This is a genomic window from Streptosporangium sp. NPDC020072 (assembly GCF_040631445.1).
Classification (GTDB): domain Bacteria; phylum Actinomycetota; class Actinomycetes; order Streptosporangiales; family Streptosporangiaceae; genus Streptosporangium.
Genome location: NZ_JBEYAB010000004.1, coordinates 336,449 through 392,770, shown reverse-complemented (window position 1 = coordinate 392,770; position 56,322 = coordinate 336,449). Strand labels below are relative to the sequence as shown.

Below are 56,322 nucleotides of genomic sequence, written 5' to 3'. Positions count from 1 at the left end.
GCAGTACGGGGAGTACGAGAACTCCGTGGGCACCGGCCAGGTCCTGTTGTGGTTCGACCCGCCCGCGGGCGGTTTCCCGGCTCCGCACCGCACCGACCCCTCCAACGACCCCTATCCCTACCCTTACCCCGGCTGACCTGCGCGTTCCGGTACCGTCGTGGGACGGCGCCCCAGTTCTCGCTTTTTCCGACTCTCAACGTGGAAAGGGCCGTTGATGCCCGAATATCGCAGAATCCTGCTCGACGGCGCCGCCACCCAGGTGCGGCGTGAAGGCGACGAACTGGTCAGCGCCGACGGGCGGGTGGTCGGTGTCGAGGAGGCCGTGCACCTGCCGCCGGTCGTCCCCTCCAAGGTCGTCGCGGTGCACCTCAACCACCGCAGCCGGGTCGAGGAGTTCATGACCACCCTGCCCGACGCCCCGACCTACTTCCACAAGCCCACCTCCGCCCTCAACGCGCACAAGGGCGCCGTGGTCCGTCCCGAGCGCTGCAAGTACCTCAACTACGAGGGTGAGGTGGCCATCGTCATCGGCCGCACCGCCCGTAACGTCTCCCCCGAGGAGGCGGGCGACTACATCGCCGGGTACACCATCGGCAACGACTACGGGCTGCACGACTTCCGCGACACCGACGCCGGGTCCATGCTGCGCGTCAAGGGCTCCGACACGCTGTGCCCGCTCGGCCCCGGCCTGGTCACCGACTGGGACTTCCACCACAAGCGGCTGCGCACCCTCGTCAACGGAAAGGTGGTGCAGGACGGCTCCACCGACGAGATGGAGTGGGACATGCACTACCTGGTGGCCGACATCGCCCGCACCATCACCCTCTACCCCGGCGACGTGCTGCTGTCGGGCACCCCGGCCAACTCCCGCCCGGTCCAGCCCGGTGACGTGGTCGAGGTCGAGGTCGAGGGGCTGGGCAAGCTGACCAACCACATCGTGACCGGCCCCGCGCCGATCCGCGACGACTGCGGCGCCCAGCCGACCGAGTCGGAGGAGGTCATCTCCACCACCTTCGGCGGCGACTGGGAGTTCCGCGGCATCCGCGCGCCCCAGCGTTAGGGCCTGTTTTGCGGATCCCCAGAGCCCGCCCCGGCGGAGCACGTCGGGAGGTCAGGGGCCTGCGGCCTTGTCCGGCAGGCCCCTGACCGTGTCTGCGCCGGGGCCGAGGGAGTACGGGGGCAGGTGAACCCCGGCCGGAGTGATCCGGCCGGGGTTCACCCGTTCAGGCGCGCGTCACAGCGGGTGTCATAACGGGTGTCACGGCTGGGGCTGCGCGAGGGTCGGTCCGGTGCTCGCGGCCGCCCGCCAGATGGCGTAGAGGGTGGCGTCGGCGGCCCGGTCCAGGATCGTGTCGCTGATGTTGCTCGTGGTGTCGCAGGCGGAGTGGTAGCAGGAGTCGTAGGGCTGGTTGGCCGTACCTCCCCACTTGGAGGCCTGGGCGTAGGTCTTACGGGCGCTGGCCCCGGCCGCGACCCCGGAGGTGGGGATGCCCCCGTTGCGGAAGGAGGCGTCGTCGGAGCGGTTGGCGCCCTCGACGTTCTCCTCGGTCTGGACACCGATCTGGTTGTAGAAGGCCTTGAGATCGGCCGCCGCCGCGGTGGAGATGTTGTTGATGAAGTAGCCGCCGTTGCGCGAGCCGACCATGTCGAAGTTCAGATACCGCTTGATCTTGGAGCGCCCGGCCGAGCCGAGCGAGTTGACGTAGAACTTCGAGCCGAGCAGACCCTGCTCCTCGTCGGTCCACCAGCCGAACCGCACGTGCTTGGCCACGGTCGGCCTGTACTGGGCCAGGGTCAGCGCGACCTCAAGCAGGCTGGCGGAGCCGGAGCCGTTGTCGTTGATGCCGGGACCTGCGGAGACGCTGTCGAGATGGGCACCGGCCATGATGACCTGGTTGACGTCACCGCCCGGCCAGTCGGCGATCAGGTTGGGACCCGCGCCCCGGCTGCAGCCGCTGGTGCAGCTCTGCCGGGTCACGGTGTAGCCCGCGGCGCGCAGCTTGTTCTCGATGTAGGTGACCGAGGCGGTGTAACCCGCGCCGGTCGAACGGCGGGTGCCGCCGTTGCTCGACGCGATGGACTGGAACTGCTGCAGGTGGGCCTTGACGTTGGCCAGGCTGACCCCAGGGGGGTCACCGGGTCCCGTGGGGGCCACCACCGGCGTCACCGTGGGGACCGGGACCGGGGGCGGGGTCGGCGTGGCGGAGGGGACGTTGACCGCTCTCCAGGCCGCCCAGACGGCGGCGTACTCGACGCTGCGGGAGCCGTACAGCTCGGCCGCGGCGGCGAGGGTCGCACGGTGGACGTCGCTGTGACGCCAGGTCGAGGTCCTGCGCAGCAGGGCGTTCAGGAAGATCTTGCCCGCCTTCTTGATGCCGATGCCGGCCAGGTAGGGCGGACCGGAGCAGACCGGGCTGTTCGGCTTGCCGCCGCCGGGGTGGGTGCCCTCGGCCAGCAGGTAGAACCAGTGGTTCTGCGGCCCGGCCGCGGCGTGCACCTCGGTGATGGGGATCGTGGAGGAGTAGCAGTTGGGCGCGCTGTCGATCAGCGACGGGTTGGCCATGTTCCTGATCGGGCCGGTGCCGAGCAGGTCGACCTCCTCGCCGATGGTGTAGTCCGGCGGGTCGCCGGGGACGTTCGCGTAGTGTTCGAGCAGCGTGCCGAAGATGTCACCCGCCGACTCGTTCAGCCCGCCGAACTCGTTCCCGGTGCCCATGCTGCCGCTGCCCGCGAACTGGAAGATGGCGTGGCCGTACTCGTGGCCGATGACGTCCAACGCGGTGGCCTGCTGGGTGTTCGCCCGGTTGCGGCCGAAGACGGCGTAGGAGCCGCTCCAGTACGCGTTGGCGTCGTTCATGCCGACCCGCGTCGGGAAGCCGCCGCCACGGCCGTTGAAGCCGTTGTAGCCGAACCAGTCGCGGAGCATGTCCCACATCTTCTGGGCGGCCCAGAAGGCGTCGACACAGCCGGTCTCCAGGCTGGTGCCGGTTCCGTCACCCCAGGAGTCGACGTCCTTGGTGTACGGCGCGCCGTTCTGCCCACCGCAGGCCAGGCCGTTGCGGGTGGGGTCCTTCATCGTGTACGAGCCGGCGGAGCCGGAGGTGGAGATCGTCACCTGGCCGTTGTAGAAGCCGTTGCCTGTGCCGTACTTGACCAGGTCGTAGGCGTCGATGACCGAGCCGTCGAGGGCGTCGACGAAGACGTGCTGGACGCTCGGTTTCCCGTCGGCGACGCCGGAGACCGCGACCTCCCAGGCGAGTCTTTCGCCCTTCTCCCCGGCCCGCACCACGAGCCTCGGCTGCTCGGCCTTGTCCACCTGGGACAGCCTGGCCTTGGCGGCCTTCAGGGCGCTCCTCGTGCTGACCTTCGGCGTCAGCGCGACGTCCCCGGTGGGGCCGGTGGCCGCGACGGTGTCGATGATCTTTCCGGCGGCGTCGGTGACGACCACCGCGTCGCCGCCGACCACCGGCAGCCCCTTGTAGGCGCGCTCGTAGCCGACGTACTGCGTGCCGTCGGCGCCGGAGGTCACGCCGGTGCGCTCGAAGCTCTCCTCCGGGCCCCTGCGTAACGCGCCCAGCCCCTCGGCGACCGCCTTGTCGGCGGCCTGCGCGGCCAGCGCCCTGGGGTCGCTTCCGGGGTCGGCCGTCGTCGCGTTCGACGTTCCCGGGGTGGTCTGTCCGGCCGCGTTCACGGGTGCCGTGTAGAGCGTGGTCGCCGCGACCGTGGCGACACCCACCGTCACCGCGATCAGTCCCTTACGTTTCATGCGTGTCGTTCCTTCCTGGCTTCCCCGCCTGCCTGGCGTTCGCTGGAAACACCGGGCGCCGACGCCACCGGAAACATCCGGAAGGTACGGAACATCACGGGGATTGGGGGGCAGAAAAGGGATACGGTTCTAACTTTGCCGGCCAAACGGTAAGCACTAAGTGGCCACCGAAAAACCGCCGCCACATGCGTGGCCCAGTAGAAGAAGCTACGTATCCTCCCCCGAAAAAACCACCCCTGTGGCCAGGGAGATCTCGCCCCCCAATTACCGAAATTTCACGAAAAGGAAGGCACTATATCGGGGGTACGACGCCTCGGACAATGAACAGCCAGGGGGTATTACCCGAGACTATGGACGCCCGTTGGGTGCAAATGATCTCAATTCCATGCGACCTTAAACAAACCGGCTCCTGCCGTTCTCCGAGGAACCGGACACCCCCCGCACGCCGAGGAGACCACCGTGGGCGCCGATCGCGTAACCGACGAGACCGAGAACGGCATCAGCAGGAAGACGCTGCTGAAGGCGGCCCTGATGGGTGTGCCGATCCCGCTGCTGCTCGGCCAGGCCGCACCCGCGCTGGCCGGGGAGACCGGGCGCCTCCTCGACCCCACGCCGTTCTGCGACGACGACCCGACCGTCCAGCAGCCCGTGGGCGTCCACTTCAGGCCGAGCTCTCCCGCGCGCAACGTCTTTCCCGGCTCCGGCACCCCGCTGAAGGTCAGCGGTTTCGTCGTGAACCGCTCCTGCGACCCGCTGCCCAACGTCCTGATGGACTTCTGGCACGCGGACAGCCAGGGAAAATACGACAGCGTCGGGTTCGCGTTCCGCGGCCACCAGCTCACCGACCCCCGGGGCGCCTTCAAGCTGACCACGGTCGTGCCCGGCGCCTATCCCAGCCGCACCCGGCACATCCACGTCAAGATCCAGGCCCCCGGCCTGCGGCTGCTGACCACCCAGCTCTACTTCCCCGGGGAACCGCGCAACAGCGTCGACGTCCTCTTCGACCCCCGGCTGCTCCTGAACATGTACGCCGGCAACGGAACCTACGTCTTCGTCCTCGACTCCACCGGGTGAGCCACCGGGTCACACCGTTCTCTCGCCCTCCAGCACCCGAAGCACCCACGCGTCCAGATGCGGGCAGTCACGCCGCAGGGCGGCGAGGCCGTGATCCGCGATGGCGAGAGGCCCGTCATGGGTCTTCCGTTATCCCGGGTACGCCGCCAGGATGCGCTTCGAAGGGGCGGTCTCCCCTCCGTCGGTGACCAGTTCGGGCCCTCCGGCGCGTTCGGCCTGCTTGCGCAGGGCGTCGGCGACATCCGGCCTGCCGAGAAGCTCCCCCAGCTCTTTCGCCGCGGCGAACACCCACGTCTCCGTCTCGTGCAGAACAAGGTTCGGAACGAGACGCGGGTCATCGTCCAGCGCACGATGGACGGCCCTCTCCACATGCTCGACGCGCGCGTGAGGCGTCCCACTCGGAAGGTCGTCCATACCAGGGGTGTCCCGGGGAAGGCCGTAGTAGGAGTAGTCGTCGAGCCATTCCCGGAGGGCCTCGGGCTCCGGCCTGCGCAGGACCGTTTCCCCCTCGTCCCTCTCGGCCACCACGAGGTCGTCGAGGGAGAACTGGTTGAGCAGGGTCACCGACTGGGTGGCGATGACGATCTGGCTGCGGGTGGCGGCGGATCTCAGCATGTCCGCCAGCTGGACGATCGCGAACGGGTGCAGTCCCAGCTCGGGTTCGTCCAGGGTCAGCAGGGCGGGGGGCCTCGGCTGCAGAAGAAGTGTGGTCAGGCAGATGTAACGCAGGGTGCCGTCCGAGAGGGCCTCCGCGGGGAAGACCGCGTCGACGCCCTGCTGGTTCCAGCGGAGGCTGGTCCGCCCCTTGGCGTCCTCCACCAGGACGAGGTCGCGGAAGAACGGCGCCATCACCCGCACCGTGCTTCGGATCCGTTCGTAACTCTCCGGGTGTTCCCTGCGCGGGTACAGGAGGAAGGCTGCGAGGTTTCCCGCATCCGGCCGCAGGAAGTCCTGGCCGTCCACGTAGCCGAGCTGTTTGACCGGGGCGTTCCTGCTGGTGTCCTGGAAGTGGAAGACCCGGCACCCCCGCAGGATGTCCACCACGTCCTCCGTATCCTCCGGCGCGGTGTGCAGGAGCGTCTCCCGATGACCGCTTCCGAAGGAGACACCCCACCGTTTGGCGAGGCCCGAGCGCCGACGGGTGATCCTCTCCTGTTCGAAGATCAGTGTGTCGTTCGCCGCGGCAACCAGCACCGCCTCGTAGCCGCTCGTCACCTCACCGTCTCCGGCCTGGATTCCCAGGACGATGGATCCGCCCGCCTTGGCCCCCGCGTGCAGAAGGGCCTGTGCGCCTCCCCTGAGGCCTACCTCAAGGCCGAGCTCGCCGTCGGCGATCCTGCCGAGGAGTTCCACGGCGGCGATGAAGTTGCTCTTGCCCGCGCCGTTCGCCCCCACCAGGAGCGTGATGTCCCCCAGCCGGACATCGGCCTGGCGGATCGAGGTGTATCCCTCGACGTGGATGTTCTGGATCTTGCGCGGCATATCCCAGGCGTACGGTCCAACTTCCTGGACAGGACGACTTCCTGGACGGTTCCGTGGTGGTCAGCCCTCCCGGCCGGTGATCAGGGTGGCCACGCCGTCGAGGATGCGGTCGAGGCCGAAGGTCAGGGCGACCTCCGGGTCGGCGGGGGCGTCGTACTCCTGGCCCGCTGCCTGGCCGACCCGGGAGGCGACGGGGAACCTGCTCTCGTCGGCGACCTTGTCCAGCAGGGGCGCGTTGGCCACCCACCACTCGTCGTCGGTCAGGCCGCTGTCGCGCCGGGCCTCCTCCAGGCTCGCCCTGGTCCGCGCGGTGCCCTCGACGTGGGTCAGGACCAGGGTGAGGACGGCGTCCATCTCCAGGTCGGTCAGGCCGATGCCGTCGAGGGGCCGCAGCTCGGCCTCGTACTTGAGCACGGCGTTGGGTCCCAGGGCGGGGCGGCCCCCCGTGACCTGCAGCATCCAGGGGTGGCGTAGGTAGAGGTCCCAGTTGCGCGCGGCGACGAACCGCAGCGCCCCCCGCCAGCCGCCGGGTTGTGCGGAGGGCGCGTCCACGTCGTCGTAGAGCCTGCCGTACGCGGTGTCGACCATCAGGTCCACCAGCTCTGTCTTGCCGGGCACGTGGGTGTAGAGCGACATGGTGCCGACCCGCAGCCGCTCGGCGACCTGGCGCATGGAGACGGCCTCGATGCCCTCGGTGTCGGCCAGCTCGACGGCGGCCTCGACGATCGCGCGGATGGTCAGCCCGGACCTTCCCGGCCTGCCGTGCGCCCCCCACAGCAGGGCCAGGCTGCGGGCGGGGTCGGCGCCCTTTCTTCCGCTCACGGGAACAGTCTCCAAACCTTCGGCGTTGACCCCACTATAGTCATTCAGTACGGCGTACGGTACGCCGTACGAAAGAAAGGGGTGCACGTGGGGCGACCCGAGTTCACGATCGACGCCGAGGGTGTGCGCAAGCGCTACCCGAAGGCGCCGGAGGGGACGGGTTTGAATGGGTTCGACCTGCGGGTGCGGGCGGGCTCGGTGCGCGGGCTGCTCGGCCCGAACGGGGCGGGCAAGACGACCGCGGTCCGGATCCTGGCCACGCTGCTCGAAGCCGACGCCGGGCGGGTGAGCGTCGCCGGGTTCGACGTCGCGACGCAGGCCCGGCAGGTCCGCCGGAACATCGGGCTCGTCGGGCAGTACGCCGCGGTCGACGAGGTGCTGACCGGACGGCAGAACCTCGTGATGTTCGGCAGGCTGAACCACCTGCCCTCCCCGGTGGCCAGAAGCAGGGCCGAGGAACTGCTCGAACGCTTCTCCCTGACCGAGAGCGCCGGCAGATCGGTCGCGACCTACTCGGGGGGCATGCGGCGCAGGCTCGACCTGGCCGCGAGCCTGATCGTGGCGCCGCCGGTGCTGCTGGTCGACGAGCCGACGACCGGTCTCGACCCGGCGGCCCGCGCCGAGGTGTGGGAGGCGGTCCGCGAGCTGGCCGAGTCGGGCACGACCGTGCTGCTGACCACCCAGTATTTGGAGGAGGCCGACCGGCTGGCCGACCGGATCTCGATGCTCAGAGCCGGTCGGGTCGTCGCCGAGGGCACGCCGGACGAGCTCAAGGCCACCGTCGGCGGTGACCGGATCGACGTCGTGCTGTCCGGTGGCGACGACGTGACGACGGTGCTCGGCCTGGCGGGCCGGGTCGCCTCCGGCGAGCCGTACGCCGAGGGTGACCGGGTCAGCGTGCCGGTGGCCGGGCGCACCCGCGCGCTGGCCGAGCTGGTTTCGGCGCTGAACGAGGCGGGCGTCGAGCCCCAGGACATCACCCTGCGCCGTCCGACGCTCGACGAGGTCTTCCTCAAACTCACCAAGGAGGTCGTTCGATGACGGCACTGTCCACGGTCGGCTGGGCCTTCGCGGACACCTGGACGATCACCAGGCGCGACCTGAACCACTGGGCCCTGCGGCCCGGCACGGTCGCCATCGGCTGGGTCTTCCCCGTCATGATCGCGCTGATGTTCGGCGGCCTGTTCGGCGGCGCGATCGAGGTGCCCGGCGGGGGAGGTTACTTCGACTTCCTGATGCCCGGGATGTTCGCCATGACCGTGTTCTTCGGGCTGGAGAACACCATGATGGCCGTGACGACCGACGCCGCGAAGGGCGTGACCGACAGGTTCCGCTCGATGCCGATGAGCTCACTGGCCGTCGTGGCGGGCCGCTGCGTCGCCGACATGCTCAACTCGGTGGTCGGCCTGGCCGTCATGGTCGGCGCGGGGCTCGCGCTCGGCTGGCGCTGGCACGAGGGACCCGGCCCGGCCCTGGCCGCGTTCGGGCTGCTGCTCCTGCTGCGCTTCGCCCTGCTGTGGGTGGGAATCCTGGCGGGCCTGGCCGCCGGTGGCCCGGAGTCGGTGACGGCCGTGCAGATCCTGGTCTGGCCGGTGGGCTTCCTGTCCAACGTCTTCGTCGACCCGGCGACCATGCCCTCCTGGCTGGGCGCGATCGCCGAGTGGAACCCGCTCTCGGTCACGGCGGCGGCCGTACGGGACCTGTTCGGAACCCCGGGCTTCGAGGCCGGGTCCTGGATCACCCTGAACGCGATCCCCATGGCCGTGGCGTGGCCGCTGCTGCTCGTCGCGGTCTTCCTGCCGCTGTCGGTACGGAAATATCGCCATCTGAGCAGGACATGAAAAAGGGACCGTCCCGGGCGCACCCCCGGGACGGCCCCTCGCCTGGTGGCTCAGCTCCCGGCGCGCTCGTAGACGACCTTCCCGCCGAGGACGGTCAGGTCGACCGGGATGTCGGCGTAGTCGTGCGGGTCGCCGGCGCGCAGGTCACCGCCGAGGACGCACAGGTCGGCGATCTTGCCGACCTCGACGCTGCCCTTCCAGGACTCGGCGAAGTCCTGGCGGGCGGGGTTGATCGTGTAGGCGCGCAGCGCGGTGGCCAGGTCCACGCACTGGTCGGGGCCGCTGACCTTGCCGGTCGCCTTGGACTCGCGCAGCATCATCGAGGCGACGGCCTGGCGCCAGTTGGGCTCGGTGATCGGCGCGTCCGAGCTTGAGCAGACCGCGACGCCCGCCTCGACCGCGGAGCGGACCGGCCACTGGTACTCGGAGCGCGCCTTGCCGAGGATGTCGTCCATCATGTCGGCGGTCATCCACTTGATGCCGGGGTTCATGTTGACCGAGTAGCCGTGCGCGGAGAGTTTGGCCAGGCTCTCGGCGGAGACGAAGTCGCCGTGGATGAGGTAGTGCCTGGCGTCCGGCCTGGGGTGGACCTCGTTGGCCGCGACGAAGGCGTCGACCACGGCGTCGATGCCCCGGTCACCGGTGACGTGCACCCCGAGCTGGTAACCCGCGGCGTGCGCGTGCCTGATCATCTCCCGCAGCTCCGCCTCCTGCAGGGCGGCGGTCGCGCCGTGCACGCACAGCGAGCCGTAGCCTCCCGCGCTGCCGTACGGCTCGTGCATCCAGGCGGTCTCGTTGGGCGGGACACCGTCGGCGAAGATCTTCACGCCGATGACCGACAGCAGGTCGGGGTCGATGTCGTCGGGCACGCCGAGGCCTTCGAGCCCGGCGACCAGGTCGGCCGCGGAGCCGCCGATGGCGGCGGGCAGCAGCAGGACCCTGACCCTGGCGGCCAGTTCCCCGGCGCGGGCCAGCTCGATGTAGGCGTCCAGGGACTCGGTGCTGAGGCCGCCGCCGAGGATCTGGGTGCCGCCGGGGCCGAGGCCGGGCTCGGTGTAGCTGGTGATGCCCTCGGCGTGCAGGGCGGCGACGGCCTGGCGGATGGCCTCCTTGCGCTGCTCGACGCTCGCGACCGGGATGAGACCCTGCACGAGGGCCTGGGCGGCCTCCTTCAGGATGCCGGTCGGCTCACCGTCGGCGTCCACCTCGATCACCCCGCCGGCAGGGGCGACGGTGTCGCGGGTGATCCCGGCGATCTCCAGTGCCCGGGAGTTGACCCACAGCATGTGCGCGGAGAAGTCGGTCAGCGCGACCGGGTGGTCGGGGGAGACGGCGTCCAGGTCGCGGTGGTGCGGGCGGCGGGACGGGTCGGCGAGGGCTTCGGCGAGGTAGCCGAGGTCCCAGCCGAGGCCGGTGATCCACTCTCCCTCGGGGGTGGTCTCGGTGGCCCGCCGTACGGTCTCGGCGATGTCGGCGATGGACCTGACGGCGGGGTAGCCGACGCTGAGCGCGAAGGGCGGCCTGGTCAGACCCCAGGCGGCGCCGTGCAGGTGCGAGTCGTTGATGCCGGGCAGGAGCGTACGGCCCGCCAGGTCGATCACCCGGGTCTCCGGTCCGGCCAGCGCCTCGATCTCCGCGGTCTCACCGACGGCGAGGATGCGTCCGTCCCGCACCGCGACCGCCTGGGCCACGGAGAAGTCGGCGTCGACGGTCAGGACGTCGCCGTTGACCAGGATCAGGTCCGCTGGTTGGGACATCGGAGGCCTCCAAGGGGTTGTTTGAATGAATGTATGGACCCAAATGACTCTCCGTCAATGGGGGGCCGCGCAGCTCACGGCGTACAAACCTTGCCAACACCCACCCCCGGGACATACCGTTTGGACCCAAATCTTTAGACGACAGGCGGAGGCGTGCCCGTGGCGACCCCGAAGATGCTGCTCATCCTCAGCGAGAACTGGACGATGACGCCGGGCGACGACCTGGCCTCCGTCGTCCGGTGGGCCCGTGAGGCGGAGGACGCCGGATTCGACTCGGTGATGCTCAGCGAACACGTGGTGCTCGGCCCCGACTCCGGCGCCCTGGGGGTCATGCCCAACCCCAGGGAGTACGCCCTGCCCGGCAACCAGGACCCGAAGACCTCCTGGCCCAACTCGATCGTCCTGCTCAGCGCCATCGCCGCGGTGACCAGCCAGATCCGGCTCGTCGCCGGGGCGATCCTGGCCCCGCTGCGCCACCCGCTGCTGCTGGCCAAGGAGATGGCCACCCTGGACCGGCTCAGCGAGGGCCGTCTCGTCGTGCTTCCCACGGTGAGCTGGAGCCGCGACGAGTACGCCGCCCTCGGCGTGCCGTACGACAAGCGCGGCAAGCTCCTCGACGAGCACCTGGCCGCCTGGGACCTGCTCTGGAAGGAGTCCCCGGCGAGCTTCGACGGCGAGTACTACCCGTTCGAGGACGTCTACCTGGAGCCCAAGCCCTTCCGCCCCGGCGGTCCCACCCTCTGGTTCGGCGGCCAGACCCTGCACGGCCCGCTGCTGCGGCGCCTGGTCCGCTACGGCCACGGCTTCAACCCGCTCGGCAGGCCCAAGCCCGAGGAGCTCGACCTGCTCGCGAACGCGATGCGCGAGGCCGGACGGGACATCTCCGAGCTTGAGATGATCGGCGGCACCCGGGCGATCTTCCCCGACAACGACTCGGTCGCCGACCTCGACCAGGCGCTGTCCACCATCCCCGACCAGATGGCCCAGGGCTTCGACACCTTCTGCATCAAGCCCTCCCAGTTCACCGACGACCCGCACGACGTCGCGGCCTTCTGCCGCCGGGTGATGGCCCGCGTCGAGACCCTCACCAGCTAAGGAGACGCATGGACACGCTGCGCAACGTGATCGGCGGGCAGAGCGGGGAGCCCGCGGGCGGCGAGTGGATGGACCTCGTCGACCCGGCCACGGAGAAGGTGTACGGCCGCGCGCCCCGCTCGACCGCCGACGACGTCGCCGCCGCGGTCACCGCCGCCACCGAGGCCGCCCGTTCCTGGCGGCGCAGCACCCCGGCCAGGCGGCAGGAGCTCCTGCTCGACCTCGCCCGGTTGATGGAGGAGAACCGCGACGCGCTGACCGAGGCCGAGGTGCGGTCCACCGGCAAGCCCCGCGGCATCACCCGCCGCGTGGACGTCGGCGGGTCCATCGACGCCATCCGCTACTTCGCCGGCGCCGCCCGGGTCCTGGAGGGCCTGGGCGCCACCGAGTACGCCGAGGGCCACACCTCGTTCGTACGGCGTGAGCCGATCGGCGTCGTCGCCCAGGTGACGCCGTGGAACTACCCGCTCATGATGGCCGCCTGGAAGATCGGCCCCGCCCTGGCCGCGGGCAACACCCTGGTCATCAAGCCCGCCGACAGCACACCCGGCTCGACCGTGCTGCTCGGCGAGCTGTGCGCGCAGGTCTTCCCCCCCGGCGTCGTCAACGTCGTCTGCGGCGACCGTGACACGGGCCGGGCGCTCGTCGAGCACCCCGGCGTCGAGATGGTCGCCATCACCGGTTCGACCCGCGCCGGGATCGAGGTCATGCGCTCGGCCGCCGACGACCTCAAGGACGTCCACCTCGAACTGGGCGGCAAGGCCCCGGCCGTGGTCTTCGCCGACGTGGACGTGGTCGAGACGGCCCGCTCCGTCGCCGAGGCCGCCTTCTTCAACACCGGCCAGGACTGCACCGCCGTCACCCGCGTCCTGGTCGAGGAGAGCGTCGCCGAGGCCTTCACCCAGGCTCTCGCCGAGGCCGCGGACGCCCTGACCGTCGGCGCCCCCGACGAGGAGGGCGTCTTCCTCGGCCCCTCGAACAACGCCGCACAGGCCGAACGGGTCGCCTCCTTCGTCGAGGGGCTGCCCGGCCACGCCCGCGTCGTCACCGGCGGCCACCGCCTGGACAGGCCCGGCTACTTCTTCGCCCCCACCGTGGTCGCCGGGGTCCGCCAGGACGACGACATCGTGCAGCAGGAGGTCTTCGGCCCGGTCGTGACCGTGCAGTCCTTCGCCGACGAGCGGGAGGCGATCGAGCTGGCCAACGGCGTCCCCTACGCCCTGGCCGCCAGCGTCTGGACCCGCGACACGGGCCGGGCGATGCGGCTGACCGCGGAACTGGACTTCGGCGCGGTCTGGGTCAACTGCCACCAGGTGATCATCCCCGAGCTGCCCCACGGCGGCTTCAAGCACTCGGGAACCGGCAAGGACCTGTCGCGGTACGGCTTCGACGCCTACACCCGGATCAAGCACGTGATGATCAGCCACTCCTGACTTCCGGTCGTGAGCCTTCTGTCCGGAGGAGGCTCGCCGACCGGGGTTTCCGACGAGGAGGGGGCGCGCCCAACGGGCACGCCCCTTCCGCTGTTTCCTTCCCATCCGGCCTTTCCACCTGGGCTCTTCCAGCCGGGATTTCCGCTTGGCGCCTTCCGTCCGGACCTTCCACCTGAGGCCTGCCCGCTGAAGCTTTCCGTCCAGGGCTCTTCCAGCTGAAGCGTCTGTTTGGGGTGTCAGCCGTCCTGTGTCCAGAGGCGTAGTCTCTCCGGGTTGCGGACCACCCAGATCCGGGCGGCGTGACCGTCGGCGACGTCGAACGCGGCCACGGTCGTGACGACACCGGCACGCCGTTGACCGGCCGCTCCAGGAGTTCGAGCTCCGGGGCCATGTCGCGACCATGTACCGGGCGATGCGTGGGCCGCGGTGGACCCGGTTCTCACCGGACGAGCCGACCGAAGCAACCGGTACCGACGCCTCCGTCACCCTTGCGAAGGGCGGCGAGGTGGTCGCGCACAGGGCGGGTGCCCATGTTCCCGCCCTGTGTCGTGCCGTGTGGCGTTTCGGCCTGGGACGACGGCGCCGCTCCAGCCGGGCCGAAGGAGCGGATCCGCCCCCTGTAACCCTTTGGGAGATTCTGACCAAAGGGGGTGTTAGCCAACGAAGGGGGGCATTGCCAGTGCTTCGCAAACAGGCGGAGATCGCCACAGATCACGCGGCGTTCGAAGCCTTCTACCGGCGGCACGTCGATGCGGTCACCCGCTTCCTCGCACGACGCGTCGACGACCCGCACACCGTGGCCGACATGGTGGCCGAGGTGTTCATGGCGGTGCTCAACTCCGCCCACACCTACCGGGCCGAGCAGGGGACCGAGCTGGCGTGGCTGTACGGCGTGGCACGCAACAGGGTCTCGACCGAGCGGCGGCGTTCGTTCAAGGAGTGGCGGCTGGCGAGCCGGATGAGCGGGAGGCGACCACTGGACAGTGACGACATCGCCAAGCTTGAGGAGCGCATCGACGCGGAGCAGCCCGCCAGGCGGCTCTTCACGGCCATGGCCGGCCTGCCGAAGGGGGAACGCGCCGTACTCGAACTGGTCGTCATCGACCAGCTCACGGTCACCGAGGCGGCGGTGGCCCTCGGCATCCAGCCGGGGGCCGCCAAGGTGCGGTTGCACCGCGCTCGCCGCAGGCTGCGGGGATTGCCCTTCGTTCTGGAAGGAACACTGGGATGAGTTTCGAGGAACAGATACTGATGCAGATGAAAGCCGAGATCACCGCGCGCGCCAACCGTCGACGCATCGGTCGCCGCCTGCTCACGGGGGCGGCGGTGGCCGGGCTGGCCGCGGCGGCGACGATCGCGATGCCGCTGCTGACCGGGTCGGAACAGGCCGCGTACGCGGTGACCAGGAACACCGACGGCACGATCAACGTCAAGCTGAACGAGTTCAGGGACGCCGACAAGCTGGAACAGGATCTGAAAAAGATGGGGGTGTCCGCGGACATCACCTACCTCAAGTCCGGTAAGGCGTGCCAGGGGAACAGGGGAGACATCGTTGGGGGCGCATCCCCGGAGGAATGGGAGGGCTCCGCGTCCGCCAAGGCCGTTCGCCTGCTGCCTCACGGAGGAGGGTTGGAAATCGACCCTCGGTATGTCGGAAACGGACAGACCCTGGTGATGATGCTCACCGAGAACAAGGACCGAGTGTTCGGGCCGGAGAGATCGGGGACGCAGTGGCAGCTCCCCACCTACGTGGTCAATGGCCAGGTCAAACCATGCGTTGTGGTCGACGACCCGCTCTGGAACGACGTCGACGGCTCCGGCGGGCCCCCGGCGGGAAGCTGAACCCGCCAGGAGTGCCCCGGGCCGTCCAGGCGCCTTCCACTCCTTCCGCCCCGACCGTGGCCGCCGGGGTCCGCGATCAAGCCGTGGTGATCGGCCACTCCTGACGGCCTCCCCTTCAGGTCGCGAGCCTCCTGGTCCGGAGAAGCGAGCCTCCTAATCCGGAGGAGCGGCCTTCTGGTCCGGAGGAGCGAGTTTTCTGATCCGGAGGAGGCTTTCCGATCGGGGAGGTCTTCCATGAGGAAGGGACGTGCCCACCAGGCACGTCCCTTCTTGTGTTCTCCGCCGGAGTGTCAGCCGTCCTGTGCCCAGAGGCGTAGTTTCTCCGGGTTACGGACCACCCAGATCCGGGTGACGTGACCGTCGGCGACGTCGAACGCGGCCACGGTCGTGACCACACCGGCACGCCGGGCCACCAGACCCGGCATGCCGTTGACCGACCTCTCCAGGAGTTCGAGCCCCGGGGCCATGTCGGCGATGGCGACCATGTACCGGGCGATGCGCGCGCCGCCCTCGACCGGGTGCGGTACGGTGCCGACCGCTCCCCCGCCGTCGGCGACCATCACGGCGGCCGGGTCGAGGAGGCCAACAAGGGCCGTGATGTCCTTCGTCTCCCACGCCTCCTTGACCTGCCGTACCGCGTCGGCCCGCGCTGTCGTCGCCACCGTCGGGGCCCGCGTGCCGTCCACCCGCCGCCGGGCGGAGGCCGCAAGCTGCTTACAGGCTGCGGGGGTCCGGTCGAGAACGTCGGCGATCTCGGCGAAGGAGTAGCGGAAGACGTCGTGCAGGACGAACGCCACCCGTTCGGCCGGGGTCATCGACTCCAGGACGACGAGGAAGGCCATGGCCACCGACTCGTCCAGGACCAGCTGGTCGGCGGGGTCGGCGCCCTGGCCGTGGCCCCACTCGGCGCGGTCGGGCAGCGGCTCGGGCAGCCACGCGCCGACGTAGCGCTCACGCCGGGCCCGCGCGGAACCGAGCACGTCCAGGCAGACGCGGCCGGTCACGGTCGTCAGCCAGGCGCCGGGGGACGCGATCTCCTCCCGTTTGCCGCGCGGCAGCGCGTACCAGCGCGTGTAGGCCTCCTGTACGGCGTCCTCGGCCTCGGCCAGTGAACCGAGCAACCGGTAGGCGACATTGATCAGTTGGCGCCGCTCAGCGGCCGTCCCAGCCGTGTCCATGCTCCCGGCCGCCTCCTCGCCTTACCTTTCGCGGGCCTGCGTCGTCGGACTGATGAGACCTTATCGATCCACTACCTATGGGTACTTTTCAGCACTATCCAACGATCCCTGGCGCATCCAGATATTTCCGGACACTTCAAGATCTTTTCTGGCGCTTCAAGGCACTTCCGGGTGTCTCAGGGCACTCTCAGGCATTTTTTGGCCCTTCAGGGCACCGGCAGGCACTCTAAGACACTTCCAGGGCGGAACAGGGGAACCGTGACATGGCCACTCAGGCGACAGCACAGCGCAACTTCTCGTTTCTGCGGATCGCGATCGCTCTGCAGACCCTGACCATCTTCGTCCAGGCGACCTCCGCCGGGCTGCTGCTGTCCACCTCCTACGGGGAGACCCTGCACAGCGCCGGAGCCCGCGTCATGTACGGAGCGTCGGTCCTCTACGTCCTCGCGGCGATCCTGGCCTGGAAGCCAGGCGGCGGCTCCCCCCGCCCCATCCTCCACGCCGCCGGCTTCCTCGTCCTGGCCTCCGTCCAGGTACTGCTCGGCATCGCCCACATCCCCTCGGTCCACCTTCCCCTGGGCGTCCTGATGTTCGGCCTGAGCCTGCTCGCCCTGGCCCGGACCTGGCGCAGGCCCTGAACCCGTGTTCCACCCCCTCGGCCGCCAACCGCCTTTCGTGGCACACGAAGGCGCGATGGCCCGAGTCACGAACTCTTCAGGGTGATGAGTGGCCGGTGTCGCACTGTGCGTCCTGGCGGGAGAGAGAGTTGCGAACCTTTGAGGGTGATGCAGTGAGGCGAGGATAAAGTCCCAGGCCAGACCGGGCGCCGCAGGAGCGGAAGTTGCTGTTTCTCAGCAGTCCGGCGGTAGTGCAGAGGCGCAGGCCAGAGCGTTGATCATCCTGATGCCTGGCCGGGCCCTATAACGCTTCCCTTCCTGCGGTCAGTTCCAGGAGTCGAGGGAGATGTCCGGGCCGCCTGCCAAATAGCGGTGTAGGGCGCTGGCCGTGGTGGAGACGAAGTTCTGTGGTAGTTCCGTGGTGGGGATCCACCGTACCTGGGCGTGTTTGTGGGGTTCGCCGTTGGTCAGGGTGCCCAACCATTCGTGTACGGCGAAGACGACCGTCAGGAAACCGTTGGGCGCCTCCACTCCCCGCGCGCCGTGGATGACGTGGGCCAACCGCAGTGACTCGGGGCGGACGACCAGGCCGGTCTCCTCCTGGAGTTCCCGGATCGCGGTCTGGGTGATGGGCTCCCCCGGCTCGCTCTTACCGACGGGCAGGTCCCACATGCCCTGGGCGAACTTCGCGTGAGGGCCGCGCTGGAGCAGGACGACCCGTTCGGTTTCGCGGTCGTGCACGATCACCGCCGCGACCAACAGCGTCATGGCCTCCGTCGCGGGCGCCAGAGGCCGAGATGGAACGTCGGTACGCGGTTCGGTCATGCCGGTCCCTTCTCGAAGGATGTCAGGCCAGCGCGTCTCGGACTCGCTGGTCCAGTTCGGTGGCCCCGGGGACCCCGCGTCTACGGTAGATCGTCAGACTTGATCTGATCGAGGCGAGAGCTTGTCTGGTTCGGTCCGAGGAGACACCCTCCATGAGGTCCACGGCCTTTCGCCAGGTGGCTACTGCTCCGTCTGTCCGGTTCTGAGCGGCGAGGCTGTCACCGAGATCAGCGTAGGTAAGTATGTGAACGCGCTTGTACTTTTCAGCGTCCCAGCGGATCAGTGCCGTTCGATGCTGTCGTTGTGCTCCGCCGTGATCGGCCAGGTCGCTTAGCGTTCTGGCGGTGTGGCTGACGACGGTGCCGGAGGCGGGGCCGCTGACCAGAGAGAAACCGGCCTGGGGTTCTCCTTGTCTGGTGAGCGCGTTTTCCGCAGCAAGAAGAGCTTGTGCCGCAGCTGTCTTTTCGGCCGATGCCGCGTGTGCTCGGGCGTGGGTGATGTGCAGCAAGGCTTCGGTTTGGCCGTCGAGGGCCCCTCTACTGCGGATGAGCGCCTCCTCGATAAGGGCGACGCAGTGATGTGGCTGTTTCATGCTTAGGGCTTGTTGGGCGAGAGCACGCATCATCCAACTCGCATGACCCCTGGGATCGGCTTCGTAAGCGAGCTGGTAGCCCACCTGGTAATAGCGTTGAGCAGCGCCTTCTTGACCGAGGTCGTGATGCTTCCCCCCTGCGAGGTAGGCGAGTTCCGCGACGGCTCCGAAGGCTCGGCGGCGAACCCGTTCGTTCGGAAACCGTGCATTGAGCATGGGGGCTGCGGTGTCGGCCAGATATGCGGTCACAGTGGTGAGGCCATGACCGCCTCCCAAGCGTTCGTCCGCCGCGCTGAAAACGGAGGTGATCTGTCGAACGACGTCAATCTCTTCTGTCCCCACCAGTACGGTGCCGGTGCGAGCCCGGAGCAGGCGAGAGACCGGCTCATGGTCGTAGCTCAGCGGCATGGCGACACCGGCGGCTGTGAAGGTCGCAACGGCCAGGAAGCGCCGACGTTCGACATCGGCGCGTCCCAGGTTCGTAGCAGCGCGCACGGGGTCAATGTCGGCGGCCAGGGGGTCTTCGGCTGTTACGAGGCCTATCTCGGTCAGGGAGACCAGTCGCCCCATTCGGCGGGAAAGAGCTTCGGCGATGTACTGGCCGGTTTGGCCCGAAGGTCGGGCGCCGTCGATCCAATGGGCCACAGCCGACTTGTTGGTGCGTAGAATTTCTCCATTTTCGGCAGCTATGCGCCGAATTGCTGAGGCCAGAGCATCATAGGTCCATTCGGCCTCTGCGATTGCTTCTTGCAGTCGTCTGTTGGGCTCTTTGGTCACTGTCACGGCCCCTCCCTTCCGAGAACGTAAACCCCGTATACCACTCTCCGTGCCGCCCCCCTACTCCCCGAGGGTTTTTGGCGCTTCACTAATCATCAGTCGCCCAAGCGACCAGGCGCCCTGAGCCTGACTTCCCGGGGTGATGCAGCCCCAAATCTGCCCAATAAGCACCCAATCGATAGAACGGGAATGAGCATGCCCGGCTCATACAGCGTTTCCCGTAGCTTCCTTCTCGATTTCACGGACAGGCCAGTCCGGTCATCGCGAATCCCGGATTTCTTCCCGATCGAATGGAGGGCCGCCATGAAGGACACACGGCGCACATTGACCGAACCGGCAATCCCTGGCTGGCGGTTGATCATCAGCGACACCGGCCGGTTCTGGGCCATCCGCAACCGGGCTTTCCCGCGTACGGCGTTGCGCGCCGGGGCGGAGCCGACGGTGGACGCCGACACCTTCGAGGCCTTCGTTGGCTCGGCGGAGGTGTCCGGCCTCTGAAGTGCGGGGTCGGGTCGTGGCCGAAGGGCGTTCGCCGGACGGGAGGGCGGCATGACGCTCCCGGCCTGGGCTCCTCGTCAAGTTTCTGAGTTTTCAGATCGAACCTGTAACTCCGTGCAGACGGCTCACCCGGACTGGCTCGTCTTCCACAGCTCGCGGTCCGGCCTGTGGAGCGCCTACCGGAGCGCCCTGTCCGGCAGGCCGTACCCCGGGAAGGTGCTGTTGGTGCGGGCCGAGTCCGCCGAGGAACTGGATCGCAAGTTGAGCGCCCAGGTGCTCCCGGTGGTGCCGCCGAGCATCCAGGCCGTCGCCGTCGCCCGCGCCATCCAAACCGCTCAGGTCAGGCAGATGGCCCAGGTTTCCCGGGTTGTTCAAGCTGTATGCCCGGGTCAGGCCGCCCAACCGGGGCGATCCACGGCACTGCGCAGACTTCTGCGCTCGTGAAGCCGGTACGGCGGGCGGTGGACGTCATCCCACCCGTCGCCCGCCGTACCCATGAACGTGCGGCTCAGGCGGGAGGGGTCTGGGCCGCACACCTCCGCGAGACGGCTCCCACACGCGCCGGACATGACAGGGCGTGTTGGGGAAGGAGGGAGCCGTCTGGCGCACCGGCCTTGCCGTCGTGGAAGGCCGGTCCTCCTCCAGGGTGCCCGGCCATCTTGCTCCCCGGCTCGGGGCCGGGCACCCGCCTCGCGAAGACGAGATCCTCCACCGCAGCAGCTACTGAACGCCTGCCCACCGCACCAGTCCCTCCAGGAGAACCGCATGTCCCCACTCAAGGTCGTCGCCCCCGACGGGACCTTCGCCACCGGGCCGGACACCACCGAACGCCTCCTCACTCCTGGTGAGGTCGCCCGCATCTTCGGCGTCGACCCCAAAACCGTCAACCGCTGGGCCCTCACCGGCCGCATCCCCTCGGTACGCACCCCCAGCAACCAACGCCGCTACCGCGAAACCGACATCAACACCCTCCTCAACACCTCGCCTTGATCATCACTTTCCGCCCTTTCGAGTGGCGGCAGATCATCCCAGCGCGGGGATGGTCCCCGCCTCTTCGAGCTCGCCGAGGCGTTCGCGGCCGAGCTGGAGTTCTCCGTTGGTTGAGGGCCGAACGCGTGAGCCTACGACTGTTGTTCGGCCCATTCAGCGACATCCACAAAGCGTTCATCATCTGTCGGCGACGCCTCATCCACCGATCGTTCCTTCTGGCGGTCGGACCCGTGAAGCCTCACAGCCGGGATCTCAGCACGTCGACCTCACAGCCCGGTGCGAACGGGTCGAAGCCGTGCTCGGTCAGCCAGCGGACCCCCAGCAGGCTGCGCAACGACCACCACGCGCGGATCACGTCCAGGTCGACGTCGGTGCCGTATCCGGCGACGACGTCGCCGAGGTGCTCCTCGTGTCCGAGCGTCAAGGTGGCGAGGTCGAACAGGGCGTCGCCCTGGCCCGCCTCGGACCAGTCGATGACGCCTGTGATCTCGTCGCCGTCGACGAACACGTGAGCGATCTGCAGGTCGCCGTGCGTGAACACCGGACTCCAGGGCCGGAACGCGGCCTCGGCGACCTGGCGGTTGCGGGTGACCAGGTCGGCGGGCAGGACGCCGTTCGTCACGAGCCACTCGCACTCGCCGTCGAGTTCCGCCGACAGATCGTCGACGCCCCGGCCTGCCCGGCCGAGCCTGGGCGGCGACGGCGCGTCGTGCAACCTCCGAACGGCGGCGCCCGCCGCGGCCCACGCCGCCGGGGACGCGGCCGACGGCTCGCCGAGGCGGCCGAGCGCCATCCCCGGGACCGCGGCGATCGCGAGCACCGGCGGCCTGTGCCACAGGACCTCCGGAGTCGGGACCGGCGCCAGGGCCATCGCCTCGACCTCGACGTCGATGCGCGCCTGATCGGCGTCCACCTTCAGGAACACGTCGCCGACGCGCAGGGTCGCGCGCTCGGAATGGGCGACGACCACTTCGACCTCATCCATGGACGACCAGTCTCCCGAGGGCGATCGTCGACGTCACCGGGTTTTTCGCGTGCCCGGCCACCAGGCGCCCTCGCGCGGCATCGGCCGCCGCCCAGGTCAGGGCCACCACTTCGGCAGGCCACCTCGGGAAGTCACCGGCACCTGAAGTATCACTTTTGCGCGAAAAATCCCGATGAAGTAGCGTTAACCGCGTGACTGCCGGGTCGGCCTTGGGCCACGCACCAGAGAGCAGCCCGGCTGACGCTTGATCGCCGGGCGGGCCAGGGGCCCGCCGCATCCTTCTCCATTCAGTACGGCAAGCAGGATCGACCAATGGAGAAGAGTGGATTTCAACAAGCAGGTCATCGACGAGTTCCGTGCCAACAACGGCCAGGTCGGTGGCTATTTCGAGGGAGCGAGACTGCTCCTGCTCACGACCGTCGGCGCCCGTTCGGGCAGGCCGCACACGAACCCCCTCGGCTACCTGCCCGACGGCGGCGACCGCATGCTGGTCATCGCCTCCGCTGGAGGGTCCCCCAAACACCCGGCCTGGTACCACAACCTGAAGGCCAACCCACGGGCCACCGTCGAGACCGGGGTCTTCGACTTCGACGTCGTGGCGGAGGTACTGGAAGGCGAGGAGCGTGACGCGGCGTTCGCCCGCGCCGTGGAGGGCGACCCGGGCTGGGCCGAGTACCAGGCCAAGACGACCCGCGTCATCCCGGTCGTCGCGCTTCGCATCGCCGGGCCGCCCCGGAGCAACGCGCCGTCGGGCGGCGCCTACCTCAGGCTGGTGCACGACGGCTTCCGCCGCGAACTGGCGCTGATCCGCAAGGAGCTGTCCGACTCGGGACGGCCCGGCCTCGGTGTGCAGCTCAGGATCAACTGCCTGACCGTCTGCCAGGGCCTGCACCATCACCACATGGGCGAGGACACCATGATGTTCCCCGTCCTCGCCGAGCAGCACCCCTCGCTCGCCCCGGTCCTCGAACGGCTGGCAAAGGAGCACGAGCGCGTCGCCGCACTCGTGGAGGAGCTGAAGCGGGCCCTCTCGGGGGACGATCCGCTGAAGGTGCGGGCCGAGATCGAACGGCTCGTCGACGAGCTCGAAGCGCACCTGACCTACGAGGAGGAGCAACTGATCCCGGTCCTCGACCTCGGCTGAAGGCCCGCCGTACCAACAAGGCCTGCCGTACCGATACGGGCCGCCGTACCAATAGGGCTCGCCGTACCGACAAGCCCGCCGTACCAAGCCGCACCGGTACGGCGCGCCGTACCGATAGAACGGTTGAGAACGGGAAAACCCGCCCTGTTCCGCCTTTTCGCGCCGCACCGCGAGAGAAGGAGGAACAGGACGGGCGGTTCACGGGCACATGGTTCCCCGCCCACCGGGGAACCGGGCCGGGCAAAGCGCCCGGGGCCGGTGACTCACCTCACCGGCCTCCGGGTGGGGATCACGGGCCTTCCGGGTTCACCACGTCGGCGTCGACCCAGAAGGGGGCGACCAGTTCGCGCAGCCGCTCGGCGCCGACCCGCTCGACCAGTTCGATCGCGTTGACGTTGTCGACGAGCTGCTGCATCTTGGTCGCCCCGAACAGCACGGTGCTGACCGAGGGGTGCGTGAGGGTGAACGCCACGCACAGCTGGGCGGGAGTGACCTCCAGCTCGGCCGCGACCGCGGCGAGGCCGTCGGCGGCCTCGATGATGCGCTCGCGGACGCCGCCCGGGTCGCGGCCGATCTCACGTCCGGGCTTCTTGTTGCCCGCGAGGATGCCGCCTTCGAGGATGTCCGACGCCTGCATGGTGATGCCCTCGGCGAACACCTGGGCGAACGGCGCGCCGTCCGGGATCGACCTGCGGCAGGGGCTGTACTTCAGCTGCGCGATCTGCGGACCGGGCGAACCCGCCTGGATGGCGTGGTCGCGGATGGTCCTGACCGCCGTGGCCGACCAGTTGTTCACACCCCAGCAGCCGATGATCCCGTCGACCTCCAGCTCCGCGAGATCGACCGCGAGCTGGTTCAGGTCGAGGTCGTCGCGGCGGATGTCGCCGAGGATCACCAGGTCGGCCCGGTCGGTCCCGACCCTGAACAGGGCCTTCTCCAGCTGCTCACGCAGCGACATCTCCGGGTACGGCTCCAGCCACAGCTTGGCCGACAGCAGGTACTCGTCCCTGGAGATGCCCGCCGCCCTGACGATGGCGGAGAACAGCACGTCGGTGAAGACCGGCGGGTGGCCGGGGAAGCCGTACACGCCGACGTCGAACAGGTTGATGCCCAGGTCCACGGCGTGGCGGACCATGGCCACCGCGTCCTCGAAGGCCATGCGGTCGTAGGTGTGCCAGGACCCCAGCGACAGGACGGAGACGTCGGGACCGTGGGTTCCGACCCTGCGGAGGGGAACCACCTTCTTGGGCGTGGACATCGGACTCCTCGAAAAATATGTGGATGGCCGTCAGGCTCTGTTCGGTGGAGCTTCTCGCCTGCCAAGCCCCGGGAAAGGTCTGTGGAAGACCCGCGGAAACGGCCCTCGGGTCCCCGCGGAGCGTCTCCGCGGGGACCTTCGGAGGATCAGGCGAGGGTCCGGAAGCAGGTTCTCAGGGAAGCCACGGGTGGACGACGGCCTTGACCTGCTCAAGGCGCGACATGGACTCAAGCGCTGCCGAGGCCCCGCTGAGTCCGACGGGCTCGCTGAACAGCTCGTCCCAGGGGAACCGCGTCTGGGTCGAGCGCAGGAACTCGATCGAGTTGTAGTAGTCGCCGACGTCGCCGTTGAGCGACCCCAGCACGTTGAGCTCCTTGCCCATGATCGTCCCGAGGGAGATCGGGTCGGGGCGCGGGCCCGTGGTGCCGACGATGACGAACGTGCCGCCCCAGGCGGCGGCGTCGATGGCCTCCGCGCCGACACCGGGCGCTCCGGCGACGTCGATCACCAGGTGCGCGCCCTGGCCGTCGGTCGCCTCCATGATGGCGGCGCGACGGCTGTCGGCGTCACCGTCCAGGCCGATGGTGACGTCGGCGCCGAAGCGCTTGGCCAGTTCGAGCCTGGAGTCGGGGCCGCCGACGGTGATGACCTTGCTCGCACCCGAGGCGCTGGCGACCGCGGTGGCGACGATGCCCAGCGCGCCCGCCCCCTGGACGAGGACGTTCGAGCCGAGCTTGGCGCCCCCGGCCCGGTCGAAGGCGTGCAGGACGGTCTTGACGGCGCAGCCCGCGCTGGCCGCCCAGGTGTCCTTGACGTCCTCGGGGAGGATGTACTTCTGGGCGGTCGGCGTGACGTAGTCGTACTCGGCGAGTCCGGCGGTCGAGTGCGGCCACACGTCGGAGCGCTGCAGGAACCCGTAGCCCCGCTTGGAGCAGGCCACGGGGTTGCGGATCACCGTACAGCCGTAGCAGTAGCCGCAGGTGGACTCCGACCAGCCGATCTTGGCGCCGACCTCGACGGGACGACCGAGGGCGTCGACGGTGCCCGACCCGACGGCCACGACCGTTCCGATCATCTCGTGGCCGAGCACCATCGGGAGCATGCCCGGGAACGACATGCCGCCGCTCCAGATGTGCACGTCCGTCGCGCACAGCGTGGCGCAGTCGACCTTGACGATCGCGCCACCCGGCTCGCACTCGGCGGGGAGCGGCAGCTCCTCGATGACCAGAGGTTCCCCGTGGGCGCGCAGTACGGCGGCCCGCGTGGACGTAGGGACTGTCATGCGATGATCTCCGAATTCGCTATCTGCTGTGGGCTGTGTCCCAGACCTCGTTACGGCTGCGCCACCACAGCAGCACCAGGATCACGAGGAAGGGGACGACGCCCCGGTACTTCTGGATCTCGTCGAGCGACGCGGCGAAACCTTCGAGCAGGCCCATGAGCACACCACCCAGAAGTGTCAGGGGCAGGCTCTTGAAGGAACCGACCATCGCCACGGCCAGGGCCGTGGTGACAAGCCCGCTCAGGGTGGAGAAGTCCCCACCGAGACGCGGCGCGACCAGCAGGATCACCAGCGTGCTGACACCGCCGATGGCGGCCCAGACGGCGATGGCGAGCTTGGGCGCCGGGATGCCCACCACCTGGGCGGTGCCCGGACGCTCCGACAGCGCCTGCAGCCGCAGGCCGACGGAGGTCCGGGACAGCATCAGGCCGACCCCGAAGGTGATGAGCGCCGCGAAGGCGAGCGAGACCAGCACCGACTGGGGTACCACGACGTCGCCCAGAGTGAAGGCGGGTGAGTCGAACACGGTCGGGAACCTCCTGGCCCCCGTCGACGTGCTGCCGAACAGGCGCAGACCGATCGCCCCGATGGCCACGAAGAGGGCCACGGTGACGGCGGCCTTGGTGCGCTCGTCGTGCTCACCGAACCAACGGACGAGCCCGGAGCCGATCAGGGCCGACAGCAGCGACCCCGCCACGACTCCGACGACCAGCGCGACGGGCCAGGGCAGTCCCAGGTCCATCAGCGACACCATGATGAAGGCACCCATCGTGCCCACACCCGCCATGGCGAAGTTGACCACGGCGACGAGCCGGTAGGTCAGCACGACGCACAGGCCGAGCAGGGCGTAGACGCCACCGCTGGTCAGGCCCGCGACCAAGGAATTCAACATCGGACACCCACCTCCTGGGGCTCCTGAAAGACCTGAAAGATCAGTTCTTGCCGGGGACGATGAAGCCCTCGGGAAGGACCTTCCACTTGCCGGCCTCGACCTTCACGAAGCGGCTGCCCTCGATCGGGCTGTGGGCCTCACCGGGACCGAAGATCCACGGGGTACCGACCATCGGGTAGTCGATCGGCTTCATGTTCTTGAAGGCCTCGGTGACCGACTCGCGGGTGATGTCGCCCTTGACGGTCTTCAGGACCTGGACGAACAGGTCGGCGGCCATGACGGCGCCCTGGCTGAAGGCGGTCTTCTGGATCTTGTTCTCGTCGATGACCTTCGCCCAGCGCTCGTTGCCGGGGAGGGTCTCGTCGGTGTACGGCTGCCACTCGGTGCCGGCGTAGACGTTGAGGCCGTCCGGGATCGCCTGGGCGTTGGCGTCGGTGTAGCTGTTGGCGGCCACGATGAAGTCGACGTCCTGCATGCCCTGGGTCTTGGCCTGGGCGAACCACGGGCCGACGGTGGCGTTGTACAGGATCGCCTGGCAGCCGGCGGCCTTGGCCTTGACGAGGTACGGCGTCGGGTCGCCCTGGCCGACCGAGGTGTCCTTGACGGCCAGCTGCTTGCCGGTGAGGTCCGTCCACTCCTTGATGGCGGCGTCGATGCCACCGCCGCTGCCCGGCAGCACGGTGTAGTACATGCACACCTTGTCGCGCTTGAGCGTCTCGGAGGCGTAGTAGAGCATCGCCGTGATCAGCTTGAACGGACCCGGGTTGACCGGGGCGATGTTCGGGCTGGTGAAGCAGGCGGGGTCGACGCCGACGGCCGGCATGGAGATGATCCCGGCGTTGGTGTAGGTGGCGCGGTTCAGGCCACAGTCGACCGCGCTGGAGGAACCGACGAGGGCCACGACGTTCTCCGACTCCAGCAGCTCAAGGGCCGCCTCGGTGGAACGCTGCGGGTTCATCGCGTCGTCCTTGCTGACGAGCTCGATCTGACGGCCGTTGATGCCGCCCTGCTTGTTGACCTCGTCGAAGACGGCCTTGACGGCCTGGGGAACCTCGGGCGTCTGGAACAGACCGGTGACACCGTTGATCGAGCCGACCTTGATCGGGCCGCCGGTGCCGGAGTCGCTGCTCGAACAGGCCGCGCTGGCCATGGCCAGGGCGGCGACCACCGCGACGCTGGTGAGGGAACGCTTCATCACTGCACTACTTCCTTGGGGCTGGGGGAAGAGGGGGGGTGGGGGTAGGGGTCGGGTTCGGGAGGGTTATACGAGGGGCACGTCGGCAGTACCGAGGTAGGCGGCCATGACCGCCGGGTCGTCGAGCACTTCCTGCGTGGTTCCGGACGCGATGACGTGTCCGAAGTCGAGAACGGTCACCTGCGCGCACGCCGCGCGGACCAGCTCCATGTCGTGTTCGACGAGGAGGATGGAGACACCGAAGCGGGAGGGCACCTCGGCGAGCCTCTGGCCCAGCTTGAGCGACTCGGCGGCCGACTGACCGGCGGCGGGCTCGTCGAGCAGCGCGACCTTGGGCTTGGCCGCGATGGCGGCGGCCACGTCGAGCAGACGGCGGCTGCCGACGTCCACGATGGACACCGGGACCTCTCCGGGCGGGCAGCCGAAGAAGTCGAGCAGCTCGTCGGCCTCCTGCTTGGACAGCTTCCTGTTGGCGCCGATCGAGAGGTACTCGTACTGGGTCAGCTCGGGCGCGATCACCGTCGTCTGGAACGTACGGCGCAGGCCGTTGCTCGCGCGGGCGCTCGGGCTGAGCTTGTCCAGGGACCTGCCCTCAAGCTCGACCGTGCCCTCGTAGGCGTGGAGGAACCCGCTGACCGCGGCGATGAAGGTGGACTTGCCCGCGCCGTTGGGGCCGATCAGGCCGACGACGCCACCGCTGGGGACGGTGAGGTCGATGCTGTCGAGCGCGAGGACCTCGCCGTACCTGACGGTCAGGCCGCGCACGTCGAGGGCCGGCTGGTCGCCCGCGGGGGCGGGCGGCGGAACCAGGGAGGTCGACTCGGTGGCCGGGACGGCCGCCTTGGGCTCCTCCTTGGGCTTGTCCGGGAGGCTCTCCAGCAGCTTGCGCGCGGCGGCCTCCCGCTTGCGGGCCCGGGTGAAGTCGGTCTGGCTGACGCCGCTGCGCAGGGCGAAGATCGCCGAGAGGCCGAAGAGGATGCCGCCCAGGTCCTGGGGCAGCCTGAGCTTCTCCAGGATCGTCGCCATCACCGCGCCGAAGATGCCGCCCATGAGGGCGCCCTCGGGGTTGTGCGGGCCGATGAGGATCGCCACCGCGAAGAGCGCGAGCGACTGTCCCATGGCGAAGTTGCTGGAGACGACCAGACCGAGCTGACCGGCCATCAGGCCACCGCCGATGCCGGCGATGAAGGCGCTGAGCGCGAACGCGGCGAGCTTGCTGCGCGCGACCGAGATGCCGTGCGCGGCCGCGGCCCGCTCCGAGTAGCGGATCTCCAGCCAGGACATGCCGAGCCTGGTCCGGTTGAACAGCGCCAGCCCGATGCTGAGCACCATGAAGACGATCACGGCCAGGACGAAGTAGCCGCCGTTGGTGTGGAACAGGCCGGGGCGCTGCAGCGTCTTCAGTTCGGTGGTGCCGGGGAACTGGTTGGCGTTGAGCACGATGTCCGCGGCGACGGCGAAGCCGAAGGTGACGACCGCGAGGTTGACGCCACGGATGCGCAGGGCGGGCAGGCCGATGGCGACGCCGACGGGAACGGCCGCCAGACCGCCGATGACCAGCCAGACGATGAAGCCGCCGGGGGCGTCGGCCAGGTTCAGGCGGAGCACGACCCAGGCGCCGATGGCCGCGAAGGACATCTGACACAGGGACATGACGCCGGCCCTGCCGACGATCACACCGTAGCTCTGCATGATCACCGAGCTGACGACCGCGGTGATCGCGAGATACACCCAGTACGGCGGCAGCACGTTGGGCACGATCACGCAGGCCGCCACGGCGACGGCCAGGGCGATCCCCCACGAACGCTTGTCGATCATGTTCACGGGTTCTCGCCCCCAGCTTCGACGACGGCGTCCGTGGGCATGGCGCCGAAATAGAACTCATGCAGGCGCTCGGAGTCGCCCCTGATCTCGTCACACGGGCCGTCGAAGACGACGCGGCCCTTGCGGAGGACGTAGGCGTTGGCCCCGATCTCCAGGGCCAGGTTCGCGAACTGCTCGATGAGCAGGACCGCGATGCCCAGGCCGACCAGGTCCTTGACGGCGTGCATGAGGCGACGGACGACCACGGGCGCGAGGCCGAGGGACATCTCGTCAATGAGTATGATCTTGGGGTCGGAGATCAGCGCGCGTCCCAGGACGAGCATCTGCTGTTCACCGCCGGACAGGTGACCGGCCTGGAGCGTACGGCGCTTCTGCAACTCGGGGAAGAGCTCGTAGACCTTCTCGGCGTCGCCCTTGCCGGAACGGGAGACGAGCAGGTTCTGCTCGACGGTCAGCGTCCTGAAGACCGTACGGGCCTGCTCGACGTAACCCAGACCGGCCTGGGAGCGCTTGTAGATGGGAAGCTTCTCGATCGGCGCGCCGTCGAGCTGGATCGTTCCTGAGGTCACGGGGGCCAGCCCCGCGATTCCGTCCATCAGCGTCGTCTTTCCGGCGCCGTTGGCGCCCAGGACGACCGTGACGGTTCCGGGTGCGACGGTCAGGGAGACGTCGTGGACGATCGGGGTGTCACCCCGGTTGATGCTGACGTCCTTAAGGGAGAGGACTTCGCCGCTCATTGGGCGCCTTTCACATAGGCGGATCGCAGTGCCTCGACGACGTGGGCAGTGACACCGCTGACCTCGGCCAGCTCAAGCGTGAGCAGTCCGAAGAAGCCGTGGATCATGCCGTCGAACACGGCCAGCTCAACCTGGTTGCCCGCGGCCTTGAGCGCCTCGGCGTACTCGACGCCCTCGTCGCGGAGGACGTCGTACTCGGCCTCGACGACCAGCGCGGGCGCCAGGCCCGACAGGTCCTTCGAGCGGAGCGGCAGGAGATAGGGGTCGTCGAGATCACTGGCGTTACGGGGGTACTGGGTGAAGAACCAGTCCATGCCTTCCTTCGAGAGGAAGTAGCCCTCGGAGCAGTCCCGGTAGGAGGCGCGCCCGTCGTCGGGGTGGCCCAGAATTGGCGAGACGAGCACCTGCAGGGACAGCCGGGGACCGTTCAGGTCGCGGGCCTTGAGCGCGACGACGGCGGCGAGGTTCCCGCCCGCGCTCTCACCGGCGACGGCGAGGCGCGAGGCGTCGACCGAGAGCGCCTCGGCGTTCTCGTGGACCCACAGGAGCGCGGCGTAGGAGTCGTCCGCCGCGGCCGGGAAGGGGTTCTCCGGTGCGAGCCGGTAGTCGACGGAGACGACGACGGCGCCCGCCCCTGCGCAGACCGCCCGGCAGGCGACCTCGTTCTCGTCGAGAGAGCCAATGGTCCACCCGCCGCCGTGGAACCAGACCAGCGCCGGGAACGGCCCGTCGCCCTCGGGGGTGTATACACGAACCGGTACCTCACCCGCGGGACCGGGGAACGCGGTATCGACCACACCACCGACCGGCTGAAGGTCGTCCGGCATGGACCAGGCAAGACGGAATCCCTCGCGCATCGCCGCCGCGTCAAGCTGGGGGGCCTCGCCCTGGTCCTGAACGCCGGTGCGGTCGATTATTCGCTGCGCCTCGGGATGCAGGGGCATGGGGTTACCTCCGGGGGCGGCCCGAGTGCCTTCCCAAAGGTTCAGGCACTCGCAAATCGTATCCGATTCCATGTACGTTATGCGGGTCCAAATGACGTGTCTAGTGTGATGGTGAAATGTTGCCTAACGATTCGAGGTACGACGCCGCCTCGGCGGATGTGGTCATGACCGGCGGTAAGGTGCACACCGTCGACGCCGCCGACACTGTCGCGGAGTCGATCGCGATCACCGGCGGCCGCGTCACCCGGGTGGGAACAGAAGATGAAATTTCATCTCTGATCGGTCCCGACACCCGCGTCATCCCATTGCGGGGAAGATCGGTCCTTCCGGGGATCAACGACTCCCACCTCCACGGCGTCTGGCTCGGCCAGATGTGGCCCGCCCTCCTCATGGACCAGATGGCGGCCGGGCACCACGGAGGCGAGCCGCCGGCGCGGCTGGAGACCTCACAGGACCGGCGTGGCGCGATCCTGCGCACCGCCGAACTGCTCGCGTCACTCGGGGTCACGAGCTACACCGAACCGGGCCTCGGCCCAGGGGAGGACAACGGGGCGAGCGGCTGCTTCGGCTCCGCGGCCCTGCGCGACTACGCCGACCTCGCGGCGGAGGGCAGGCTCACCTCCCGGGTGACCGCCCTCATGCTGTTCGGCGAGCTGGACGGCGCGAGCTCGCTGTCCGGGGTGCTCGACGGGCTGCGTGACTTCACGCCCCCCGCCGACGTGCCCGGCTGGTTCCGCGTCGCGGGTGTGAAGATCTTCGGTGACGGCATCCCGCCGATGCGCAACGCCTGGATGGACGAGCCCTACCTCGACGGCACGTACGGCGGGCTGCTGGTCGAGGGGGCCTCCGAGGCCGAGCGTGAGGCCGTGCTCATCGCGATGATCGACGCGGCGCACGCGGCGGGACACCAGGTCGCCGTGCACGCGACCGGAAGCAGGACCACCAGGACGGTGACGGACGCCTTCGCCGCGGCGGCCTCCAGGGACGGCCGCGACGCGAGGCACTACATCATCCATGGCGACGTGATCTCCTCCAGGACCCTGGCCACGATGGCGGCCGCAGGCATCGGACTGAACACCCAGGTGGGAATACCCGTGGCGACTGAGCATATGGTGCTCGGAGCCCTGGGCGAGGACATCCTCCCCCAGACGTGGCCGACCCGTGACGCACTGGACATCGGGGTGAAGCTCTGCCTCAGTTCCGACGCCCCGGTCCTCACCCCCGACTGGCGGGTCGGGATCGCCGCCGCCGTCACCCGGCGTGGTCTCGACGGCGCCGTGCGTGGCGCCGCCCAGCGGCTCGCGGTCGCCGAGGCCCTGCGGGCCTACACCATCACCCCCGCCTGGCAGGACGGGGCGGAGTCGTGGAAGGGTTCGCTGGAGGCCGGCAAGGTCGCCGACCTGTGCGTGCTGGACGGCGACCTGCTTGAGGTCGAGCCCGAGGCCCTGCCCCAGGTCCCGGTGAGCCTGACCATGGTGGACGGCCGCGTCGTCCACGAGAGCTGATCCGGAGGACACCACGTCCAGTCGCACCGAGAAGCCACGAGGGACCGGCCCGCGAACACGCGAGCCGGCCCCTCGTCACGTCACCCTGCCGTATGGTCCCGTCCGAAACCCGGTTACGGACCCGGTCTCGTTTTCCGGCCCGGCTACGGGCCTGGTTCCGGGCCTGGTTCCGGACGCTGCCCCGCCGTACGGCACGGGCACGAGCCGAACGCGTCCCGGAGCCGCCGGGAAAGGGCGGCCGGGACGCCGAACGGAGTCGTCAGGCCTTGTTCGGGGCGTCGGTGCCCCAGGAGGCGTCGGGAGCGACCACGCCCTTGTCGATCCACAGCGCCCCGACCGCGGAACGCAGCTCGTCGCCGTGCCGTTCGAGCAGTTCGAGAGCGCCCAGGTTCTCGTCGAGCTGCGCCCTGCTGCTGGCGCCGAAGAGCACGTTCGCCGCCGCCGGGTGGGTCAGGGTGAAGGCGATGGCCAGCTGGGCCGGGGTCGCGCCGAAGCCCTCGGCGATCCGCTTGACCTCGGGGTAGGAGTCACGGATCCGGTCGCGGATGCCGCCCGGGTCCGCGCCGATCTTGCGCTGCGGGTTCAGCTTGCCCGCCAGGATGCCGCCCTCGAAGACGTCCGAGGCCTGCAGCCCCATACCGCCCTCGGTGAACAGCCTGCCGTACGGCGTGCCGTCCGGCACCGAACGGCGGGCGAGGCTGTACTTGAGCTGCGCGAACGACGGCGGCTCCATGCCCTCGGCGATGGCGAAGTCACGCGCGAACCACAGGTCGTCGGCCGACCAGTTGTTCACGCCCCAGGTCTGGAAGCGCCCGGCCCGCACCAGCTCGGCCACGTCGGTGACCACGGCGCGGATGTCCAGGTCGCCGAAGAAGTCGCCGACCACGACGGAGTCGGCCCTGTCGGTCCCGATCCGGGACAGCGAGGTGTCGATCTGCTCGGCGAAGGAGGACTTGGGGTACTCCCACAGCCAGAGCTTGCCGCACAGGAGGTAGTCGTCCCTGGCCACCCCGGCCTCGACGACGGCCTCACCGAAGATGATGTCGGTGACCGCGTTCTCGGCGTGCGGACCGAAGTTGTAGTGGGCGACGTCGAAGAGGTTCACGCCACGGTCGACGGCGTAACGGATCAGGGCGACGGCGTCGTCCCGCTCCATCCTGTCCCAGGTGTTCCAGGAGCCGAGACCGAAGACCGGAACCAGGGGGCCACGCTCACCGAGCCGACGCCGGGGGACCTGACCTGAGTACTCCACAGAGAACCTCCGATGCCGATGTGCGACCCCTGGTCGCTGCCTGGTGAATCGTATAGTATTCCCAATATTGTTTGGAATCAAAGGAGCGCATCGCATGTCGTCTCTCCCCGACAGCACCTCGTCCGCGAGCCCCTCGAAGATCGTGGACGTGGCCATCGGCTACATGGCCGCCAAGCAGCTCTTCGCCGCCAGTGAGGCCGGAGTGTTCGCGGCGCTGGCCGACGGTCCCGCGACCGCCGCCGAAATCGCCGAGCGCGCCGGGATCCCCGCGAACGTCGCCAGGATTCTCGCCGACGCGATGTCGAGCCTCGACCTCCTCACCCGCACCGACGGGGTGTACGCCAACACCCCCGCCACCGCGCGGTACCTCGCGGGCTCCGCCGGCGACCTCGACCTGCGTAAGTTCCTCGCCTTCCTCGACGCCGTCAGCTACGGCCACTGGCTCGGCTTCATCAACACCGTCCGCACCGGCAAGCCCGGCGACCTGGACATGTCCGGCGACCGCATGGACATCTTCATGGGCGGCGTCATGACCTACAACGCGCTGCACGCCAAGATGCTCGCCGACAACTTCGACTTCTCCCCCTACACCAAGGTCCTCGACTACGGCGGCCTGTCCGTCTCCTTCCTCGTCGAGGCCCTGACCGCCAACTCCGCGCTCAACGGCACCTTCTTCTCCGGCGGCCCGCTCGTCGAGGCCGCCAGGGGCGTGCTGGCCGAGGCCGGCCTGAACGAGCGCGTCGAGATCGTCGAGGGCGACCCGCTGCAGGGCGACATCCCCACCGGCTTCGACCTGGTCTTCCTTGAGCACGTCGCGCACCGCTACGACGACGAGCAGAACAGGGCCATCGTCAAGCGCGCCCGCGAGGCGGCCGTCCCCGGCGCCAAGCTCCTGCTGCTCGACTTCTTCCTCGACAACGACGACAAGCAGCGCAGCATCGACGCCCTGCACGCCGGTGAGTACCTCACCATCGACGGCACCATCGTCTACCCCGAGGACCAGGTCCACGGCTGGCTGACCGAGGCCGGCTGGACCCCCGTCGAGACCCTCGCACTGCCCGGCAGCCCCCGCGTGATCGTCGCGGAAGCCCGGTGAGCGGCGCCGAAGGACGCGTCGTCCTCGTCACGGGCGCCGCGAGCGGCATCGGCAGGGCCGTCGCGGAGGCGTTCGCCGCCGCCGGTGACCGTGTCGTCGTCGCCGACGTCAACCGCGCGGGCGCCGACGAGGTCGCCGCCGAGATCGGCGGCCACGCCGTCACCCTCGACGTCACCGACCCCGAGAGCGTCAACGCGGCCGTCGAGGAGGTCGCCGAGAAGCTCGGCACCGTCGACGTCCTCGTCAACAACGCCGGCCTCGTCGCCGGTGGCGGCCTCCTCGTCGACCTCCCCTTCGAGGTCTTCGACACGGTCGTCTCGGTCAACTTCCGCGGCACCTTCACCGTCACCAAGACGGTCGCCGCGCAGATGATCAAGGCGGGCAAGGGCGGCTGCATCGTCAACATCAGCTCCATCGGCGCCCGCCAGCCGACCCCCGGCATGGGTCACTACGAGGCCACCAAGGCCGCCGTGGACGCGCTGACCCGCACCGGCGCCGTCGAGCTGGCCGGTCACGGCATCCGCGTCAACGGCGTGGCCCCCGGTCCCGTGCACACCCCGATGACCGCCGGTCTGATGGAGAACGCCGAGGCCCGGGAGGCGTGGGAGTCGCGCATCCCGCTCCGCAAGATCGCGACCACCGAGGACATCACACCGCTGGTGCTGTTCCTGGCCTCCGCGAACGCCGGTCACATCACCGGCACCGTGGTCCAGGTGGACGGCGGCCAGCTCCTGGTGTGACCCCAGAACAACACAGCCCGGCGCACCGTGGGGGGGCGCCGGGCTGTGTTTATTGCGGCGCCGAAGGCGCCGCGGGTCCGGGCGCTTCGCGCCAACGCTTTCCCTCGTCGCTGTGTCTCTTTGCGCCGCCTTCGGCGTCGCGGGCTTGGGCGCCCTGAGTCGGTGCTTTCCCTCGTCACTTCGTCGCTGCGCTCCTGCGTTCCTCAGTCCAAGCACCGACGCGCCCAAGCCGGACACTCTCCACACCTGGCGCCGGTAAGGCCAAACCCCTTACACCTGGCGCCGGTACCCCGAACTCTTCACGCTTGGGGTTGGTGCGTATGGACCGAAACTTCTTGCGTGTGGGGGTTGGTAAGGCGCGGGCCGAAACTTCTCGTGTACGGCGTCGGCGCCTGAACTGAGGTCTCTCGTCCGTGGCACCGGGTGTGTCCGGATCGGAATCCCTGCTGATCGGCGTGTCGTCGGGTGTGCGCGGTCGCGGGGGGCGGTTCGGCGGGGGCGGAGGGAGAGGGCTTCTCACCCGGCCGGAGGTGGACAGGCCGGGTGGCGGGATCCAAGTCCGAGGGTTACCCCTTGGTGGCCGACCAGGCGGCTTCGATCATTTGGAAGATCTCGTCCACGGCGGCTTCCGGGTCGGGGGCCTCGCGGGCCAGCGCGTAGGAGTCGACCACGAACCTCGCGATCGTCCGGCAGGCCGTCGTGGTGCGTGCCAGGTCGGGATCGGCGGCGATGGCCGTCGCCAGGGACTCCGCGTGGCGCAGCCTCATCGACTCCTCGTACTCCCGCAGGGCGGGTGTCTTGTCGATCATGCCCCAGATCGGGGTGCCGCTGTTCGACGCGCAGTGGCGCACCATGGCCCGGATCTCGCGGCGCAGCGCGGGGATGAGCGGCTCCTGCGGCGCCCGGTCGGTGACCGCCTGCCTGAGGCGTCGCTCGAAGTCCTCGTCCTGCCCGAACACCAGGGCCTCTTTCGAGGCGAAGTGCGAGAAGACCGTGGTGACGGCCACGTCGGCCTCGGCAGCCACGTCCCGGATGCCCACCGCGTCGTATCCACGCTCCAGGAAGAGACGCAGGGCGGTTTCGGCGATCTTCTGGCGGGTCGCGGCCTTCTTGCGCTCGCGGCGCCCGGACGGCACGGTCATGCCGTGATGCTATCAGATACGAAATAACAACGGTTCCAAAATGCTAACCGTTAGTGCTACGGTCGGCGGCATGAGGAAAGTGAGCTTCGCCGTGTTCGGCGGCCCGGACGTCCTGCGACTCGTGGACGCCGAGGAGCCCCACGCGGGACCTGGGAAGATACGCGTCGCCGTACGGGCGGCGGGGGTGAACCCCGTCGACTGGCGGATTCGCGAAGGTCAGTTCCAGAAGGCCCGTCCGATCGAGTTGCCCGCCGGGGTCGGGCTGGACGCCTCCGGGGTGGTGGACGAGGTCGGCGCGGGCGTCGAAGGGGTCAAGGTCGGTGACCACGTGTTCGGCGAGGGTTCGAGCACCTACGCCGAGTTCGCCGTGCTGTCGGCCTGGGCCCCGATGCCCAAGGGACTGACGTTCGAGGAGGCGGCCGGATACCCCTCCGTGGTGGAGACCGCGCTGCGCGTCATCGACCAGGTCGGTGTACGGCCCGGGCAGACGCTGCTGGTCAGCGGCGCCTCCGGCGGAGTCGGATCGGCGGTGCTGCAGATCGCCCGTGACCGTGGCATCACGGTGATCGGCACAGCCGGGGCCGCGAACCAGGACTACCTACGCGGCCTGGGCGCCGTCCCCACGACGTACGGCGAGGGCTGGGTCGAGCGGGTGCGACGGCTCGGTCATGTCGACGCGGCCCTCGACCTGGCCGGCTCCGGTGTGATCCGCGAACTCGTCGAACTGACCGGGGATCCGCAGAAGGTGATCTCCATCGCCGATCTCGGCGCGCCGGAGTTCGGCGTCCGGTTCTCCGGCGTGGCCGGAAGCGTGCCGGACGCGCTCGCCGAGGCCGCCGACCTCATCTCCCGGGGGAAACTCCACATCCCCGTCGAGAAGTCGTACACCCTCGCCGAAGCGGCGGCGGCACACACCGACAGCCAGGCCGGTCACACCCGCGGACGCCGGGTCATCGTCGTCTGAACCCTCTCCTTCGGGGGCCGGTTCAGTCCGGGTCCGGGGAGAGGACCAGGTCGTGGTCGGGGGCGGCCGAGCGCAGGCGCCAGTCCTCTCCTTGTTCCTGGTGGCGGCAGAACTCGGCGAAGCGGCCGTTGGCCGCGCGCAGTTCCGCCGGGGTTCCCTGTTCGACGATCGCGCCGTCCTCGACGAAGAGCACCCGGTCCGCGTGACGGATGCCGCCCAGGCGGTGGGCGACGATGACACGGGTGCGTCGCCGTACGTCCTGGCTCAGCGCCTGGGCCACGGCGGCCTCGTTCTCGGTGTCCAGGGCGCTGGTCGCCTCGTCGATCAGCAGGATCGGCGCCGGTTTGAGCAGGGCGCGGGCGATGCTGACGCGCTGCCGTTCACCGCCGGAGAGGGCGGCCCCGGCCTCGCCGACGTCCGTACGCTCCCCGTCGGGCAGCCGCCCGACGATCTCGTCCACCTGGGCGAGCCGCATGACCTGCGCGACCTGTGCCGGTTCGGCGTCCGGGTCACCGGCGAGGACGTTGTCGCGGATGGTCCCGCCGAACAGGTACGGATGCTGGAAGACCATGCTGGACAGCCGCTGCCGGGTGGCCGGGTCGAGCCCGGAGACGTCCTGGCCGTCGATGAGGACGCGTCCCCGCGAGGCCTCGTGGAAGCCCGCGACGAGAGACAGGATCGTGCTCTTCCCCGAGCCGGAGGGGCCGACGACGGCCGTGGTCGTCCCCGGTTCGAGGCTGAAGGACAGGTCCTTGAGCACCTCGTCGTCGCCGTAGCCGAAGCCCACCCCCTGGAACTCGACGCGCGGCGCGTCCCGGCCGGGGGCCGAAGCGGCGACTGAAACAGGGGGCGCCGGGGCGTCGAGGATGGCGCGCAGGGTGTCGAGGGTGCCCCGGACGGACTCGATCGCGGGTGCCAGCTCGCTGATCACGGTGAAGGGTTCGAGGAACCGTACGGCCACCACGACGAGCGCCACGGCCTGCGGCGCTCCGAGGCTCCCGTCGAGGTGGAGCAGGGTGACGGCTCCGGCGAGCGCGACCAGCGCCACCTGACCGGCCAGGCCGAACAGCAGTTGCCCGGGGATCTGCAGCAGCACCAGGCGCAGCGCCGTACCGCGCTGCGCGACGGCGGCGGCTCCCGCGCCGTTACGGGCCGGTTCGACCCTGCGGGCGGCGCGCAGTGCCTGCTGGGTGCGGGCGAACTCCAGGACGCGCTCGGTCAGCGCGCTGTGCGCGGCCGTGTCGGCGGCGTCGGCCGCGCGGGTGATCCTGGTGGTCGCCCACAGCGCGGCCAGCAGTCCCACGACGGCGACCCAGGCGGCGGCCCCGAGTTGCCAGGCGAAGCCCGTCAGGCCGATCGCGATCACGACAGGAAGCAGGACGGCGCTCAGCAACGGGGTGAGCAGATTGGCGACGAGCCCGACCAACTCGGGGCCGCAGGCGGCGACGGCCTGCCTGGCGGTCGCCGTGCGTTCGGCGGTGAACCAGCCGAGCGGGATGCGGGTGAGCCGGTCGGTGAGGTCGCGCTGCACGGTGCCGAGCAGCGTGAACCCGATGTCGAAGCCGATACGGGACACGGCCGTGTCCACGGCCCACACGAGCACGACGCTCACGGTGAGCGCGCCCAGCCACGGCAGCGCGTCGGCCGGAACCGTGGAGAACAACGCGCCGAGCAGGGGGACGAGCAGCAGGCAGCCGACTCCCCGCAGGATCGCGGAGACCACGGCGAGAAGGGCGTACCCGACCACCTTGCCCCGATCGGTCGCGGGGACGAGCCGGACGAGGGTACGGATCATCGGGACACCTCCGCCTTGGCGGGTACGCTTCCCCGGCTGTCCCACAGCCTGCGGTAACGGCCGCCGGACGCGATCAGCTCGGTGTGGGTGCCGGTCTCGGCGACGCGGCCGTGGTCGAGGACGACGATCCGGTCGGCGTCGACGACGGTGTGCAGGCGGTGCGCGACGACGAGCACCGTACGGCCTCGGGTGAGCCGGGTCAGGGCCTGCTGCACGAGGTGTTCGGACTCGGGGTCGGCGAACGCCGTCGCCTCGTCGAGGACCAGCACCGGGGTGTCGGCGAGCAGGGCACGCGCGATGGTGAGGCGCTGCCGTTCCCCGCCGGAGAGTCCGCCGTCGCCGTCCAGCACGGTCTCGTAGCCGTCGGGCAGCCGCAGGATCCGCTCATGGATCCGCGCGTCCCGCGCCGCCGTCTCGATCTCGGCCGTGGTCGCCTCCGGCCTGGCCAGGGCGATGTTCTCCCGTACGGTTCCGTGCACGAGTTGCGCGTCCTGGAAGACGAACCCGACACGGGTGTAAAGGTCGTCACCGGACATCGCACGGATGTCGCGTCCCCCGACGGTGACGGCGCCGGAGTCCACGTCGTGGAAGCGGGCCAGCAGTCCGGCGAGCGTCGACTTGCCCGACCCCGAGGGACCGACGAGCGCGGTGACCGTACCCGGCCGCAGGGTCAGCGAGACGTCGTGGATGACGGGTTTGCCGGGCCGGTAGCCGAAGCTCACCCCCGCGAAGCGGACAACCCCCCGCTCCCCCTCCGGTTCCACCGTCCCAGGCCGGACGGCCAGTTCCTTCTCGCCGAGGACGACGGCGATACGGCGGGCCGCCAGGACGCCCGCGCGGACGCCGCCCATCCCGAGGCCGATGCCCAGCAGCCGCGCGCCGAAGGTGGTGCCGAGCAGCAGGAACGGCAGCAGCGTCGCCGCCTCCATGGCCCCGGAGACGACCATGGGCGTGCCGACGACCATGATCAACCACAGGAAGGTCATCGGGCGGGTGACCAGGTCGATGAACGTCTTCCTGCCGATGAACGGCCGCTGCCAGCCGTCCAGGAAGCCGATGTAGGACTCAAGCTCACGCCGGAAGGAGGAGGCCGCGACGCCGCCGAACATCCGGATCACCGGCTGCCCCGCGAAGAAGGCGGCCGACTCGTTGCCCATCCGCTCCGCCCACCGGGACGCCTCGGCGATCTTCGGGCCGCTCTGGAACATCATCGCGGCGAAGGCGAAGAGATACACGATGATCGGGACGAACAGGACGAGCGCCAGCCGCCAGTCGGTCGCGAACAGGTAGACCAGCACCGCGACCGGGGCGACGACGGCCGCGACCCCGTCGGGGATGGCGTGCGTGACCAGACCGTGCAGCTCCAGTGTGTCGTCCTGCACAAGCTTCTTGACCGCCCCGGAGCCACGCCGGGTGAACCAGCCGAGCGGCAGCCGTACGAGCTTGCCGAGCAGCCGGTGACGGACCCGCGCGCCGAACCGCGCGTCCACGACATGCAGCCACACCGTCAGCGCACCGCCCAGCAGCGCTCCGGCGCCGAAGACGACCAGGAAGGCCACGGCGGTGCCCCACAGCCGGTCCCCGTCGGCCCCCGCGAGCAGCAGCCGCGCCAGCTCCGCCAGCAGCACGAACGGCGCGAGCTGCACCAGCGTGACGACCCCCTGCACCACCCCGGCGACGATCATCGCGGTCTTCACCGGCGCGAGCAGCTCCTTGGCCGCCTGCGACCGCCACCGCCCCTGCTTCTCCCGAGCGGCCTGCGCGGCGGGAACCGCCCCACCAGGCTTCACGCCCGACGCCGACTCGGCGGCCTCCCGCCCGGTTCGCACGTCCCGCACCGCGGAAGCCGCCCCACCAGACCGTACGGCCTCCCGCCCATCAGGCCGCTGCCCGACGGCCTTCTCCTCAGCAGGCCGTACGGCCGACGCCGTGACTTCCCGTTCGGCGGATACCTGCTCGGTGGCCTTCTCCTCGTCGGTACGGCGCAGCGAACCCATGGCCCTGCCGTACGTCCAGTAGGCCTGGGCGTAGGTGTCGGCCTTGGGGAAGCCGAACCTGTCACGCAGGGTCCTGCGCAGGTGCTTGAGGGAGCCCGCCTCGGTCGCCGCCCAGGCGTACCAGTTGGACCAGTCACGCTCGTCGATCGCGGCGGCCAGCGAGGTCTCGCCGTCGCGGGGCACCCACCGCACCCGCAGCCCCGGATGGGAGGCGAGCGGGATCAGCTCGTCCTCCTCGTGCTGTTTCTCCAGGTAGAGCGCGATCTCGGCGTCGTCGGGCAGCGCGGCGACGATGCCGTTGATCGCGGGCACCGAGGCGGGGTCGCCGACCAGCAGATATCCCGCAGGCGGCTCGTCCGGTACGGCGAAGCGCGAGGAGCCGAACGACATCACCTGGACCTCGTCGCCGGGCTCGGCCCTCCTCGCCCACACGGTCGCCGGTCCCGCGGGCTCGTGCAGCACCACGTCCACGGCGAACTCGCCGGTCTCCGGCTCGCACGAGACGAGGGTGTAGGCGCGCTGATGCTCCCTGTCGGACCCGGTGGGATCGGGGAACCAGAACCGCAGCCACGCGGTGGGGCCGACGGTGACGTTCTCGAACAGGGTCGGCGCCGACATGTGGATCCGTACCATGTGCGGCGTGACCATGGACGTCCGCACCACGGTCGCCACATGGTCACGAGCCCCGAAGCCGCGCATGACGGCTCCCTGGAAACCCCGCGCGGCCATCACCGCGCCCCCTCCGTAGCCCTCATGGCCTTCAGGCTCTCGGCAGCCCGAGGCATCGGGTTCACCGTGACCGTCGGTCTCGCCGTGCTCCCGACGACCGTCCCACGGACCACCGCCGTCATGCCCGGCGCGTATCCCCGGCGCGACGGCGAGGTGATCCTCCCTCCGACCCCGGTCTTCTCGATGTCGCGCGCGGTGGTCCGCCCGGGACGCCCGACAACTCGCCGTTGCGACACCACCGCGCCCCCTAAGGTAAGGCTAACCTTCGTTAGGGGCATAACCTAACAGCAGCACGACCTCCCAACCACCCCCAAACCGGAGAATCCACCACTTACGTCCAGCTTTCCGGCTAATCCCGCCACAAGTCGAAGGTGACGTCGTGACACACACCAGCGCGGAGGGCACCTCGCCACCGGCGGCAAGGTGTGCTCTCGAATCCCGGCTTCAGCCGCGCGGTCAGGTGGTCTCGCCCAACTGTTCGGCCAACCGCTCCAGGCCACCTCTGATGAGCCGCCCGTACCCGTCGTCGTCGAGCGCGCCGACCCCCGCCCGCGCCTGCTGGAGATGCTCACGAGCGCGGTCGAAATCGCCCAGCTTGCGGTAGCACTCGCTCAGGTTCAGATGCAGCGACGGATACAGACCGGCCACCGAAAGGGGTGACCCGGCCTGGGCCACCCGCTCGTCGGTGAGGAGATCGGCGGCGGCGAGCGCCCGCAGATCCCACGTCAGCTCCTGCCGCACGTCGTCCTGGACGTCGGCCATCGAGTGGGCGAGGACGCAGACATGCAGCGGGTCGCCCTGTTCACCGCCGATGTCGTCCCAGATCCGCGCGAACATGTCGCGAGCGGCTTCACGTTGGCCCTTGTGATGCAACTCCATCCCCTGGCCGATCCGGGTCATCGTCGGGTCTGTGGTCACAGTTACTCCTTCGCCATCACGGACAACCGCGGTCAGCCTATTTCGACCCTCACCACCCCGTGAGGGCCGAGCGGACACGTGCCGCTGTCAGGCGAGGTGTCCCAGCGCCAGGGCCGCGACCACCGGGCCCATGTACAGCAGGGGGAAGACCACGGTCGAGTACGAGCGCGCCCTGAGCACGGTGACGACGGCCCCGGCGAAGTACAGCACCAGGCCGATCCCGGCCGCCACGCCGACGACCGGCACGAACAGGCCGGCCAACAGACCTACGGCCCCGGCGGCCTTGGCCGCGCCGAGCCAGGTCCACCACGAGCGGGGGACACCGTAGTCCATCAGCGGCTTCACGACCCATTCGGCGCGGCGCAGGAGGGAGAAGGCGGAGAAACCCACCCAGAGGGCGGCCAGGACGGTGACGACGGTGGCGGTGGTGGACATGGGGACACTCCCTGTTCGGTGCTTCTTGTGGCACCGATCCTGTAGGTCCCGGTTGATGGTCCCGCGATGCGCCGACGATGCGCGGCCTCCCGACCGGCCCGGCTCAAGCGACACCCCGTTCCGCCCAAGAGCCGAAACTCACTCAACGAGCGCCCCGCCCACACTTTCGCACCGCCACGAACCCTTCAGGGCGATGAGGGACCCGCCGCCCCAGACCACCCGGGCCGGATCGTGCTCACCCGGTTGCGAACCCTTCAGGGTGATGAGCAGGCCGGTCACGGCCTTTACGGCCCGGCCAGCGGAGGCACGTCCGAAAGCCCCGCGCCCACAGCGGTGATCAGGCCTTGAAAGTGGACAGGCGTGTGACGCAGAGGGCCTGTTCGGCGTCGAATTCCTCGAACGTGGTGGTGAGGTGGAAGCCGAGGCGTTCGGCGAGTTTCAGGGATCGTTTGTTCGCGGTCTGGGTCACGAGGACGACCGGCTGGTCGGGGAACTCCTCGGCCGCCGCGCGCAACGCGGCCGTCGCCGCCTCGAACGCGTACCCCGCGCCCCACGCGCCGCGCCGCAGGACATAGCCGAGGACCAGTTCCTCGCCGTCCTCGGTGACCCGCTGCGGGTGGTCGGTCCACCAGCGGGCGAGCATCAACGTCCCGATGACCTGGTTCGTCGTGTTGTCCGCGATGACATAGTTGCCCGGTCTGGTCGTCGCGCCGGAGGCCATGACCTCGTCGAAGTGCCGCTCGACCTCACCCAGAGGACGAGGGCCACCGATGTACGTCTGGACCTCGGGATCGGTCGAGAGCTCGACGAGTCCTTCACGGTCGCCATCGTGCAACGCCCTGCGCAGCAGGAGTCGCTCCGAGAAGACCTCCGCGACGGAAAGCGCAGGCAGCTGCTTCATGACCACGACCCTAGAACACGGCCCTTTTCCACAGCTTCCGCACTTGCCCACCCCAGAAGGCCGCCACGCCCCTACTCACCCCCTCTCCCGACGCCCAGCGTGAGGAGTTCGGGGTACCGGCGCCAAGTGTGAGGAGTGTCGGTTCGGGTGCGCCGGCGCTTGGACTGAGGAACGCAGGAGCGAAGCGACGGAGTGACGAGGGAAAGCGTCGGCTCGAAGCACCCGAACCCGCGGCGCCGAAGGCGGCGCAAAGAGACACAGCCCCGCGCCGCCGAAGGCGGCGCAAAACTACACAGCCGTCACATGGGCGTTGTGCAACGCCTCGGCCGTGGCGATCTTGTGGGCGCAGGCCACCCGTTCGATCTCCTCCGCCGGGGCGCCCATCGAGATCAGGTCGAGCATGTGCTCGTGCTCGACCACCGAACGCCGGGCCCGTCCAGGAACGTAGGTGAAGCTTGAACGTCGCATGTGGTCCAGCCGCGCCCACTCCGACTCAAGCAGGTTGGCCAGGTGGTCGTCCGGACAGTACTGGTAGATCGAGAAGTGGAACTGCCGGTTGAGGGCCGTGAAGGAGGTCGGGTCGAACTCCTCAAGGGCCTCGACCATGCGGGCGTTGATCTCCCGCGACTCCTCGATCTGCTCGGGCGACATGAGAGGGGCGGAGATCGCCGTGGCGTATCCCTCAAGCCGGGCCAGGACGTTGAGCGTGTGCTCGACCTGGGTCGAGTCGAAGACGGCCACGCGTGCGCCGATGTTGCGCACGACCTCGACGAGTCCCTCCGACTGCAGTCGCCGTACGGCTTCGCGCAGCGGGATCGTGCTGACTCCGGTCTCCCTGGCGAGCTGGTCCATGACCAGCCGGTAGCCGGGGCCGTACGTTCCGTCGAGGATTCGTGAACGGAGCAGCCCGTAGCTGATCTCCGCCTTCGACTCCTTGGCCTTGGCGGTCTTCTTGACCACTCTCACCGGTGTCCCCTCATCCTTAACCCTGGGCCGCTGCCCTGGTGGGCGCCCGCCCCGTTGGTGATCACCGGCTCAGCGCCCTCACGACGATGCCACGGAACTCGGCACCCGTGAGCGCGCCGAAGTGGTCGCCCGGGACGGTGAGCAGCTCCGCTCCGTCTACCAGACCGACGATACGCTCGATTCCGTTCGTCATCATGTCGTCTTGGCCGACGACGAAGACCGGCGGGGTCTGGCCGGGCCATCCCTTCGGGTCGAACGGGCTCCCGGCCAGGCCTTCGACGACGAGCGCGAGACCCGGCGCCCGCTCGGGGCCACGGGAGCCGACCATCCCGGCGATCATCCCGGTGAAGGGGTCCTCGGGCTGCACGCCCTCGGCGACGGCCTTGTGGAGGGCGGCGATGTCCACCATGGTGAAGGGCTCGACGGGGCTGAGCCCGCCGAGTACGGCCCGGCGCACGCGCTCCGGAGCCGCCTCGGCGACCGCCCAGCTGAGCCTGGCGCCCAGCGAGTAGCCCGCGATGTCGAACGTCTCGACGCCCGCCTCGTCCAGCACGGCCAGGATGTCGCGTGCCTGCGCCGGGGCGCCCGCCTCCTCGGCGGAGTCGGAGGCGGGACTGGCGCCGTGGGCGCGCAGGTCGACCACGACGGCGGTGCGCCCGGCGTCGTTCAGCGCGGCGACGGTGCCCGGCGCGACCCAGTCGGTCTCGCCGTCGGAGGCGATGCCGTGCAGGAGGAGCACGGGGGGCAGGTCGACGGGGTGGTCAGAGGGGAAAACACGAGAGGCCAAGCCCTGTCGGTCCTGCATTGGTCGCGTACTCCTCGAAGAGTCTTTCACATACGATTTCTTATCGTACTGCACGTCTCCGATCTCCGCCGGAAGACGTCCGTACCCCTGGGGATCAGGAGACCTCGGCGGGCAGGGGGAAGTCGACGACCACCTGGCCGGTGCCGCTGCTGCCGAAGTACGGACAGAGCTGCTCGCCGTTGCCGGTGTAATTCTCCCAGCCGAGCAGACCGAAGAGCATGGCCGTGTCGGCCATGGCGCCCTCTCCCGTGCAGCGCTTGTTGTAGTCGGGCAGCATCTCCAGGAACTCGGCCGTACGGCCCTGCGTCCACATGTCGAGGACGCTGATGTCCACCTGCCGGTTGATCTCGCTGCTCACGTCGTCGAGCATCGACTCGGCGATCTCGTTGGCCGGGAAGGCGTGCGACAGCGAGCCACTGGCCAGGAAGGCCACTTTCCTGTCACTGCGGCGGATGGCCCGCATCAGCGCCTCGCCGATCCTGCGGTTCTCCTCGATCGTGGAGTACATGTTGCAGCCGATCGGCAGCACCCGGATCGAGGAGTCCTTGTTCATGAAGTACATCGGCACGAGAGTGGCGTACTCAAGGCCGAGGTCGTTGTAGTCGTGGACGCGTGCCTTCTGCCCGCCCGCGACGATCTCCTCACGGACCAGTTCGGCCAGCTCGGGGTCGCCCTGGTAGTCGTAGGCCAGGTCGTGGATGAAGTGCGGCAGCTCGTGGCTGACGTAGGTGGCCTGGTGGCGTTCCTTGCCGTTGAGGTGGAAGCCGATGCTGTTCAGCCAGTGGGTGTCGGCGACCAGGAAGGTGTCGGCCCCACGCTCGTGGGCCCGCCTGCCGATCTCCGTGAGTGCCAGCTCGGCGTTCCTCCGGATGCCGAAGTGCTTACCGGGCTGAATCGACAGCCAGATCGACGGCACATGCGTGATCTTGGCCGCCATGACGAGCTCTCCCATCACGACCCTCCCAGGTGTGTCCAGACGCCCTTGACTTCTGTATAGGCGACGATGGCGTACGGTCCCATCCCCCGGTCGTGGCCGCTGGTCGCGGCATCCGGGACATGGATCATGTCGGTGAGGACGGCTCCGGCCCTGTCCCCGGCCGTCGTGCGGTGGGGGGTGGACAGGTCCCTGGTTCGGACGAAGGCCGTGGCGAAGGTCGCGGGGCCGTACTCCGAGGTGCTGGCACGATCCACGATGTCGTGGGGGGCACCGGGGTCGTTCTCAGACAGTATCCGGACGATCGGCCGGTGTGTCCTCCGGGGCGTCACCGCCCGAACGCGGGCCGTACCCGCCGCGAAGAGGCCGTCGGCGGCCGTGCGGGACACGGGAACGCGCCCGTCTCCGCTGGCCAGGTCCGTCATCTGTCGATCTCCTCGGGTCCGTCCGGTGCTCGTGTTCCCCCGCGGTGGGTCTCACAAGCCCGAACACCTCCAAATCATGTACGAATTCAAATATCTTTGTCTATAGCCCGACGTGACCTCATCGCGTATCATGCATGATGTCGTATACGATTTAACTCAGGGAGGTGGCCGTGGATCACCCGCTCGGCCTGACGCCAGGAAAGATCATCGCGGTCCATCTCAACTACCGCAGCCGAGCGGCCGAGCGTGGGCGTACCCCGGCGGTCCCCTCCTACTTTCTCAAGCCCGCCTCCTCACTGTCCTGGTCGGGTCGGCCCGTCGTCCGGCCCGCGGGCTGTGAGCTGATGGCCTTCGAGGGTGAGATCGCCATCATCATCGGCACCCGGGCCCACCGGGTCTCCCCCGAGGAGGCGCTCGGCCACGTGGCCGGTTACGCCGCCGCCAACGACTTCGGGGTCTACGACTTCAAGCACGCCGACCTCGGCTCCAACCTCCGCGCCAAGGGCCAGGACGGCTACACGCCGATCGGCCCGGCCATCCTCAAGACGGACGACCCGTCGAAGCTGTGGCTGCGCACCTACGTCAACGGGGACCTGGTCCAGGAGGCGTGCGCCGACGAACTGCTGTTCGGCTTCGACCTGCTGATCGCCGACCTGTCCCGGCTGATGACGCTCGAACCGGGTGACATCATCCTGGCCGGCACCCCCGCGGGATCGACCGTCGTGCAGCCCGGCGACGTGGTCGAGGTCGAGCTTGAGGACACCGGCAGGCTCCGCAACGAGGTCGTCGCCGACGAGGGCCCCCTGCCCCCCTACGGCGTGCAGCCCAAGGTCACCGACCAGCTCAAGGCCGCCGCGTACGGCTCGACCCCCGTCCCCGGCGCCGAGAAGACGGGCGTCCTCGACGAGGACCTCATCGCGGCCCTGAAGTCCGTCTCCACCGCGACGATCTCCTCCCAGCTGCGCAAGCGGGGCATCGACCACCACTTCATCGAGGGCGTCAAGCCCGCCAGGCCCGACCTGCGCATGGTGGGCGTCGCCAGGACGCTTCGCTACCTCCCGCTGCGTGAGGACGTCTTCGCCGAGATCGGCAACGGCATGAACGCGCAGAAGCGCACCGTCGAGGAGATCCAGCCGGGTGAGGTCCTGGTCATCAGCGCCAGGGGCAACCACGGCGCGGGCACGCTGGGCGACATCCTCGCACTGCGCGCCCTGCGCCGCGGCGCCGTCGGCGTGATCACCGACGGCGGTCTGCGGGACAGCCCCTCCTTCTCCAGCCTGGACATGCCCTCCTACTACGGCGTCGCGCACGCGGCCGTGCTCGGGCGCAGGCACGTCCCGATGGACTCGCAGATCCCGGTGGACTGCGGCGGCGTGCTGGTCATGCCGGGTGACGTCCTGGTCGGTGACGCGGAGGGCGTTGTCGTGATCCCGCCCCGGCTGGTCGCCGAGGTCGCGCGCGACTCCGTCAAGCAGGAGAAGGAGGAGCGCTTCATCTACGAGCGAGTCGACGAGGGCGCCTCTGTCGACGGCCTCTACCCGATGAACAAGGCCTGGCGCCAGGTCTACGAGGAGCAGGCAAGCGCCGAGTGACCCTGACCCCCGCGAAGACCGACCTGTAGCAGCACAAGGAGTGATCACATGAAGTTCCGTTCGGATCCCGCGAGCATTCGCGGGTCCCTCGCCCCCGTGGTGACCCCGTTCACCGCGACGGGCGAGCTCGACCTCGACTCGCTGCGTGCCCTGGTCCGCTGGCAGCTCGAACAGGGCTCCCACGGCATCTCGATCGGCGGCTCGACCGGTGAGCCCGGCGCGCAGAGCGTCGACGAGCGGATCGCCGCGATGGCAGCCGTCGCCGAGGAGACCGCCGACCGCGTGCCGTTCCTGCCGGGCACCGGCTCCGCCAAGCTCGACGAGACCATGCGCCTGACCGCGGAGGCCGAGCGTCTCGGCGCCGACGCCGCCCTCGTCATCACCCCGTACTACGCGCGTCCCACCCAGGAGGCGCTCTACAGCTGGTACTCCACGGTCGCCAAGGAGTTCCCCAGCCTGCCGATCGTCATCTACAACGTCCCGTCGCGGACCGCGGTCGACATCGCCCCCGAGACGGTGGCCAGGCTCCGCCGCGACCACGACAACGTCGTGGGCATCAAGGAGACCACCAAGGACTTCGAGCACTTCTCCCAGGTGCTCCACAAGTGCGGCCGTGACTTCCTGATGTGGTCGGGCATCGAGCTGCTCTGCCTGCCGCTGCTCGCCATCGGCGGCGTCGGCTTCGTCAGTGCGGTCGCCAACCTGGCCCCGGCCGCCGTCGCGAAGATGTACACCGCCTATGTCGAGGGCGACCACAAGACCGCCCTCGACCTGCACTACGCCCTGCACCCCCTGGTCGAGCTGCTGTTCGTCGAAACGAACCCCGCCCCTGCCAAGTGGGTCCTGGAACAACGCGGTCTGATCGCCTCCGGTCATGTCCGCCCGCCTCTGATCACGCCCACCGACGCGGGGATCAAGCGGATCAACGAACTGCTGGCCCAGAGTGAGGGAGTGGCTTGATGAACCTGCAGCACTACATCGGCGGGGAACATGTCCCCAGCGTCTCCGGCGCGACGTTCACCGCCCTTGAGCCCGCGACCAACGAGGAGTACCTGACGGTCTCCGCCGGTCAGGCCGAGGACATCGAGGCCGCGGTCGCCGCGGCCCGCAAGGCCTTCACCGAGGGCCCGTGGCCGAAGATGCCGGCCCAGCAGCGCGCCGGCGTCCTGCGCAAGATCGCCGACGCGATCGAGAAGCGGGACGACGAGATCGCCTCCCTGGAGTGCCGGGACACCGGTCTGCCGATCACCCAGGCCCGTGGCCAGGCCCACCGCGCCGCGCAGAACTTCCGGTTCTTCGCCGACGTCATCACCACCCTGGGTGAGGACGTCTACCGCGTCGCCTCCGCCCAGCTGAACTATGTGATCCGCAAGCCCATCGGCGTCGCGGGCCTGATCACCCCGTGGAACACCCCGTTCATGCTGGAGACCTGGAAGCTGGCGCCCGCGCTCGCGGCCGGCTGCCCGGTCATCCTGAAGCCCGCCGAGTGGTCCCCGCTGTCGGCCAGCCTCCTTCCGGCCATCATGGAGGAGGCGGGCGTGCCCGCCGGTGTGTTCAACATCGTGCACGGCATCGGTGAGGAGGCGGGCGCCGCCCTGGTCGCGCACCCCGACGTGCCGATCATCTCCTTCACCGGTGAGACCACCACCGGCCAGATCATCATGCGCAACGCCGCGGACAACCTGAAGACGCTGTCGATGGAGCTCGGCGGCAAGTCCCCGCTGATCGTGTTCGACGACGCCGACCTCGACCGCGCGCTCGACGCCGCCGTCTTCGGTGTCTTCTCCCTGAACGGCGAGCGCTGCACGGCCAGCTCCCGCGTTCTGGTCCAGGACACCGTCTACGAGGAGTTCGTCCAGCGCTTCGCCGAGCGCGCCTCCCGCGTGAAGGTCGGCGCCCCGGACGACCCGGCGACCGAGCTGGGCGCGCTGGTCCACCCCGAGCACTACGCCCGGGTCATGGAGTACGTCCAGATCGGCATCGACGAGGGCGCCCGTCTGGTCGCCGGTGGCTCGCGCCCCGACAGCCTGCCGGTCGGCAACTTCCTGTCGGCCACGGTGTTCGCGGACGTCTCGCCGAAGATGCGGATCTTCCAGGAGGAGATCTTCGGCCCGGTCGTGTGCGTCACGCCGTTCTCCACCGAGGAGGAGGCGCTGGAGCTGGCCAACGACACCCGGTACGGCCTGGCCGCCTACCTGTGGACGAACAACCTGCGCCGCACGCACAGGCTCGCCCAGCAGATCGAGTCGGGCATGCTCTGGGTCAACTCCCAGAACGTCCGTGACCTGCGCACCCCGTTCGGCGGCGTCAAGGCCAGTGGCCTCGGCCGTGAGGGCGGCAAGCACAGCATCGACGTCTACACCGAGTCGCACATCGTGCACGTGGCGACCGAGGACCTGCCGATCTCCCGGTTCGGCGTCTCCTGACCCTTCTCCGGTCCGGCGCCCCTGGCCCGGACCGTTCCCGCCGGGCCGTACCCGGTCCGGCGGGTCGTGGTCCTTCCGGCCTCCTGCCGGCCGGGAGGGCCACGGCCGGTTCCTCCGGCGTCAGAAACCGACGGAGCTCACCATGCTCCGCAGGAGTTTCAGCGCGGCCTCCGAGGAGCCGCCGGGCTTGGCGCTGTACATCAGCACGCGGTGGCCCGAGTCGTCCGGCAGGTGCAGGACCTCGAACTCCAGGGTGAGGTCGCCGACCTCCGGGTGCTGGAAGCGCTTGGTGCCGGAGGCGCAGGTCGCCACCGGATGCCGGGACCACATGGCGGCGAACTCCGGGCTCTTCATGGACAGCTCGCCGATCAGCTCCGCCAGCTCGCGGTCGTCCTGGTAGCGGCCCGCCACGACCCTGAGCGAGGCCACCGCACGGATCGCCTCCTCCTCCCAGTGGACGTGGAGGTTGCGGTGGTGCGGGTCGAGGAAGAGCATCCGGGCCAGGTTCGGCCGGTCCGCGATCCGGTCGGGGGCGTCGAAGGCGTGGTGCCCGGCGAGAAGCAGGTGTCCGAGCCTGTTCCAGGCGAGCACCTCGTTACGCCGTCCCAGCACCACGGCGGGAACCTCACCCATGGCGTCGATGAGCTGGCGGGTGCCGGGCCGTACCGTGGCGGGCCTGGCGGGTCTGCGGCGTTTGGCGGGGACCGGCCTGGCGAGGTCGTGCAGGTGGGCGCGTTCGTCCTCGTTCAGGTCGAGCGCGCGGGCCAGGGAGTCGATGACGGCCTCCGAGGCGTTGGCGCTCTGCCCCTGCTCCAGCCGGGTGTAGTAGGTGGCGCTGACACCGGCGAGCTGGGCCAGCTCCTCCCGGCGAAGGCCCGGCACACGACGCCTGCCGTAGGAGGCGACGCCCACTTCCTCTGGCTTGAGCCTGCTTCGTCTCGTGCGGAGAAACTCCCCGAGTGCCGTGATGTCCTGCATGAAGTCCATGGTGCCCGGTTTATCCGGGCCGTGCCTGTCCCTGCCGGTGCCAGGCAACCGGTGGGTAGGAGCTTCTGAGGCCTGGTTGCCGATCCCGGTCCGATCGATGGTGGTGAACCGAAAGCGGAAGCCACCAGCGAGAACGGACCCTCGACGTGCCAAGCGTGGACCAACGGACCCGGCCCAGGATGACGACCAGGCAGCGGCTCACTCTGACCCTGCTGCTGAGCGCGAGCTTCACCCTCGCGGTCGACTTCTCGATTCTCAACGTCGCCCTGCCGGAGATCGGGGAGAGCGTCGGTTTCTCCCTGCGGAACCTGCAGTGGATCGCCACCGCCTTCGCGCTCTGCGCCGCGGGGTTCACCCTGCTGTTCGGGCGCTTCGCCGACCTCTTCGGACGGCGCAGGATCTTCCTGTCCGGCATGGCGCTGCTCGGCGTCGCGTCCCTGGCCGGTGGCCTGGCGACCTCTCCCGAACCGCTGCTGATCGCCCGTGTCGCCCAGGGGCTGGCCACCGCCGCCGTCACTCCGGCGGCGCTCTCCCTGCTGACGACCGCCTTCCCCGAGGGGCCGCTGCGGGAGCGGGCGCTCGGCCTGAACGGCGCCCTCATGGCCGCGGGCTTCACCACCGGGGCGATCCTGGGCGGCGTCCTCACCGACCTGCTCAGCTGGAGGTGGGCGTTCTTCGTCAACGTGCCGGTCGCGGTCGTCGTGCTCGTCCTGGCCCCGTCCACGCTCACCGAGACCCGGCCCGCGGAACGGCCGAAACTCGACCCGTTGGGGGCGGTCGCGGTCACCTCGGGCCTGCTGGCCCTGATCTACGGACTCACCACGGCGGGCGAGCGTTCCTGGAGCGACCCGGCCGTGCTGGGTGCCCTGGGCGCCGGCGTGCTGCTCCTTGCCGCCTTCTGGATGATCGAGAAGCGTGTCGCCGCGCCGCTGGTGCCGGTCGCGATCCTGAAGCGGCGCAGTGTCGGTCTGGGCAACGTCGCCGGGCTGCTGGCCTTCGCGACGGAGACCTCCCTGGTCTTCCTGCTCACCCTCTACCTGCAGAAGGTCCTCGGCTACTCCCCGCTGGGCGCCGGTCTGGCCTTCGCCGTCCTCGGCGTGGGCACCGTACTGGGCGGGATCGTCGGCCCGAGGGTCATCGGCGGGATCGGCGGCGCCAGGGCCGTCGTCGCGGGCCTCGTCGTCCAGGCGGCCTCGACCCTTCCGCTCGCTCTGCTCGGGCCGGAGCCCGGCTGGATCGCCCTGCTTCTGGTGGCGACCTTCGCCGGTGGGGTGGCCAACCTGGTCGCGATCGTCGGGTTCATGGTCACCGCGACCTCCGGGCTTCCCGACGGGGAGCAGGGGCTGGCGACAGGTCTGGCCACGATGAGCCAGCAGGTCGGCATCACCATGGGCATCCCGGTCATGAGCGCCGTCGTCGCGGCCTACGTCCACGCCCAGGGTGGGGAGGGTGCCGGGAACGTGCTCGGCGGAGTGAGCGTCGCGGTCGTCGTCAACGCCGCCCTCTGCCTGGTCACGGCGGTGGTGGTCGCCCTCTTCCTCCGCGCTCAGGAGCGACCGGCCTCCTGACCCGTACGGTGCCCGGCGTGAGCCGCCGGGCACCGTACGGGCGTCGAGGATCAGCCGAACGCCAGGGTCGGCAGGTCGACGGCCATGGCGCCGCCGTCGGCGACGATCACGGAACCGGTCATGATGGCCGACTCGGCGGAGCCGAGGAACAGGCAGATGTCGGCGATCTCCTCGGAGGTGGCCGGGCGGCGCAGCGGGACGTCCTTGGTGACCAGGTCGTAGGCCTCGTCACGGGTGATGGCGTCGCGGGCGGCGAGCTCGTCCATCTGGTGGTCGGCCATCGGGGTACGCACCCAGCCGGGACACAGGCAGTTCACCCGCACGCCCTTGGGGCCGTAGTCACGGGCCAGCGACTTGGTCAGCCCCACCAGCGCGTGCTTGGTCGTGACATATCCGCATACGTTGGGTCCGGCGGCCAGACCCGCGATCGAGGAGACGATCACGATGCTTCCCTGGCTCTCGATCAGCGCGGGCAGCGTCTCCCGACAGGTCACGAAGCAGCTGTTGAGGTTGGCGTCGAGGCTGAGCCCCCACGACTCGTCGTCGGTGTCCGCGACCCCGGAACCCCCGTGTCCACCGGCGTTCGCGACGACGATGTCGAGCGAGCCGAAGCGCTCACGCGCCAGGTCCGCCGCCGCCCGCATCTGGGCGGCGTCCGTCGCGTCGGCGGCGAAGGCCACGGCCGCGTCTCCGAGCGGAGTGGCGACCTCGGTAAGGAGCGCCTCTCTCCGACCGGTCAGAACGACTCTGGCGCCCTCTTCCACGTACCTTCGGGTGACAGCCGCGCCGATTCCCGTACCGGCCCCGGTGACCAGGGCGACCTTACCTTTTAGCCTCATCGGCCTACTCCTTTGCAGCTAGAAGCTATATGATTTCATAGATAACTTCGCGTAGGAAGGAGTCGTAGTGACCGCCGAAGTAGACCGGCCAGACGGCTGGAAGAACATGGACGACTTCGCCGCCGGGATCGACACCAACCGAATTCCGGTCTCCGACGTCCTCGCCGGCACCGAGGTGAGCCTGACGTTCGACGACGGGACCACGACCACCCTTTCCTTCAAGGACGCGCACAGTGTGAGCGTCGACGGCGGTGCCGCCGACTGGTACGAGGCGATCGCCGTACGCGACGATCTCTTCTTCGTTCACTGGACCCAGGCCTCGCAGCCCCGTGAGGCGTACGTCGTCGTCCTGCACACCGCGACCGGGCGCGCCCTGCGCATCGTCTCCATCGTCGCTGAGGAGCGGACCCCCGGCGAGCCTCAGGTCTCCCAGACCTTCACCCCCGGAACCATCGACGGTCGTGAGGTCACGGGCGAGGCGCCCGCACCCACTCGTGACCTGATCGGCAGGCGGGCGCTGTACCGTTACAGCCCGAACCACCTCTACGAACACGTCTACCTCAGTTCCGAACGCTACGCCTGGCAGTGCCTCGTCGGCGAGCAGCGCGGCCACGGTGACGTGGACATGGCGAGCACCTGGAAGATCGCCGAGGACGTCTACGTCTTCACCTTCAGGGAGTTCCTCATCCCGGTGGCCGCGACCTGGCTGTACGACTGGGCCGCGCTGCGCTCGGTCGGCTCCTTCCTCGGCATCTCCGGCGAGGGAGACATCAGGAACTCCGGCGGCGGCGCCTACATCCAGCCGCTCGGCCAGGTGACCTACCCGGACGGCGGAGAGCCCGTCTGAGGACAAGCGCTGTTCAGCGAAGCGAAGTGAAGTAAGGAGAGGCAATGAGCAAGAACCTCGACGCGGTCCGCGCGTCATACGAGGCTTCGGCGGCGGGTGACGTCAACGGCATCCTGGGCCTGCTCGGCCCCGACGCCGCGTGGACCGAGATGGCCGGTTTCCCGTACGCGGGCACCTACATCGGCCCTGACGAGGTGCGCGACAAGGTCTTCGCCAGGCTCGGCGGCGAGTGGGACAACTACCAGGCGGTTCCCGAGGAGTACGTCGACGGCGGCGACACGATCGTCGTGATCGGCAACTACCGGGGCACCTACCTCGCCACCGGCAAGTACATGGACGTCCGCTTCACGCACGTGTGGCACGTCAAGGACGGCGTCGCCACGAAGTTCGAGCAGTTCACCGACACCGCGCTGGTCCAGGAGGCCCTGCGCCCGTGACACGGTGCCTGTGACAGGGCGCCCATGACGCGGCCGGTGACACACCTCGTGTCACCGGCCGTGTCACATGGCCCGCCGGGTTCGGGCCGACCGGTTACCGGCCCGGCGGGGGCCCCCCCCCGCGGGCCAGCCCCACAACCGGCCAAAACGGCCAGAAAAGCCCCACCGGGCG

The 56,322-nt window shown here is 69.3% G+C and carries 52 protein-coding genes (1 of these 52 running past the window's edge); 24 read left to right on the top strand and 28 right to left on the bottom strand.

Annotated features, from left to right (window positions below; translation table 11 throughout):
* Window positions 1–136, top strand: partial view of a catechol 1,2-dioxygenase gene (locus ABZ470_RS11440; protein ID WP_362911241.1) — the 3' end only. Its footprint begins 794 nt before the window's first position; only the last 136 of its 930 coding nucleotides appear in the window; its start codon lies beyond the left edge, outside the window; it ends in the stop codon at window positions 134–136.
* A gap of 78 nt (window positions 137–214) precedes the next feature.
* A complete protein-coding gene (locus tag ABZ470_RS11435; RefSeq protein WP_352014012.1) occupies window positions 215–1,060 on the top strand; it encodes a fumarylacetoacetate hydrolase family protein in 846 nt (281 codons plus the stop codon).
* 198 nt (window positions 1,061–1,258) lie between these two features.
* Here the strand turns inward: ABZ470_RS11435 and ABZ470_RS11430 are convergent, their stop codons facing one another.
* Entirely contained in the window at window positions 1,259–3,766 is a 2,508-nt protein-coding gene (locus tag ABZ470_RS11430) for a M28 family peptidase (RefSeq protein ID WP_362911240.1), read from the bottom strand.
* Between the two features lie 459 nt (window positions 3,767–4,225).
* On the opposite strand from ABZ470_RS11430, the gene ABZ470_RS11425 reads away from it, so the two are divergent.
* Entirely contained in the window at window positions 4,226–4,840 is a 615-nt protein-coding gene (locus ABZ470_RS11425) for a dioxygenase (RefSeq protein ID WP_362911239.1), read from the top strand.
* Window positions 4,841–4,969: 129 nt separating this feature from the next.
* Here the strand turns inward: ABZ470_RS11425 and ABZ470_RS11420 are convergent, their stop codons facing one another.
* Together ABZ470_RS11420 and ABZ470_RS11415 are read right to left on the bottom strand one after the other, a co-directional pair.
* Window positions 4,970–6,322 carry a DUF4276 family protein gene (locus tag ABZ470_RS11420; protein ID WP_362911238.1) on the bottom strand — a complete coding sequence of 451 codons (1,353 nt, stop codon included), beginning with the start codon at window positions 6,320–6,322 and terminating at the stop codon, window positions 4,970–4,972.
* Window positions 6,323–6,382: 60 nt separating this feature from the next.
* Window positions 6,383–7,144, bottom strand: coding sequence for a TetR/AcrR family transcriptional regulator (locus ABZ470_RS11415; RefSeq protein WP_352014015.1), 762 nt, complete (start codon window positions 7,142–7,144; stop codon window positions 6,383–6,385).
* 87 nt (window positions 7,145–7,231) lie between these two features.
* Here ABZ470_RS11415 and ABZ470_RS11410 point away from each other — a divergent pair, with 87 nt between their 5' ends.
* The gene (locus ABZ470_RS11410) at window positions 7,232–8,185 is read left to right on the top strand and encodes an ATP-binding cassette domain-containing protein (RefSeq protein WP_362911237.1); all 954 of its coding nucleotides are present in this window, start codon (window positions 7,232–7,234) and stop codon (window positions 8,183–8,185) included.
* Window positions 8,182–8,985 (top strand): ABC transporter permease, encoded by an 804-nt coding sequence (locus ABZ470_RS11405; protein ID WP_352014017.1) that lies wholly within the window; start codon window positions 8,182–8,184, stop codon window positions 8,983–8,985. Before ABZ470_RS11410 ends, ABZ470_RS11405 begins: the two co-directional genes overlap by 4 nt.
* Window positions 8,986–9,035: 50 nt before the next feature.
* Here ABZ470_RS11405 and ABZ470_RS11400 read toward each other — a convergent pair whose 3' ends face one another.
* Window positions 9,036–10,742, bottom strand: coding sequence for an amidohydrolase (locus tag ABZ470_RS11400; protein WP_362911236.1), 1,707 nt, complete (start codon window positions 10,740–10,742; stop codon window positions 9,036–9,038).
* A gap of 159 nt (window positions 10,743–10,901) precedes the next feature.
* Here ABZ470_RS11400 and ABZ470_RS11395 point away from each other — a divergent pair, with 159 nt between their 5' ends.
* The 4 genes from ABZ470_RS11395 (at window position 10,902) to ABZ470_RS11380 (ending at window position 15,112) form a co-directional block, all read left to right on the top strand.
* A complete protein-coding gene (locus ABZ470_RS11395) occupies window positions 10,902–11,837 on the top strand; it encodes a TIGR03619 family F420-dependent LLM class oxidoreductase (protein WP_352014019.1) in 936 nt (311 codons plus the stop codon).
* 8 nt (window positions 11,838–11,845) lie between these two features.
* Window positions 11,846–13,270 (top strand): aminobutyraldehyde dehydrogenase, encoded by a 1,425-nt coding sequence (locus ABZ470_RS11390; RefSeq protein ID WP_362911235.1) that lies wholly within the window; start codon window positions 11,846–11,848, stop codon window positions 13,268–13,270.
* 679 nt (window positions 13,271–13,949) lie between these two features.
* Window positions 13,950–14,501, top strand: coding sequence for a sigma-70 family RNA polymerase sigma factor (locus tag ABZ470_RS11385; RefSeq protein ID WP_352014021.1), 552 nt, complete (start codon window positions 13,950–13,952; stop codon window positions 14,499–14,501).
* On the top strand, window positions 14,498–15,112 hold the full coding sequence (locus ABZ470_RS11380) for a hypothetical protein (RefSeq protein WP_362911234.1): 615 nt from the start codon (window positions 14,498–14,500) through the stop codon (window positions 15,110–15,112). The genes ABZ470_RS11385 and ABZ470_RS11380 overlap by 4 nt, the downstream gene beginning before the upstream one ends.
* A 290-nt stretch (window positions 15,113–15,402) precedes the next feature.
* On the opposite strand, the gene sigJ is transcribed toward ABZ470_RS11380, so the two are convergent.
* Complete coding sequence (gene sigJ, locus ABZ470_RS11375; RefSeq protein WP_362911233.1) at window positions 15,403–16,290, bottom strand: RNA polymerase sigma factor SigJ; 888 nt, start codon at window positions 16,288–16,290, stop codon at window positions 15,403–15,405.
* 263 nt (window positions 16,291–16,553) lie between these two features.
* On the opposite strand from sigJ, the gene ABZ470_RS11370 reads away from it, so the two are divergent.
* Complete coding sequence (locus ABZ470_RS11370; protein ID WP_362911232.1) at window positions 16,554–16,928, top strand: hypothetical protein; 375 nt, start codon at window positions 16,554–16,556, stop codon at window positions 16,926–16,928.
* 303 nt (window positions 16,929–17,231) lie between these two features.
* Here the strand turns inward: ABZ470_RS11370 and ABZ470_RS11365 are convergent, their stop codons facing one another.
* Window positions 17,232–17,732: an NUDIX domain-containing protein gene (locus tag ABZ470_RS11365; protein ID WP_362911231.1), complete on the bottom strand. Its 501-nt coding sequence runs from the start codon at window positions 17,730–17,732 to the stop codon at window positions 17,232–17,234.
* A 22-nt stretch (window positions 17,733–17,754) separates the two neighbouring features.
* A complete protein-coding gene (locus ABZ470_RS11360; RefSeq protein WP_362911230.1) occupies window positions 17,755–19,107 on the bottom strand; it encodes a tetratricopeptide repeat protein in 1,353 nt (450 codons plus the stop codon).
* 297 nt (window positions 19,108–19,404) lie between these two features.
* Here ABZ470_RS11360 and ABZ470_RS11355 point away from each other — a divergent pair, with 297 nt between their 5' ends.
* From ABZ470_RS11355 to ABZ470_RS11345, 3 genes are all read left to right on the top strand, one after another.
* Entirely contained in the window at window positions 19,405–19,599 is a 195-nt protein-coding gene (locus ABZ470_RS11355; protein WP_362911229.1) for a hypothetical protein, read from the top strand.
* 114 nt (window positions 19,600–19,713) lie between these two features.
* Complete coding sequence (locus ABZ470_RS11350; RefSeq protein WP_362911228.1) at window positions 19,714–20,043, top strand: hypothetical protein; 330 nt, start codon at window positions 19,714–19,716, stop codon at window positions 20,041–20,043.
* Between the two features lie 321 nt (window positions 20,044–20,364).
* Window positions 20,365–20,589 carry a BldC family transcriptional regulator gene (locus tag ABZ470_RS11345; protein WP_362911227.1) on the top strand — a complete coding sequence of 75 codons (225 nt, stop codon included), beginning with the start codon at window positions 20,365–20,367 and terminating at the stop codon, window positions 20,587–20,589.
* Window positions 20,590–20,827: 238 nt separating this feature from the next.
* Here ABZ470_RS11345 and ABZ470_RS11340 read toward each other — a convergent pair whose 3' ends face one another.
* Window positions 20,828–21,574: a phosphotransferase gene (locus ABZ470_RS11340; protein WP_362911226.1), complete on the bottom strand. Its 747-nt coding sequence runs from the start codon at window positions 21,572–21,574 to the stop codon at window positions 20,828–20,830.
* Window positions 21,575–21,896: 322 nt separating this feature from the next.
* Here ABZ470_RS11340 and ABZ470_RS11335 point away from each other — a divergent pair, with 322 nt between their 5' ends.
* Window positions 21,897–22,718: a nitroreductase/quinone reductase family protein gene (locus tag ABZ470_RS11335; protein ID WP_352014033.1), complete on the top strand. Its 822-nt coding sequence runs from the start codon at window positions 21,897–21,899 to the stop codon at window positions 22,716–22,718.
* Between the two features lie 289 nt (window positions 22,719–23,007).
* Here the strand turns inward: ABZ470_RS11335 and ABZ470_RS11330 are convergent, their stop codons facing one another.
* From ABZ470_RS11330 to ABZ470_RS11300, 7 genes are all read right to left on the bottom strand, one after another.
* Complete coding sequence (locus tag ABZ470_RS11330) at window positions 23,008–23,976, bottom strand: aldo/keto reductase (RefSeq protein WP_352014034.1); 969 nt, start codon at window positions 23,974–23,976, stop codon at window positions 23,008–23,010.
* A gap of 172 nt (window positions 23,977–24,148) precedes the next feature.
* Complete coding sequence (locus ABZ470_RS11325) at window positions 24,149–25,258, bottom strand: zinc-binding dehydrogenase (protein WP_352014035.1); 1,110 nt, start codon at window positions 25,256–25,258, stop codon at window positions 24,149–24,151.
* A 19-nt stretch (window positions 25,259–25,277) separates the two neighbouring features.
* Window positions 25,278–26,150 carry a branched-chain amino acid ABC transporter permease gene (locus tag ABZ470_RS11320; RefSeq protein WP_352014036.1) on the bottom strand — a complete coding sequence of 291 codons (873 nt, stop codon included), beginning with the start codon at window positions 26,148–26,150 and terminating at the stop codon, window positions 25,278–25,280.
* Between the two features lie 40 nt (window positions 26,151–26,190).
* Entirely contained in the window at window positions 26,191–27,345 is a 1,155-nt protein-coding gene (locus ABZ470_RS11315; protein WP_362911225.1) for an ABC transporter substrate-binding protein, read from the bottom strand.
* Between the two features lie 66 nt (window positions 27,346–27,411).
* On the bottom strand, window positions 27,412–29,163 hold the full coding sequence (locus tag ABZ470_RS11310; RefSeq protein WP_362911224.1) for an ATP-binding cassette domain-containing protein: 1,752 nt from the start codon (window positions 29,161–29,163) through the stop codon (window positions 27,412–27,414).
* A gap of 2 nt (window positions 29,164–29,165) precedes the next feature.
* On the bottom strand, window positions 29,166–29,906 hold the full coding sequence (locus ABZ470_RS11305; protein ID WP_352014039.1) for an ABC transporter ATP-binding protein: 741 nt from the start codon (window positions 29,904–29,906) through the stop codon (window positions 29,166–29,168).
* Complete coding sequence (locus ABZ470_RS11300; RefSeq protein ID WP_352014040.1) at window positions 29,903–30,850, bottom strand: alpha/beta hydrolase; 948 nt, start codon at window positions 30,848–30,850, stop codon at window positions 29,903–29,905. The genes ABZ470_RS11305 and ABZ470_RS11300 overlap by 4 nt, the downstream gene beginning before the upstream one ends.
* Window positions 30,851–31,014: 164 nt before the next feature.
* Here ABZ470_RS11300 and ABZ470_RS11295 point away from each other — a divergent pair, with 164 nt between their 5' ends.
* Window positions 31,015–32,355, top strand: coding sequence for an amidohydrolase family protein (locus ABZ470_RS11295; protein WP_362911223.1), 1,341 nt, complete (start codon window positions 31,015–31,017; stop codon window positions 32,353–32,355).
* A gap of 259 nt (window positions 32,356–32,614) precedes the next feature.
* Here ABZ470_RS11295 and ABZ470_RS11290 read toward each other — a convergent pair whose 3' ends face one another.
* Window positions 32,615–33,607: an aldo/keto reductase gene (locus tag ABZ470_RS11290; protein ID WP_352014042.1), complete on the bottom strand. Its 993-nt coding sequence runs from the start codon at window positions 33,605–33,607 to the stop codon at window positions 32,615–32,617.
* A gap of 94 nt (window positions 33,608–33,701) precedes the next feature.
* On the opposite strand from ABZ470_RS11290, the gene ABZ470_RS11285 reads away from it, so the two are divergent.
* Window positions 33,702–34,703, top strand: coding sequence for a methyltransferase dimerization domain-containing protein (locus ABZ470_RS11285; protein WP_362911222.1), 1,002 nt, complete (start codon window positions 33,702–33,704; stop codon window positions 34,701–34,703).
* Window positions 34,700–35,443, top strand: a complete 744-nt coding sequence (locus tag ABZ470_RS11280; RefSeq protein ID WP_352014044.1) for an SDR family NAD(P)-dependent oxidoreductase — start codon at window positions 34,700–34,702, stop codon at window positions 35,441–35,443. The genes ABZ470_RS11285 and ABZ470_RS11280 overlap by 4 nt, the downstream gene beginning before the upstream one ends.
* Window positions 35,444–36,009: 566 nt before the next feature.
* On the opposite strand, the gene ABZ470_RS11275 is transcribed toward ABZ470_RS11280, so the two are convergent.
* Window positions 36,010–36,585 carry a helix-turn-helix domain-containing protein gene (locus ABZ470_RS11275; protein ID WP_362911221.1) on the bottom strand — a complete coding sequence of 192 codons (576 nt, stop codon included), beginning with the start codon at window positions 36,583–36,585 and terminating at the stop codon, window positions 36,010–36,012.
* 70 nt (window positions 36,586–36,655) lie between these two features.
* On the opposite strand from ABZ470_RS11275, the gene ABZ470_RS11270 reads away from it, so the two are divergent.
* Window positions 36,656–37,549, top strand: coding sequence for an NADP-dependent oxidoreductase (locus ABZ470_RS11270; protein ID WP_362911220.1), 894 nt, complete (start codon window positions 36,656–36,658; stop codon window positions 37,547–37,549).
* 22 nt (window positions 37,550–37,571) lie between these two features.
* Here ABZ470_RS11270 and ABZ470_RS11265 read toward each other — a convergent pair whose 3' ends face one another.
* From ABZ470_RS11265 to ABZ470_RS11225, 9 genes are all read right to left on the bottom strand, one after another.
* Window positions 37,572–39,344 (bottom strand): ABC transporter ATP-binding protein, encoded by a 1,773-nt coding sequence (locus tag ABZ470_RS11265; RefSeq protein WP_362911219.1) that lies wholly within the window; start codon window positions 39,342–39,344, stop codon window positions 37,572–37,574.
* The gene (locus tag ABZ470_RS11260) at window positions 39,341–42,070 is read right to left on the bottom strand and encodes an ABC transporter ATP-binding protein/permease (protein ID WP_362911218.1); all 2,730 of its coding nucleotides are present in this window, start codon (window positions 42,068–42,070) and stop codon (window positions 39,341–39,343) included. Before ABZ470_RS11260 ends, ABZ470_RS11265 begins: the two co-directional genes overlap by 4 nt.
* A gap of 456 nt (window positions 42,071–42,526) precedes the next feature.
* Window positions 42,527–42,988, bottom strand: coding sequence for a tetratricopeptide repeat protein (locus tag ABZ470_RS11255; protein WP_362911217.1), 462 nt, complete (start codon window positions 42,986–42,988; stop codon window positions 42,527–42,529).
* Window positions 42,989–43,075: 87 nt separating this feature from the next.
* On the bottom strand, window positions 43,076–43,423 hold the full coding sequence (locus ABZ470_RS11250) for a DoxX family protein (protein WP_362911216.1): 348 nt from the start codon (window positions 43,421–43,423) through the stop codon (window positions 43,076–43,078).
* A 337-nt stretch (window positions 43,424–43,760) separates the two neighbouring features.
* Window positions 43,761–44,324 (bottom strand): GNAT family N-acetyltransferase, encoded by a 564-nt coding sequence (locus ABZ470_RS11245; protein ID WP_362911215.1) that lies wholly within the window; start codon window positions 44,322–44,324, stop codon window positions 43,761–43,763.
* Between the two features lie 288 nt (window positions 44,325–44,612).
* Entirely contained in the window at window positions 44,613–45,290 is a 678-nt protein-coding gene (locus ABZ470_RS11240; RefSeq protein ID WP_352014052.1) for a GntR family transcriptional regulator, read from the bottom strand.
* A 61-nt stretch (window positions 45,291–45,351) separates the two neighbouring features.
* A complete protein-coding gene (locus ABZ470_RS11235) occupies window positions 45,352–46,077 on the bottom strand; it encodes an alpha/beta fold hydrolase (RefSeq protein WP_362911214.1) in 726 nt (241 codons plus the stop codon).
* A 112-nt stretch (window positions 46,078–46,189) separates the two neighbouring features.
* Window positions 46,190–47,047: a 3,4-dihydroxyphenylacetate 2,3-dioxygenase gene (hpaD, locus tag ABZ470_RS11230; protein ID WP_352014054.1), complete on the bottom strand. Its 858-nt coding sequence runs from the start codon at window positions 47,045–47,047 to the stop codon at window positions 46,190–46,192.
* Window positions 47,047–47,454 (bottom strand): hypothetical protein, encoded by a 408-nt coding sequence (locus ABZ470_RS11225; RefSeq protein WP_352014055.1) that lies wholly within the window; start codon window positions 47,452–47,454, stop codon window positions 47,047–47,049. The genes hpaD and ABZ470_RS11225 overlap by 1 nt, the downstream gene beginning before the upstream one ends.
* A 170-nt stretch (window positions 47,455–47,624) precedes the next feature.
* Between ABZ470_RS11225 and ABZ470_RS11220 the strand changes: the two genes are divergently transcribed.
* From ABZ470_RS11220 to hpaE, 3 genes are read left to right on the top strand one after another with little or no spacing between them, the layout of a single operon-like run.
* On the top strand, window positions 47,625–49,046 hold the full coding sequence (locus ABZ470_RS11220) for a fumarylacetoacetate hydrolase family protein (RefSeq protein ID WP_362911213.1): 1,422 nt from the start codon (window positions 47,625–47,627) through the stop codon (window positions 49,044–49,046).
* A gap of 48 nt (window positions 49,047–49,094) precedes the next feature.
* Entirely contained in the window at window positions 49,095–50,006 is a 912-nt protein-coding gene (gene dapA / locus ABZ470_RS11215) for a 4-hydroxy-tetrahydrodipicolinate synthase (RefSeq protein ID WP_362911212.1), read from the top strand.
* On the top strand, window positions 50,006–51,472 hold the full coding sequence (hpaE, locus tag ABZ470_RS11210; protein ID WP_352014058.1) for a 5-carboxymethyl-2-hydroxymuconate semialdehyde dehydrogenase: 1,467 nt from the start codon (window positions 50,006–50,008) through the stop codon (window positions 51,470–51,472). Before dapA ends, hpaE begins: the two co-directional genes overlap by 1 nt.
* A gap of 120 nt (window positions 51,473–51,592) precedes the next feature.
* Here hpaE and ABZ470_RS11205 read toward each other — a convergent pair whose 3' ends face one another.
* On the bottom strand, window positions 51,593–52,450 hold the full coding sequence (locus ABZ470_RS11205; RefSeq protein ID WP_362911211.1) for a helix-turn-helix transcriptional regulator: 858 nt from the start codon (window positions 52,448–52,450) through the stop codon (window positions 51,593–51,595).
* Between the two features lie 164 nt (window positions 52,451–52,614).
* On the opposite strand from ABZ470_RS11205, the gene ABZ470_RS11200 reads away from it, so the two are divergent.
* Window positions 52,615–54,027 carry an MFS transporter gene (locus tag ABZ470_RS11200; RefSeq protein ID WP_362911210.1) on the top strand — a complete coding sequence of 471 codons (1,413 nt, stop codon included), beginning with the start codon at window positions 52,615–52,617 and terminating at the stop codon, window positions 54,025–54,027.
* A gap of 50 nt (window positions 54,028–54,077) precedes the next feature.
* Here the strand turns inward: ABZ470_RS11200 and ABZ470_RS11195 are convergent, their stop codons facing one another.
* Entirely contained in the window at window positions 54,078–54,866 is a 789-nt protein-coding gene (locus tag ABZ470_RS11195; protein ID WP_352014061.1) for an SDR family NAD(P)-dependent oxidoreductase, read from the bottom strand.
* A gap of 67 nt (window positions 54,867–54,933) precedes the next feature.
* On the opposite strand from ABZ470_RS11195, the gene ABZ470_RS11190 reads away from it, so the two are divergent.
* Complete coding sequence (locus tag ABZ470_RS11190; protein ID WP_362911209.1) at window positions 54,934–55,713, top strand: MoaF C-terminal domain-containing protein; 780 nt, start codon at window positions 54,934–54,936, stop codon at window positions 55,711–55,713.
* A gap of 44 nt (window positions 55,714–55,757) precedes the next feature.
* Window positions 55,758–56,150 carry a nuclear transport factor 2 family protein gene (locus ABZ470_RS11185; RefSeq protein ID WP_352014063.1) on the top strand — a complete coding sequence of 131 codons (393 nt, stop codon included), beginning with the start codon at window positions 55,758–55,760 and terminating at the stop codon, window positions 56,148–56,150.
* Window positions 56,151–56,322 lie beyond the last annotated feature (172 nt).

What these genes read in the sequence shown, in the direction of transcription:
- ABZ470_RS11435 (WP_352014012.1), top strand. Translation starts at nt 215, where the DNA reads ATGCCCGAATATCGCAGAATCCTGCTCGACGGCGCCGCCACCCAGGTG.
- ABZ470_RS11430 (WP_362911240.1), bottom strand. Translation starts at nt 3,766, where the DNA reads ATGAAACGTAAGGGACTGATCGCGGTGACGGTGGGTGTCGCCACGGTC.
- ABZ470_RS11420 (WP_362911238.1), bottom strand. Translation starts at nt 6,322, where the DNA reads ATGCCGCGCAAGATCCAGAACATCCACGTCGAGGGATACACCTCGATC.
- ABZ470_RS11405 (WP_352014017.1), top strand. Translation starts at nt 8,182, where the DNA reads ATGACGGCACTGTCCACGGTCGGCTGGGCCTTCGCGGACACCTGGACG.
- ABZ470_RS11400 (WP_362911236.1), bottom strand. Translation starts at nt 10,742, where the DNA reads ATGTCCCAACCAGCGGACCTGATCCTGGTCAACGGCGACGTCCTGACC.
- ABZ470_RS11390 (WP_362911235.1), top strand. Translation starts at nt 11,846, where the DNA reads ATGGACACGCTGCGCAACGTGATCGGCGGGCAGAGCGGGGAGCCCGCG.
- ABZ470_RS11380 (WP_362911234.1), top strand. Translation starts at nt 14,498, where the DNA reads ATGAGTTTCGAGGAACAGATACTGATGCAGATGAAAGCCGAGATCACC.
- sigJ (WP_362911233.1), bottom strand. Translation starts at nt 16,290, where the DNA reads ATGGACACGGCTGGGACGGCCGCTGAGCGGCGCCAACTGATCAATGTC.
- ABZ470_RS11370 (WP_362911232.1), top strand. Translation starts at nt 16,554, where the DNA reads ATGGCCACTCAGGCGACAGCACAGCGCAACTTCTCGTTTCTGCGGATC.
- ABZ470_RS11365 (WP_362911231.1), bottom strand. Translation starts at nt 17,732, where the DNA reads ATGACCGAACCGCGTACCGACGTTCCATCTCGGCCTCTGGCGCCCGCG.
- ABZ470_RS11355 (WP_362911229.1), top strand. Translation starts at nt 19,405, where the DNA reads ATGAAGGACACACGGCGCACATTGACCGAACCGGCAATCCCTGGCTGG.
- ABZ470_RS11345 (WP_362911227.1), top strand. Translation starts at nt 20,365, where the DNA reads ATGTCCCCACTCAAGGTCGTCGCCCCCGACGGGACCTTCGCCACCGGG.
- ABZ470_RS11340 (WP_362911226.1), bottom strand. Translation starts at nt 21,574, where the DNA reads ATGGATGAGGTCGAAGTGGTCGTCGCCCATTCCGAGCGCGCGACCCTG.
- ABZ470_RS11330 (WP_352014034.1), bottom strand. Translation starts at nt 23,976, where the DNA reads ATGTCCACGCCCAAGAAGGTGGTTCCCCTCCGCAGGGTCGGAACCCAC.
- ABZ470_RS11325 (WP_352014035.1), bottom strand. Translation starts at nt 25,258, where the DNA reads ATGACAGTCCCTACGTCCACGCGGGCCGCCGTACTGCGCGCCCACGGG.
- ABZ470_RS11320 (WP_352014036.1), bottom strand. Translation starts at nt 26,150, where the DNA reads ATGTTGAATTCCTTGGTCGCGGGCCTGACCAGCGGTGGCGTCTACGCC.
- ABZ470_RS11315 (WP_362911225.1), bottom strand. Translation starts at nt 27,345, where the DNA reads ATGAAGCGTTCCCTCACCAGCGTCGCGGTGGTCGCCGCCCTGGCCATG.
- ABZ470_RS11310 (WP_362911224.1), bottom strand. Translation starts at nt 29,163, where the DNA reads ATGATCGACAAGCGTTCGTGGGGGATCGCCCTGGCCGTCGCCGTGGCG.
- ABZ470_RS11305 (WP_352014039.1), bottom strand. Translation starts at nt 29,906, where the DNA reads ATGAGCGGCGAAGTCCTCTCCCTTAAGGACGTCAGCATCAACCGGGGT.
- ABZ470_RS11300 (WP_352014040.1), bottom strand. Translation starts at nt 30,850, where the DNA reads ATGCCCCTGCATCCCGAGGCGCAGCGAATAATCGACCGCACCGGCGTT.
- ABZ470_RS11295 (WP_362911223.1), top strand. Translation starts at nt 31,015, where the DNA reads ATGACCGGCGGTAAGGTGCACACCGTCGACGCCGCCGACACTGTCGCG.
- ABZ470_RS11285 (WP_362911222.1), top strand. Translation starts at nt 33,702, where the DNA reads ATGTCGTCTCTCCCCGACAGCACCTCGTCCGCGAGCCCCTCGAAGATC.
- ABZ470_RS11275 (WP_362911221.1), bottom strand. Translation starts at nt 36,585, where the DNA reads ATGACCGTGCCGTCCGGGCGCCGCGAGCGCAAGAAGGCCGCGACCCGC.
- ABZ470_RS11270 (WP_362911220.1), top strand. Translation starts at nt 36,656, where the DNA reads ATGAGGAAAGTGAGCTTCGCCGTGTTCGGCGGCCCGGACGTCCTGCGA.
- ABZ470_RS11265 (WP_362911219.1), bottom strand. Translation starts at nt 39,344, where the DNA reads ATGATCCGTACCCTCGTCCGGCTCGTCCCCGCGACCGATCGGGGCAAG.
- ABZ470_RS11260 (WP_362911218.1), bottom strand. Translation starts at nt 42,070, where the DNA reads ATGGCCGCGCGGGGTTTCCAGGGAGCCGTCATGCGCGGCTTCGGGGCT.
- ABZ470_RS11250 (WP_362911216.1), bottom strand. Translation starts at nt 43,423, where the DNA reads ATGTCCACCACCGCCACCGTCGTCACCGTCCTGGCCGCCCTCTGGGTG.
- ABZ470_RS11245 (WP_362911215.1), bottom strand. Translation starts at nt 44,324, where the DNA reads ATGAAGCAGCTGCCTGCGCTTTCCGTCGCGGAGGTCTTCTCGGAGCGA.
- hpaD (WP_352014054.1), bottom strand. Translation starts at nt 47,047, where the DNA reads ATGGGAGAGCTCGTCATGGCGGCCAAGATCACGCATGTGCCGTCGATC.
- ABZ470_RS11225 (WP_352014055.1), bottom strand. Translation starts at nt 47,454, where the DNA reads ATGACGGACCTGGCCAGCGGAGACGGGCGCGTTCCCGTGTCCCGCACG.
- dapA (WP_362911212.1), top strand. Translation starts at nt 49,095, where the DNA reads ATGAAGTTCCGTTCGGATCCCGCGAGCATTCGCGGGTCCCTCGCCCCC.
- hpaE (WP_352014058.1), top strand. Translation starts at nt 50,006, where the DNA reads ATGAACCTGCAGCACTACATCGGCGGGGAACATGTCCCCAGCGTCTCC.
- ABZ470_RS11205 (WP_362911211.1), bottom strand. Translation starts at nt 52,450, where the DNA reads ATGCAGGACATCACGGCACTCGGGGAGTTTCTCCGCACGAGACGAAGC.
- ABZ470_RS11195 (WP_352014061.1), bottom strand. Translation starts at nt 54,866, where the DNA reads ATGAGGCTAAAAGGTAAGGTCGCCCTGGTCACCGGGGCCGGTACGGGA.
- ABZ470_RS11185 (WP_352014063.1), top strand. Translation starts at nt 55,758, where the DNA reads ATGAGCAAGAACCTCGACGCGGTCCGCGCGTCATACGAGGCTTCGGCG.